This is a genomic window from Enterobacter sp. 200527-13 (assembly GCF_027924865.1).
Classification (GTDB): domain Bacteria; phylum Pseudomonadota; class Gammaproteobacteria; order Enterobacterales; family Enterobacteriaceae; genus Enterobacter; species Enterobacter ludwigii.
Genome location: NZ_BSCM01000011.1, coordinates 1 through 57,671, shown reverse-complemented (window position 1 = coordinate 57,671; position 57,671 = coordinate 1). Strand labels below are relative to the sequence as shown.

Annotated in this window: 55 protein-coding genes (1 of these 55 running past the window's edge); 29 read left to right on the top strand and 26 right to left on the bottom strand. The window is 55.3% G+C overall.

What is annotated here, in order from left to right:
* On the bottom strand, positions 1–145 hold the start of the coding sequence (gene fieF, locus QMG44_RS22225) for a CDF family cation-efflux transporter FieF (protein ID WP_020883958.1). Its footprint begins 749 nt before the window's first position; only the first 145 of its 894 coding nucleotides appear in the window; the start codon lies at positions 143–145; the stop codon falls past the left edge of the window.
* A 153-nt stretch (positions 146–298) separates the two neighbouring features.
* Positions 299–805, bottom strand: a complete 507-nt coding sequence (gene cpxP, locus QMG44_RS22220) for a cell-envelope stress modulator CpxP (RefSeq protein WP_020883960.1) — start codon at positions 803–805, stop codon at positions 299–301.
* A 150-nt stretch (positions 806–955) separates the two neighbouring features.
* On the opposite strand from cpxP, the gene cpxR reads away from it, so the two are divergent.
* Positions 956–1,654, top strand: a complete 699-nt coding sequence (gene cpxR / locus QMG44_RS22215; protein ID WP_014172213.1) for an envelope stress response regulator transcription factor CpxR — start codon at positions 956–958, stop codon at positions 1,652–1,654.
* Positions 1,651–3,024 (top strand): envelope stress sensor histidine kinase CpxA, encoded by a 1,374-nt coding sequence (gene cpxA, locus QMG44_RS22210; protein WP_010436910.1) that lies wholly within the window; start codon positions 1,651–1,653, stop codon positions 3,022–3,024. The genes cpxR and cpxA overlap by 4 nt, the downstream gene beginning before the upstream one ends.
* A gap of 54 nt (positions 3,025–3,078) precedes the next feature.
* Here cpxA and yiiM read toward each other — a convergent pair whose 3' ends face one another.
* The gene (gene yiiM / locus QMG44_RS22205; RefSeq protein WP_079231567.1) at positions 3,079–3,753 is read right to left on the bottom strand and encodes a 6-hydroxyaminopurine reductase; all 675 of its coding nucleotides are present in this window, start codon (positions 3,751–3,753) and stop codon (positions 3,079–3,081) included.
* Between the two features lie 70 nt (positions 3,754–3,823).
* Positions 3,824–4,444, bottom strand: a complete 621-nt coding sequence (gene sodA / locus QMG44_RS22200; RefSeq protein ID WP_014833772.1) for a superoxide dismutase [Mn] — start codon at positions 4,442–4,444, stop codon at positions 3,824–3,826.
* Between the two features lie 289 nt (positions 4,445–4,733).
* Here sodA and rhaT point away from each other — a divergent pair, with 289 nt between their 5' ends.
* The gene (gene rhaT, locus QMG44_RS22195; protein ID WP_020883962.1) at positions 4,734–5,768 is read left to right on the top strand and encodes an L-rhamnose/proton symporter RhaT; all 1,035 of its coding nucleotides are present in this window, start codon (positions 4,734–4,736) and stop codon (positions 5,766–5,768) included.
* Here the strand turns inward: rhaT and rhaR are convergent, their stop codons facing one another.
* Positions 5,769–6,617 carry an HTH-type transcriptional activator RhaR gene (gene rhaR / locus QMG44_RS22190; protein WP_014172216.1) on the bottom strand — a complete coding sequence of 283 codons (849 nt, stop codon included), beginning with the start codon at positions 6,615–6,617 and terminating at the stop codon, positions 5,769–5,771. It lies immediately after the preceding gene.
* A 73-nt stretch (positions 6,618–6,690) separates the two neighbouring features.
* The gene (gene rhaS, locus QMG44_RS22185) at positions 6,691–7,527 is read right to left on the bottom strand and encodes an HTH-type transcriptional activator RhaS (protein WP_041162912.1); all 837 of its coding nucleotides are present in this window, start codon (positions 7,525–7,527) and stop codon (positions 6,691–6,693) included.
* A gap of 300 nt (positions 7,528–7,827) precedes the next feature.
* On the opposite strand from rhaS, the gene rhaB reads away from it, so the two are divergent.
* The 4 genes from rhaB to rhaM all read left to right on the top strand — a co-directional run bounded on the left by rhaB (position 7,828) and on the right by rhaM (position 11,835).
* On the top strand, positions 7,828–9,297 hold the full coding sequence (gene rhaB / locus QMG44_RS22180) for a rhamnulokinase (RefSeq protein WP_232937913.1): 1,470 nt from the start codon (positions 7,828–7,830) through the stop codon (positions 9,295–9,297).
* Positions 9,294–10,553, top strand: coding sequence for an L-rhamnose isomerase (rhaA, locus tag QMG44_RS22175; protein ID WP_020883965.1), 1,260 nt, complete (start codon positions 9,294–9,296; stop codon positions 10,551–10,553). Before rhaB ends, rhaA begins: the two co-directional genes overlap by 4 nt.
* A 109-nt stretch (positions 10,554–10,662) precedes the next feature.
* The gene (gene rhaD, locus QMG44_RS22170) at positions 10,663–11,493 is read left to right on the top strand and encodes a rhamnulose-1-phosphate aldolase (RefSeq protein WP_086533027.1); all 831 of its coding nucleotides are present in this window, start codon (positions 10,663–10,665) and stop codon (positions 11,491–11,493) included.
* A 27-nt stretch (positions 11,494–11,520) separates the two neighbouring features.
* On the top strand, positions 11,521–11,835 hold the full coding sequence (gene rhaM / locus QMG44_RS22165) for an L-rhamnose mutarotase (RefSeq protein ID WP_063157185.1): 315 nt from the start codon (positions 11,521–11,523) through the stop codon (positions 11,833–11,835).
* Between the two features lie 37 nt (positions 11,836–11,872).
* Here rhaM and QMG44_RS22160 read toward each other — a convergent pair whose 3' ends face one another.
* The 4 genes from QMG44_RS22160 to QMG44_RS22145 form a co-directional block, all read right to left on the bottom strand.
* On the bottom strand, positions 11,873–13,138 hold the full coding sequence (locus QMG44_RS22160; protein ID WP_086533028.1) for an MFS transporter: 1,266 nt from the start codon (positions 13,136–13,138) through the stop codon (positions 11,873–11,875).
* A 44-nt stretch (positions 13,139–13,182) separates the two neighbouring features.
* Complete coding sequence (locus QMG44_RS22155) at positions 13,183–15,306, bottom strand: alpha-galactosidase (protein WP_086533029.1); 2,124 nt, start codon at positions 15,304–15,306, stop codon at positions 13,183–13,185.
* Between the two features lie 104 nt (positions 15,307–15,410).
* A complete protein-coding gene (locus QMG44_RS22150) occupies positions 15,411–16,406 on the bottom strand; it encodes a substrate-binding domain-containing protein (protein WP_086533030.1) in 996 nt (331 codons plus the stop codon).
* A 17-nt stretch (positions 16,407–16,423) separates the two neighbouring features.
* The gene (locus tag QMG44_RS22145) at positions 16,424–16,972 is read right to left on the bottom strand and encodes a helix-turn-helix domain-containing protein (RefSeq protein ID WP_014172225.1); all 549 of its coding nucleotides are present in this window, start codon (positions 16,970–16,972) and stop codon (positions 16,424–16,426) included.
* Positions 16,973–17,076: 104 nt separating this feature from the next.
* On the opposite strand from QMG44_RS22145, the gene QMG44_RS22140 reads away from it, so the two are divergent.
* Positions 17,077–17,736 (top strand): AzlC family ABC transporter permease, encoded by a 660-nt coding sequence (locus QMG44_RS22140; protein WP_014172226.1) that lies wholly within the window; start codon positions 17,077–17,079, stop codon positions 17,734–17,736.
* Positions 17,736–18,059: an AzlD domain-containing protein gene (locus QMG44_RS22135; protein ID WP_086533031.1), complete on the top strand. Its 324-nt coding sequence runs from the start codon at positions 17,736–17,738 to the stop codon at positions 18,057–18,059. The genes QMG44_RS22140 and QMG44_RS22135 overlap by 1 nt, the downstream gene beginning before the upstream one ends.
* Before the next feature lie 41 nt (positions 18,060–18,100).
* Here QMG44_RS22135 and QMG44_RS22130 read toward each other — a convergent pair whose 3' ends face one another.
* Together QMG44_RS22130 and fdhD are read right to left on the bottom strand one after the other, a co-directional pair.
* Positions 18,101–18,313 carry a DUF1471 domain-containing protein gene (locus QMG44_RS22130; RefSeq protein ID WP_086533032.1) on the bottom strand — a complete coding sequence of 71 codons (213 nt, stop codon included), beginning with the start codon at positions 18,311–18,313 and terminating at the stop codon, positions 18,101–18,103.
* 114 nt (positions 18,314–18,427) lie between these two features.
* Positions 18,428–19,264: a formate dehydrogenase accessory sulfurtransferase FdhD gene (gene fdhD, locus QMG44_RS22125; protein ID WP_086533033.1), complete on the bottom strand. Its 837-nt coding sequence runs from the start codon at positions 19,262–19,264 to the stop codon at positions 18,428–18,430.
* A gap of 383 nt (positions 19,265–19,647) precedes the next feature.
* Here fdhD and fdnG point away from each other — a divergent pair, with 383 nt between their 5' ends.
* From fdnG to QMG44_RS22100, 5 genes are all read left to right on the top strand, one after another.
* A complete protein-coding gene (fdnG, locus tag QMG44_RS22120) occupies positions 19,648–22,698 on the top strand; it encodes a formate dehydrogenase-N subunit alpha (RefSeq protein ID WP_165764065.1) in 3,051 nt (1,016 codons plus the stop codon).
* A 12-nt stretch (positions 22,699–22,710) separates the two neighbouring features.
* Positions 22,711–23,613, top strand: coding sequence for a formate dehydrogenase subunit beta (fdxH, locus tag QMG44_RS22115; RefSeq protein ID WP_014172231.1), 903 nt, complete (start codon positions 22,711–22,713; stop codon positions 23,611–23,613).
* Positions 23,610–24,245, top strand: a complete 636-nt coding sequence (fdoI, locus tag QMG44_RS22110; RefSeq protein ID WP_014172232.1) for a formate dehydrogenase cytochrome b556 subunit — start codon at positions 23,610–23,612, stop codon at positions 24,243–24,245. Before fdxH ends, fdoI begins: the two co-directional genes overlap by 4 nt.
* Positions 24,242–25,171: a formate dehydrogenase accessory protein FdhE gene (fdhE, locus tag QMG44_RS22105; protein WP_014172233.1), complete on the top strand. Its 930-nt coding sequence runs from the start codon at positions 24,242–24,244 to the stop codon at positions 25,169–25,171. The genes fdoI and fdhE overlap by 4 nt, the downstream gene beginning before the upstream one ends.
* A 265-nt stretch (positions 25,172–25,436) precedes the next feature.
* The gene (locus QMG44_RS22100; protein WP_086533035.1) at positions 25,437–26,351 is read left to right on the top strand and encodes an alpha/beta hydrolase; all 915 of its coding nucleotides are present in this window, start codon (positions 25,437–25,439) and stop codon (positions 26,349–26,351) included.
* A 28-nt stretch (positions 26,352–26,379) separates the two neighbouring features.
* Here the strand turns inward: QMG44_RS22100 and fabY are convergent, their stop codons facing one another.
* The 6 genes from fabY to QMG44_RS22070 form a co-directional block, all read right to left on the bottom strand.
* Positions 26,380–27,321: a fatty acid biosynthesis protein FabY gene (fabY, locus tag QMG44_RS22095; RefSeq protein WP_020883976.1), complete on the bottom strand. Its 942-nt coding sequence runs from the start codon at positions 27,319–27,321 to the stop codon at positions 26,380–26,382.
* Between the two features lie 44 nt (positions 27,322–27,365).
* Positions 27,366–27,803, bottom strand: coding sequence for a D-aminoacyl-tRNA deacylase (dtd, locus tag QMG44_RS22090; RefSeq protein ID WP_020883977.1), 438 nt, complete (start codon positions 27,801–27,803; stop codon positions 27,366–27,368).
* A complete protein-coding gene (locus QMG44_RS22085; protein WP_014172237.1) occupies positions 27,800–28,681 on the bottom strand; it encodes a virulence factor BrkB family protein in 882 nt (293 codons plus the stop codon). Before QMG44_RS22085 ends, dtd begins: the two co-directional genes overlap by 4 nt.
* Positions 28,675–29,274, bottom strand: coding sequence for a glucose-1-phosphatase (gene yihX, locus QMG44_RS22080; protein WP_014172238.1), 600 nt, complete (start codon positions 29,272–29,274; stop codon positions 28,675–28,677). Before yihX ends, QMG44_RS22085 begins: the two co-directional genes overlap by 7 nt.
* A 122-nt stretch (positions 29,275–29,396) precedes the next feature.
* Positions 29,397–30,197, bottom strand: coding sequence for a DeoR/GlpR family DNA-binding transcription regulator (locus QMG44_RS22075; RefSeq protein ID WP_032679260.1), 801 nt, complete (start codon positions 30,195–30,197; stop codon positions 29,397–29,399).
* A gap of 34 nt (positions 30,198–30,231) precedes the next feature.
* A complete protein-coding gene (locus QMG44_RS22070; protein WP_086533036.1) occupies positions 30,232–31,128 on the bottom strand; it encodes a sugar kinase in 897 nt (298 codons plus the stop codon).
* A gap of 155 nt (positions 31,129–31,283) precedes the next feature.
* Between QMG44_RS22070 and yihU the strand changes: the two genes are divergently transcribed.
* From yihU to ompL, 7 genes are all read left to right on the top strand, one after another.
* Positions 31,284–32,174: a sulfolactaldehyde 3-reductase gene (gene yihU / locus QMG44_RS22065; protein ID WP_281853276.1), complete on the top strand. Its 891-nt coding sequence runs from the start codon at positions 31,284–31,286 to the stop codon at positions 32,172–32,174.
* 17 nt (positions 32,175–32,191) lie between these two features.
* The gene (yihT, locus tag QMG44_RS22060) at positions 32,192–33,067 is read left to right on the top strand and encodes a sulfofructosephosphate aldolase (protein WP_086533037.1); all 876 of its coding nucleotides are present in this window, start codon (positions 32,192–32,194) and stop codon (positions 33,065–33,067) included.
* A 14-nt stretch (positions 33,068–33,081) separates the two neighbouring features.
* On the top strand, positions 33,082–34,323 hold the full coding sequence (gene yihS, locus QMG44_RS22055) for a sulfoquinovose isomerase (RefSeq protein ID WP_014172243.1): 1,242 nt from the start codon (positions 33,082–33,084) through the stop codon (positions 34,321–34,323).
* 16 nt (positions 34,324–34,339) lie between these two features.
* Positions 34,340–36,364, top strand: a complete 2,025-nt coding sequence (locus tag QMG44_RS22050) for an alpha-glucosidase (protein WP_086533038.1) — start codon at positions 34,340–34,342, stop codon at positions 36,362–36,364.
* Between the two features lie 45 nt (positions 36,365–36,409).
* The gene (locus QMG44_RS22045; RefSeq protein ID WP_020883982.1) at positions 36,410–37,792 is read left to right on the top strand and encodes an MFS transporter; all 1,383 of its coding nucleotides are present in this window, start codon (positions 36,410–36,412) and stop codon (positions 37,790–37,792) included.
* A 43-nt stretch (positions 37,793–37,835) separates the two neighbouring features.
* Positions 37,836–39,260: an MFS transporter gene (locus QMG44_RS22040; RefSeq protein WP_020883983.1), complete on the top strand. Its 1,425-nt coding sequence runs from the start codon at positions 37,836–37,838 to the stop codon at positions 39,258–39,260.
* Between the two features lie 74 nt (positions 39,261–39,334).
* Positions 39,335–40,021, top strand: coding sequence for a porin OmpL (ompL, locus tag QMG44_RS22035; protein ID WP_086533039.1), 687 nt, complete (start codon positions 39,335–39,337; stop codon positions 40,019–40,021).
* 83 nt (positions 40,022–40,104) lie between these two features.
* On the opposite strand, the gene typA is transcribed toward ompL, so the two are convergent.
* Entirely contained in the window at positions 40,105–41,928 is a 1,824-nt protein-coding gene (gene typA, locus QMG44_RS22030) for a ribosome-dependent GTPase TypA (protein WP_014172248.1), read from the bottom strand.
* A 387-nt stretch (positions 41,929–42,315) separates the two neighbouring features.
* Between typA and glnA the strand changes: the two genes are divergently transcribed.
* The 4 genes from glnA (at position 42,316) to QMG44_RS22010 (ending at position 46,605) form a co-directional block, all read left to right on the top strand.
* Positions 42,316–43,725, top strand: a complete 1,410-nt coding sequence (gene glnA, locus QMG44_RS22025; RefSeq protein WP_014172249.1) for a glutamate--ammonia ligase — start codon at positions 42,316–42,318, stop codon at positions 43,723–43,725.
* Positions 43,726–43,910: 185 nt separating this feature from the next.
* Entirely contained in the window at positions 43,911–44,960 is a 1,050-nt protein-coding gene (gene glnL, locus QMG44_RS22020; RefSeq protein ID WP_014172250.1) for a nitrogen regulation protein NR(II), read from the top strand.
* Between the two features lie 11 nt (positions 44,961–44,971).
* Complete coding sequence (gene glnG / locus QMG44_RS22015; RefSeq protein ID WP_020883985.1) at positions 44,972–46,384, top strand: nitrogen regulation protein NR(I); 1,413 nt, start codon at positions 44,972–44,974, stop codon at positions 46,382–46,384.
* 110 nt (positions 46,385–46,494) lie between these two features.
* Positions 46,495–46,605, top strand: a complete 111-nt coding sequence (locus QMG44_RS22010; protein WP_032670298.1) for a YshB family small membrane protein — start codon at positions 46,495–46,497, stop codon at positions 46,603–46,605.
* A 64-nt stretch (positions 46,606–46,669) separates the two neighbouring features.
* Here the strand turns inward: QMG44_RS22010 and hemN are convergent, their stop codons facing one another.
* Complete coding sequence (gene hemN / locus QMG44_RS22005; RefSeq protein ID WP_050737758.1) at positions 46,670–48,043, bottom strand: oxygen-independent coproporphyrinogen III oxidase; 1,374 nt, start codon at positions 48,041–48,043, stop codon at positions 46,670–46,672.
* Between the two features lie 188 nt (positions 48,044–48,231).
* Positions 48,232–48,747: a Der GTPase-activating protein YihI gene (gene yihI, locus QMG44_RS22000; RefSeq protein ID WP_020883987.1), complete on the bottom strand. Its 516-nt coding sequence runs from the start codon at positions 48,745–48,747 to the stop codon at positions 48,232–48,234.
* Positions 48,748–49,325: 578 nt separating this feature from the next.
* Between yihI and yihA the strand changes: the two genes are divergently transcribed.
* On the top strand, positions 49,326–49,955 hold the full coding sequence (gene yihA / locus QMG44_RS21995) for a ribosome biogenesis GTP-binding protein YihA/YsxC (protein ID WP_086533040.1): 630 nt from the start codon (positions 49,326–49,328) through the stop codon (positions 49,953–49,955).
* Positions 49,956–50,267: 312 nt separating this feature from the next.
* On the opposite strand, the gene polA is transcribed toward yihA, so the two are convergent.
* A complete protein-coding gene (gene polA / locus QMG44_RS21990) occupies positions 50,268–53,060 on the bottom strand; it encodes a DNA polymerase I (protein WP_086533041.1) in 2,793 nt (930 codons plus the stop codon).
* A 322-nt stretch (positions 53,061–53,382) separates the two neighbouring features.
* The gene (locus QMG44_RS21985; protein WP_232937917.1) at positions 53,383–53,661 is read right to left on the bottom strand and encodes a hypothetical protein; all 279 of its coding nucleotides are present in this window, start codon (positions 53,659–53,661) and stop codon (positions 53,383–53,385) included.
* On the opposite strand from QMG44_RS21985, the gene QMG44_RS21980 reads away from it, so the two are divergent.
* Positions 53,558–54,409 carry an acyltransferase gene (locus QMG44_RS21980; RefSeq protein ID WP_232937915.1) on the top strand — a complete coding sequence of 284 codons (852 nt, stop codon included), beginning with the start codon at positions 53,558–53,560 and terminating at the stop codon, positions 54,407–54,409. The two genes, QMG44_RS21985 and QMG44_RS21980, sit on opposite strands and share 104 nt — an antisense overlap.
* Before the next feature lie 24 nt (positions 54,410–54,433).
* Here the strand turns inward: QMG44_RS21980 and dsbA are convergent, their stop codons facing one another.
* The 3 genes from dsbA to QMG44_RS21965 form a co-directional block, all read right to left on the bottom strand.
* Complete coding sequence (dsbA, locus tag QMG44_RS21975) at positions 54,434–55,057, bottom strand: thiol:disulfide interchange protein DsbA (protein ID WP_020883990.1); 624 nt, start codon at positions 55,055–55,057, stop codon at positions 54,434–54,436.
* A gap of 27 nt (positions 55,058–55,084) precedes the next feature.
* Complete coding sequence (locus QMG44_RS21970; RefSeq protein ID WP_020883991.1) at positions 55,085–56,071, bottom strand: serine/threonine protein kinase; 987 nt, start codon at positions 56,069–56,071, stop codon at positions 55,085–55,087.
* A 75-nt stretch (positions 56,072–56,146) separates the two neighbouring features.
* Complete coding sequence (locus QMG44_RS21965) at positions 56,147–56,416, bottom strand: YihD family protein (RefSeq protein WP_010436801.1); 270 nt, start codon at positions 56,414–56,416, stop codon at positions 56,147–56,149.
* Between the two features lie 68 nt (positions 56,417–56,484).
* On the opposite strand from QMG44_RS21965, the gene mobA reads away from it, so the two are divergent.
* Both mobA and mobB read left to right on the top strand, forming a co-directional pair.
* On the top strand, positions 56,485–57,069 hold the full coding sequence (gene mobA, locus QMG44_RS21960) for a molybdenum cofactor guanylyltransferase MobA (RefSeq protein WP_086533042.1): 585 nt from the start codon (positions 56,485–56,487) through the stop codon (positions 57,067–57,069).
* Complete coding sequence (gene mobB / locus QMG44_RS21955; protein ID WP_086533043.1) at positions 57,066–57,569, top strand: molybdopterin-guanine dinucleotide biosynthesis protein MobB; 504 nt, start codon at positions 57,066–57,068, stop codon at positions 57,567–57,569. The genes mobA and mobB overlap by 4 nt, the downstream gene beginning before the upstream one ends.
* The last annotated feature ends 102 nt before the right edge of the window (positions 57,570–57,671 follow it).

Here is a 57,671-nt window from a genome sequence, read left to right as displayed (position 1 = left end):
CCATCAACGAGTCCACCAGCGCCGCGAGAATACTGACTGAGCCGGTATACCACCACGCAAAAATTTTAATCACTAACAGGCTTGAAGCCACGATGGTCGCTGCAATCGCTGCCCGACTTACCAGTCTTCCATAGGATTGATTCATAAACGCTCCTGTCATGTCATGCCGCTAGTATAACGGAAGCATGGGGAGTCAAAGGATGAATAAACGGTTAACAAAGCAGAATGAAGGGCAAAAAAAACCCCCACATCATGTGGGGGAAGACAGGGATGGTGTCTATGGCAAGGAAAACAGGGTTTACTGGTTACTACGGGTACTGCTATTGCTACTGAAAAACGTTGTTTCTGAGCTTCGCTGCATCCGTGCAACCTCACGCAACTGGTCCATTCGCTGCTGATGTCTTGTGTTCAAAACCGCTTGCTGCTCGGGCGTTAGCAGGTGGAACATCTGGTTGCGGACCTTCGCCATCTCTACCTGGCGGGCAACCTGCTCCTGTGCCATTTTTTCGGCCTGAGCGCGTACAGCGCTTTCGTCAAATTTTTCTGCGGTGACAAGGCGGTGCATTGTCTCCATTTCGCTAACATTAACAGGGGGCTGGTCGTGTCGTGCCCTCTGCATCAGATCTCGCATCTGTTGACGCTGATGTTCGGTTAAACTTATGCCATCAAACATATGGCTTTGGCTGCTGTGCTGCGTTGCCCCCTCCGTTGAGGGCCCGTTATCGCCGGGGATAGCTACAGCGGCCTGGCTTAATGTACTGAACGCCAGCGTTGAGGCCATGACGGCAGCGGTAACTTTGCGCATCACTTGCTCCCAAAATCTTTCGTGTCGCGATTCAACGAGAGACAGTCTACGATTCAGGCTGCAAACATGCGTCAGGGGGTGTAAAACAACGTAAAGTCATGGATTAGATAGCCTTGATGTCGTAATTTCTGCCTCGGAGGTATTTAAACAATGAATAAAATCCTGTTAGTTGATGATGACCGAGAGCTCACATCCCTTTTAAAGGAGTTGCTCGACATGGAAGGTTTCAACGTTCTGGTTGCCCATGATGGCGAGCAGGCGCTGAGTCTCCTTGACGACAGCATCGATTTACTTTTGCTCGACGTTATGATGCCGAAGAAAAACGGCATTGATACGTTGAAAGAGCTTCGCCAGACACACCAGACGCCCGTAATTATGCTGACCGCTCGCGGCAGCGAACTTGACCGTGTACTTGGCCTTGAGCTGGGCGCGGATGACTATTTACCAAAACCGTTTAACGACCGTGAACTGGTTGCCCGTATTCGCGCTATCCTGCGTCGTTCTCACTGGAGCGAACAGCAGCAGAACAGCGACAACAGTTCACCGACGCTGGAAGTCGACTCCCTGAGCCTGAATCCGGGCCGTCAGGAAGCGAGTTTTGACGGTGAAACGCTGGAACTGACTGGCACCGAGTTCACCCTGCTGTATCTGCTGGCCCAGCACCTCGGCCAGGTGGTATCGCGTGAACATTTGAGCCAGGAAGTGCTCGGCAAACGCCTCACCCCGTTTGATCGCGCCATCGATATGCATATCTCGAACCTGCGCCGCAAGCTGCCGGAACGCAAGGACGGGCACCCGTGGTTTAAAACCCTGCGTGGTCGCGGTTATCTGATGGTTTCCGCTTCATGATAGGAAGCTTAACAGCCCGCATCTTCGCCATTTTCTGGCTGACGCTGGCACTGGTTTTAATGCTCGTTTTGATGTTGCCAAAACTCGACTCACGCCAGATGACGGAGCTTCTCGACAGCGAGCAACGTCAGGGCGTGATGATCGAGCAGCACGTGGAAGCCGAGCTGGCAAACGACCCGCCGAACGATTTAATGTGGTGGCGCAGGCTATTTCGCGCTATCGACAAATGGGCACCGCCAGGCCAGCGCCTGTTGCTGGTGACCAGCGAAGGGCGCGTGATTGGCGCCGATCGCAATGAAATGCAGATCATCCGTAACTTCATTGGTCAGGCGGATAACGCCGACCATCCTCAGAAGAAAAAATACGGTCGGGTTGAGATGGTGGGCCCTTTCTCCGTCAGAGATGGCGAGGATAATTACCAGCTTTACCTGATCCGCCCGGCGAGCAACTCCCAGTCCGATTTCATCAACCTGCTGTTTGACCGTCCGCTGCTGCTGTTGATTGTCACCATGCTGGTTAGCTCACCGCTGCTGCTGTGGCTGGCGTGGAGTCTGGCGAAACCGGCGCGTAAGCTGAAAAACGCGGCGGACGAAGTGGCGCAGGGTAACCTGCGACAACACCCTGAACTGGAAGCCGGTCCGCAGGAGTTCCTTGCCGCCGGGACCAGTTTTAACCAGATGGTGAGCGCCCTCGACCGCATGATGACGGCACAGCAACGCCTGCTGTCGGATATCTCGCACGAGCTGCGCACGCCGCTCACGCGCTTACAGCTCGGCACCGCGCTGCTGCGTCGCCGCAGCGGTGAGAGCAAAGAGCTGGAACGTATTGAAACGGAAGCGCATCGTCTGGACAGCATGATTAACGACCTGCTGGTCATGTCGCGCAATCAGCAGAAAAATGCGCTGGTGAGCGAAACGGTGAAAGCCAACCACCTGTGGCATGAAGTGCTGGACAACGCGGCGTTCGAAGCGGAGCAGATGGGGAAATCCTTTACCGTCAACTTCCCGCCGGGGCCATGGCCGCTGTACGGTAACCCCAACACGCTGGAAAGCGCGCTGGAGAACATCGTGCGTAACGCCCTGCGCTATTCGCACACGAAGATTGAAGTAGCCTTCTCGGTGGATAAAGACGGGATCACCATCATCGTTGATGACGATGGTCCTGGGGTAAGCCCGGAAGACCGCGAACAGATTTTCCGTCCGTTCTACCGTACCGACGAGGCGCGTGACCGTGAATCTGGCGGCACAGGGTTGGGTCTGGCGATTGTTGAAACCGCCATGCAGCAGCATCGCGGCTGGGTGAAGGCCGACGACAGCCCGCTGGGTGGGTTGCGGTTAACGCTGTGGCTGCCGTTGTATAAACGTTCGTAGCCGTTTAGCCGGGCGGCGGTATCGCTGACCCGGCTTGCCTCTCCTGCAGGGAAACTATTTCCCCCACAATCTCCGCGAATTATCTTCGATCTTGCTACTTAAACGGCGTTTCTGCATCGTTCGGGTCCAGCTCGTGGACAGCCCTGCAGCGGACAAAAGCCGATGGTACTGGTCGTCATCAAACGGCATATGCCAGGCAATCGCGCAGGCGTCATATACCGAGACATCACTCAGGCGCGATGCCAGCACCAGCGGCGCATCTGCCGATACCTGACCTGCCAGCACCACCCGATATAACCAGCCCGTTTTACCCGCGCTCTGCAGCCGGGCAGACATGTCGCTGATGCCGAAATGATAGTTTAGTTTGAAGCACGGCGAGCGCGGCTGCGTCACCTGAATCAGGGCATCGCCCCAGCGGTAGATATCGCCGATAAAGACGTTTTTCTCGGTCAGCCCTTCCGTTGAGAGATTCTCACCAAACGCGGGCGCGACAAACATATCCGCCTGTTCGGGAAACTCGGTTATCCAGTGCTGATAGTGTTCCCGCGGATAGTGGCACAGCGCGCGGTCAGGCCCGCCATGGATTTTCTTTTCGGCCTGCTCATCGCCCGCCAGCCCGAGGTCGGTTAACGTCAACTCGCCGTCGACCTGAATTTTGGCGATGGCGCTCGGGCGGCTGCCGTCGTACTCCCTTACCTTGCCTGTAAAGACATTCACCGGAAAATGCATCGCTGCTCCTTTCTGCAGATACAAAAAAAGCGAGTCATCAGACTCGCTTCTCACAGGCGTCAATGCAACCTTATTTTTTCGCGGCGAAACGCGCTGCTGCTTCGTCCCAGTTCACCACGTCCCAGAAGGCTTTGATGTAGTCCGGGCGACGGTTCTGGAATTTCAGGTAGTAAGCGTGTTCCCACACGTCCAGACCCAGGATAGGGAAACCGGATGCGCCAGAGATTGCTTCACCCATCAGCGGGGAGTCCTGGTTAGCTGTTGAAACAACCGCCAGTTTGTCACCTTTCAGAACCAGCCACGCCCAGCCAGAGCCGAAACGGGTCGCAGCGGCTTTTTCGAATTCCGCTTTGAAGTTGTCTACAGAACCGAAATCGCGCTCGATAGCCGCTTTCAGGTCGCCCTGCAGGGTGGTACCGGTTTTCAGGCCTTTCCAGAACAGGCTGTGGTTAGCGTGACCACCTGCGTTGTTACGCAGAACGGTTTTCTTGTCAGCTGGCAGCTGGTCCAGTTTGGTGATCAGCTCTTCAACAGGCAGGCTAGCGAACTCTGGCAGGCTTTCCAGCGCGGCGTTCGCGTTGTTCACATAGGTCTGGTGGTGTTTAGTGTGATGGATTTCCATCGTCTGCTTGTCGAAATGCGGTTCCAGTGCGTCGTAGGCATACGGCAGGGATGGCAGTGTATAACTCATAATCCTCTCCATTATTGTCGGGCGGCACAGCTGTTAATGCCGCGTAAGCAGTTGGTTCATTATAGTTAATTAAATGATATTGAAAATGATTATCAATGCCGTAGTTTTTATAAGGTTATTCGGTTTTCGATTATTGCTGAAATTGTGAGTCTGCTCACCCGGTTAACGCGTTGATTGCCATTCAAAACCAAAGTGCGGCAACCTTCCGAAGGTTACCCGACTGCTTAATTTTTACACTCATCGGGTTGGTGGGAAGCCACCGGCATATAAAAACGATGAGGATGTAAACATGAATCATGCGATTACGATGGGTATTTTCTGGCATCTGATAGGCGCGGCCAGTGCAGCCTGTTTCTATGCCCCGTTTAAACAGGTCAAACAGTGGTCATGGGAAACCATGTGGTCCGTCGGCGGTGTGGTCTCGTGGATAATTCTTCCCTGGACCATCAGCGCCATGCTGCTCCCGGATTTCTGGGGCTACTTCTCCTCCTTTAACGCCTCCACCCTGCTGCCGGTCTTTCTCTTTGGCGCCATGTGGGGCGTCGGTAACATTAACTATGGCCTCACCATGCGCTACCTCGGCATGTCGATGGGCATTGGCATCGCGATTGGTATTACGCTGATTGTCGGCACCCTGATGACGCCGATCCTCAACGGCAACGTCGACGTGCTGATCAACACCAAAGGCGGCCAGATGACGCTGCTGGGCGTGCTGGTGGCCGTTATTGGCGTGGGCATTGTCACCCGCGCAGGGCAGCTAAAAGAGCGCAAAATGGGCATCAGAGCCGAAGAGTTCAACCTGAAGAAAGGCCTGCTGCTGGCGGTGATGTGCGGGATCTTCTCCGCAGGCATGTCATTCGCGATGAACGCCGCCAAACCGATGCATGAAGCCGCTGCCGCACTGGGCGTCGACCCGCTGTACGTGGCACTGCCAAGCTATGTGGTGATCATGGGTGGCGGAGCGGTGGTTAACCTCGGTTTCTGTTTTTTCCGTCTGGCAAACGTGAAGACCTTGTCACTGAAAGCCGACTTCTCGCTGGCTAAACAGATGATTATCGGGAACGTGCTGCTCTCGGCGCTCGGTGGGCTGATGTGGTATCTCCAGTTCTTCTTCTACGCGTGGGGTCACGCCAGTATTCCGGCGCAGTATGACTATATGAGCTGGATGCTGCACATGAGCTTCTACGTGCTGTGCGGTGGGCTGGTGGGTCTGCTTCTGAAAGAGTGGAACAACGCCGGGCGTCGCCCGGTGGGCGTGCTGAGTCTGGGGTGCGTGGTGATCATTATTGCGGCCAACATTGTGGGCCTCGGCATGGCGAACTGATTACGCCGCGTTACGACTGCGATGACGCCACTGAACCGGCGTCATCCCCACCTCGCGGTTAAAGACCACCGAAAAATAGTTACTGTCCTCAAAGCCGCAGCGCATCGCCACATCGCTGACCATCAGTTCCGTATGCTGAAGCAGGTACTGGGCATGGCAGATGCGCAGCTGGCGCAGATAGTGGTTCACCGTCATCCCGGTCTGGGTACGGAATTGCTGGCGCAACGCGCGCTCGCTGCACTGCGCCTGCTCGCAGAATTTCTCCAGCACAAAGCTTTTGTTAAGGCTGCCCGCCAGGGTGGTAATGAGCTTATCGAGCAGGGCTTCCTGCGCGGTAGCCGACGGGTTATCAATGGCGTAGCGATGGCGCGTCAACGTCATGACCAGCTGGGCGAAAAGCAGTTCTGCCATCTGGTGAGCCTCAGGATCGCTTTTCTGGCTCTCCTGCTCCAGCTGAGAAATCACCTGTCGCACCTGCGTCATGCCGTTACTGCTCAGTCGCCAGTGCGCCGCGCACTTCGTATCATTAAAACCCGGAATGTAAGCCGCCCAGTCGACGTTGAGTTTCAGCCTGTCGGGGCAGTAAATCACGTTCTGCAGGACCAGGTCGTTGACCGAAGCGTAGGCGTGTTTGTCTTCAGCACGGATGTAAAACAGATCCCCACGCGTAATGCGGTAGGGCCGGTCGTTGAGGATATGCAAGCCATTGCCCCGCCACACCAGCACCAGCTCGCAGAACTCATGAGTGTGCTCGGCAAAGACGTTTTGCGGATAGCGATCCGCCACCGCGACGGCCTGGCCGGCGGAGGCAAAAAAATCCACTTTGCGAAGCATTAGCTGAGCAACCACGACACCACCTCGACAGCAAATAACCTGACATTATTAGCGTTTTTGCCCACGGGAAACGGTGACAACCCTCGCGTTACTGCAGTGACGCGTCCTTTCCCTGGCGAATATCGCGCGGTGACCAGCTAAATTCCCGGCGAAACAGGGTCGAAAAGTGGTTACTGTCGCCGAAACCGCAACGATAGGCGATATCCGTGACGCTCTCATCGGTATGACGCAGCAGATGGCGCGCTTTAATCAGGCGCAGACGGTTCAGATAGCGCTGGGGCGTCAGCCCGGTTTGCTGCTTCAGCTGACGATGCAAGGTCCGGAGCGACAGCGAAAAATCATCCGCCAGCGTTTCCCAGCAGACATCCTCGGCGAAATGGTCCTCCAGCCAGGCCATCAGTTGAGTCAAACGCGCATCGTTATTCTCCAGCCCGGCCACCATGCTACTGCGGCGTAGCAGCACCAGCAGCTGCATAAACAGCAGCTCACGCGTGGCGATGACGTGGGTCTCCTGTCCCTCGTCACGCTGTTCCATCTGGCTCACCAGCTGGCGCACCTGCTGCAGCGTGGACTGATTCACCCGCCAGTGTGAAGGATAGATGCCGTCCTTCTCCTGCGGCAGGAGATGGTTCAGCCCGGACAGGAACTGGAACGCATCGGGCGAACGGTAGAGCACGTTAGTCAGGCACAGGTTGTCGGTATGTTCATATAAGTGCCGGTCATGATCGCGCACAAAGCAGACCGTCCCACCACTGATGGTATACGGCTGGCCGTTAAACACATGGATCCCCGTTCCGTGTTCAACAATCACAATTTCGTGAAAATCATGATGATGCTCAGGAAACGCCACCTGAGGGAGTCGCGGTTCAATCGCGACAGACGACCCACCCGAAGGAAAAAAATCCACGCTGTGCAGTACGGTCATAACGGCCCCACCAATGAGAAATGTTCTCAAAATAGTAATTAAGGCCCCGTCCCCTCACCTTAAATTTTCGACCGTAAACCTCGCAAAAACTGTCCGTTTTTCAAGAAACAGGCTGAAAGATCAGGAAATGCGGTAAGCGTCACACTGCCTGCAAACCCCGTCACGCCTGGAAACTGTGAACTCCCTCACGTTCACCTTTGCTTTCTTGCCAGCCCCGGAAAACCGCTGTCACTGGCGAGAAGGTGGTGATGGGTTCCTTTTTTTACACTCACCGCTAATGACTTTAAGAAGGACACAACCATGACTTTTCGCCATTGCGTGGCTGTCGATCTAGGCGCATCCAGCGGCCGTGTAATGCTGGCCACTTATGACGGCAAGCGGCAGACGCTTTCGCTTCGCGAGATGCACCGCTTTGTTAACTGCCTGCAAAAGCAGGACGGCTGTGAGGTGTGGGATATCGACAGCCTTGAGGCAGCGATCCGCACCGGACTGCAGAAGGTCTGCGATGCGGGTATCCGTATCGACAGTATCGGCATCGATACCTGGGGCGTCGATTACGTACTGCTGGACAGCAACGGTGAACGCGTTGGTTTGCCGATAGCCTATCGCGACAGCCGCACCGACGGCCTGATGGCGCGTGCGATTGCCGGGCTTGGCAAAGAGAATATTTATGGCCGCAGCGGTATTCAGTTCCTGCCATTCAATACCCTCTATCAACTGCGCGCGCTGGTCGAACAGCAGCCGGCGCTGGTTCCCCGCGTGGCGCATGCACTGCTGATCCCGGACTACTTCAGCTACCGCCTGACCGGCAACATGAACTGGGAATACACCAACGCCACCACCACGCAACTGGTGAACATCAACTCCGATAACTGGGATGAACACCTGCTGGCCTGGACCGGGGCTTCCCCCTCCTGGTTCGGCACGCCGACGCACCCTGGCAATGTGATCGGTCAATGGATGTGCCCGCAGGGTAATGCGATCCCGGTGGTGGCGGTTGCGAGTCACGATACCGCCAGCGCCGTCATTGCGTCACCGCTTGTCGGTAACGACGCCGCCTACCTCTCTTCCGGGACCTGGTCGCTGATGGGCTTTGAGAGCAAAACTCCCTACACCAGCGATGCCGCGCTGGCCGCGAACATCACCAACGAAGGCGGTGCCGAAGGGCGCTACCGCGTGCTGAAGAACATCATGGGTCTGTGGCTGCTCCAGCGAGTGCTTAAAGAGCAAAACATTACCGACCTGCCCGCGCTTATTGCCGACACCGAACGACTGAAAGCCTGCAGTTTCCTGATCAATCCCAATGATGACCGCTTTATCAACCCGGCGGACATGAGCGCCGAAATCCAGGCCGCCTGCGTCGACGCCGGGCAGCCCGTGCCATCGAAACCGGCAGAACTGGCACGCTGTATTTTCGACAGCCTCGCCCTGCTGTATGCCGAGATCCTGAGCGAGCTGGCCGACCTTCGTGGCCGGCCGTTCACTCAGCTGCATATTGTCGGCGGCGGCTGCCAGAACCAGCTTCTGAACCAGCTCTGCGCCGATGCCTGCGGGATCACCGTGGTGGCGGGCCCGATTGAAGCGTCGACGCTCGGCAATATTGGCATTCAGCTCATGACCCTGGACGAACTTGCCAGCGTGGACGATTTCCGCACGGTGGTCTCGGCGAACGCCACGCTGACCACGTTCATCCCCAATCCCTGCCATGAAATTGCCCGCTATCGGGCGCAGTTTCAGCAAAACCGACTGACTAAGGAGCTTTGCGCATGACCACTCAACTTGAACAAGCCTGGGACCTGGCTAAACAGCGTTACGCCGCCGTCGGCGTGGATGTCGATGAGGCGCTGCGCCAGCTCGATCGTCTGCCGGTCTCCATGCACTGCTGGCAGGGCGACGACGTTGCCGGTTTTGAAAACCCGGGCGGCTCGCTGACGGGGGGCATTCAGGCCACCGGCAATTATCCGGGCAAAGCGCGTAACGCCACCGAGCTGCGCGCCGACCTGGAGCTGGCGCTGAGCCTGATCCCGGGGCCTAAGCGGCTGAACCTGCATGCTATCTATCTGGAATCTGACACGCCGGTCGCGCGTAACGAGATCAAACCTGCGCATTTTAAAAACTGGGTGGCGTGGGCGAAAGCCAACCAGCTGGGCCTGGATTTCAACCCATCCTGCTTCTCGCACCCGCTGAGCGCCGACGGTTTTACTCTTGCCCACGCGAACGACGATATCCGCCAGTTCTGGATTGACCACGTAAAAGCCAGCCGCCGCGTCTCCGCGTACTTTGGCGAGCAGCTCGGCACGCCGTCGGTGATGAACATCTGGATCCCGGACGGCATGAAAGACATCACCGTTGACCGTCTGGCCCCGCGTCAACGCCTGCTGGCGGCGCTGGATGAAGCCATCAGCGAAAAACTGAACCCGGCGCACCACATCGACGCCGTAGAGAGCAAGCTGTTCGGTATTGGTGCGGAAAGCTACACCGTGGGCTCGAACGAGTTTTACATGGGTTACGCCACCAGCCGCCAGACCGCGCTGTGCCTGGATGCCGGCCACTTCCACCCGACGGAGGTGATCTCCGACAAAATCTCCGCCGCCATGCTCTACGTACCCCGCCTGCTGCTGCACGTGAGCCGTCCCGTACGCTGGGACAGCGACCACGTGGTGCTGCTGGATGACGAAACCCAGGCCATTGCCAGCGAAATCATTCGCCACGATCTGTTTGACCGCGTGCACATTGGCCTCGACTTCTTTGATGCCTCCATCAACCGCATCGCGGCCTGGGTGATTGGCACCCGCAACATGAAAAAAGCCCTGCTGCGTGCGCTGCTGGAGCCCACCAGCGCCCTGAAACAGCTGGAAGAGAACGGCGATTACACCGCGCGCCTGGTGCTGCTGGAAGAGCAGAAAACCCTGCCGTGGCAGGCGGTGTGGGAGATGTACTGCCAGCGTAACGACACCCCAGCGGGCAGTCAGTGGCTGGATAACGTGCGGATGTATGAGAAAGACGTGCTGAGTCAGCGCGGATAAATATGCCCTCACCCTCTTCCTGTGGAAGAGGCCACTTTTACCCCCTCTCCCCGTGGGAGAGGGCCGGGGTGAGGGAAACGCTCACCCCGATCACGGGAAATGAAACACTATGCAGACCATCACTAACGCCTGGTTCGTCCAGGGCATGATTAAAGCCACCTCCGACGCCTGGCTGAAAGGCTGGGACGAGCGCAACGGCGGTAACCTGACGCTGCGCCTGGATGATGCCGACATTGAACCGTTCGCCGCCGAGTTCCATCAGAAGCCGCGCTATATCGCCCTGAGCCAGCCAATGCCGCAGCTCGCCAGGACGCCGTTTATCGTCACCGGTTCCGGCAAATTCTTCCGTAACGTGCAACTCGACCCGCAGGCCAACCTCGGGGTGGTGAGAGTGGACAGCGACGGCGCAGGCTATCACATCCTCTGGGGGCTGACGGACGATGCAGTGCCCACGTCTGAACTCCCGGCGCACTTCCTCTCTCACTGTGAGCGTATCAAGGCAACCCACGGCAAAGACCGGGTGATCATGCACTGTCACGCCACTAACCTGATCGCCCTGACCTACGTGCTGGAAAACAGTAGCGATTACCTCACGCGGAAGCTGTGGGAAGGCAGCACCGAATGTCTGGTGGTCTTCCCCGACGGGGTCGGCATTCTGCCGTGGATGGTGCCGGGTACCGACGAAATCGGCCAGGCCACCGCCATCGAAATGCAGTCACACTCCCTGGTGCTGTGGCCGTTCCACGGGGTATTCGGCAGCGGGCCGACGCTCGACGAAACGTTTGGTCTGATTGATACCGCCGAGAAGTCCGCCGAGGTGCTGGTGAAGGTCCTGTCGATGGGCGGCATGAAGCAGACCATCACCCGGGAAGAGCTGATAGCACTCGGTAAACGCTTTGGCGTCACGCCGATGCAGTCGGCACTGGATTTGTACCCATAGCGGCCCGCGAAAGCGGCTGGAGGCATGATGATCCGCAAAGCATTTGTGATGCAGGTGAACCCTGACGCGCACGACGAGTACGCGCGTCGCCATAACCCCATCTGGCCAGAGCTGGAGGCGGTATTAAAAGAGCACGGTGCGCACCACTACGCTATCTATCTCGATGAGGCGCGTAACCTGCTGTTTGCGAGCGTTGAGATTGAATCGGAAGCGCGCTGGAACGCGGTGGCAAAGACCGACGTTTGTCAGCGCTGGTGGAAATACATGGGTGAGGTAATGCCCTCGAACCCCGACAACAGCCCGGTGAGTGCCGAACTGAAAGCGGTGTTTTACCTGCCCTAAAGCGTTAACGCTGCCGCATCCGCGGCAGCGTCCTGCGTTAGTTTGCCTCCACCGCAGCGCGGCGCGCCGCAATCTCCTGCTTACTGCTCAGCGTAAAGGCCGAGACCACCGTAATCGCCAGTACAAAACAGCCCAGCATCAGGTAGGTCTCCTGGAAACCGATCCGGTCATACATACTCCCGGCAAAAGCAGAGAGGAAAATCGCCGCCGACTGTTTGGCAAACTGGAAGCCAATCAGATAGATAGTGGCCGACAGACGGGTATCGAACACGCCGGTGATGTATTTGAACGCCCCCACCAGCAGGAACGGAACCTCCAGCGCGTGCAGCATCTTCAGGGCAATGACCTCCACTGCGGTGGTGGCGAACGACGAGCCGATAATGCGCGTCGCCATAATCAGCCCGGCAATCAGCAGCGTATTCTTCGCGCCGATACGGTTGATGATCCACGGCGAGCAGAACATGATGATCGCGTTGCAAATTTCCCCCGCCGTGGTGGCAAAACCAAAGGCTCGCGTTCCCTCCTGCGGTGTTGCGAAGAAGGTTTTAAAGAAGGTGGCAAACTGCTGGTCAAAAACGTCATACACGCAGGCCACACCGATGACGTACAGAATGAACATCCACATTCTGCGCTGACGGAACAGATTAAAGACCGTCCTGGCGGTGATCTGCGGCTGGTTAGCCCCCAGCGCATTCATCACCTGCGCAGTCTGGTTTGGCTTCGGTTTCGCAACCACCAGCAACAGCATCAGCAGCAGCGCAGCCGCTGACCCCATCCAGAAGACATACGACGGGTCGATGCCAAACAGAATACCGCCCGTTGAAGCGCACAGCCCCCAGCCTAGACAGCCGAACATGCGCGCCTTGCCGTATTCAAACAAGCTGTTACGGCTCACGCGTTCGATGTAGGCCTCAATCGCGCCTGAACCTGCGGAGAAGACAAAACCGATATACAGACCGCCGCTCAATGCCCCCAGCCAGATACTGCTTTTCAGCAGTGGCGCAAAGACATACAGGAAGAACGGCGCGAACAGAAACAGCAGCACCGTGATAATCCACAACAGGTGTTTTTTCAGCCCCAGCTTATCCGAAATGACCCCAAGTACGGGCTGGAAGGCGATGGCCGAAAGCGAGATACAGGAGAATACGATCCCGGTATGGGTTTTGTTCAGGCCGATGACATCCGACAGCCAGATCGGCAGAAACGGAAAGCAGGTGGCCATAATGAAGAAGTAGAGAAAGAAGAACAGCCCGAAGATCCAGAAGTTAGGGTTGTCTTTGTGGGTACAGGTTGTTGTGTTCATTATTTTTATCCTCAACGGAGGGCCAGTCTCCCGGCCCATCACCCTTACACGCGTTCAACGCCAATCAGAATGGCGGTTTCCGGATCCAGAATCGGCAGTGCGATCCCCGCCTGCATCAGCCACTCACCGCTGGCCGTCTGGGACGTTTCCATCCACGCCGGTAGCTTGCGCATGGTGTGCCCGCCCTCACCAGTGAGTCGAATGTTGGGGTGATCGAGCAGCGTGATGCGGTACTGCGCCTGCGCGTCGAGCCCCGGCATGCGCAGCGGCATCATGAGCGTGTAATCCGGCATGGCCAGTTGGCTGACCATAAACAACCCCTGCGTTTTGTCTTCGCTCACTATACCCTGTGCCAGCGTGCTGGCATCCGGCATATCCACGCGCCACTGGGTACCGTGATGGATGACTTCCCGCCACTGCTTGTGCAGCGCGGCGTAATGGCGATAGCCTTCACGCTCCTGAGCATCGACGGTGAGCGGATCAAGCTCCAGTCCCATGTGGCCAAACAGTGCCGTCAGGCCGCGGAAAGCAATGCTGTGCTGGCGGAAGGTGGCGTGACATTTATGATGACCGATATGCGCGCCCATCACTTCCGGCGGGAAGAAGTAGCTCATGCCACGCTGGATGGTATTGCGCTCCAGCGCGTCGTTGTTGTCAGAGGCCCAGAAGCGGTGACTGCGGGTCAGGACTTCATAATCGATTCGCCCGCCGCCCGAGGAGCAGGACTCAAATTCGATGTGCGGGAAACGCTCGCCCAGCACGTCTAACAGACGATAAAACTGCCGCGTCTGCGCATCCGCAGCGGCTTTGCCGTGGTGCCCGGGCTGTACCAGTTCGCGGTTCATATCCCACTTAACGTAGTCGATGGCATGTTCGCCCAGCAGCCAGCTCATGCGCTCGACCAGATAATCAAAAGCCTGCGGAATATTCAGGTTGAGCACCAGTTGATGACGGCCCGTTGCCTGGGTGTAGCCCGGCAGCGCCAGCACCCAGTCGGGATGGGCACGATACAGATCCGAGTCCGGGTTAATCATCTCCGGCTCAATCCAGATACCAAATTCCATGCCGCGCTTTTTCACATGGTTAATCACCGGCGTCAGCCCGTCCGGGTATTTTTTCTCGTCCAGGTACCAGTCACCCAGCGCCGCGTGGTCATCGTTACGGCCTTTGAACCAGCCGTCGTCGATGATAAAACGCTCCACGCCCAGCGCCGCAGCCTCATCGGCCATGCGCATGATGTACTCCGGGTCATGGCTGAAGTAGATCCCCTCCCAGGTATTGAGATGTACCGGGCGCGGTTTGTTTTCAGGGAAGCGGATAACGTTGTCGCGCAGATACCGGTGGAACGACTGGCTCATGCCGTTCAGACCCCGTGCGGAGTAGCTCGCATACAGGCGTGGTGTCCAGAGCGTTTCCCCCTCTTCAATCGCCATTTCTCCCGGCAGGTAGAGGGCTTCGGCCTGCAGATAGCGGCGTCCGTCGGTTTTGACTTCCGCCCGCAGGCGGTGGTTGCCGCTCCAGCCCAGATGCACGCCCCAGACGTCGCCGTGCATTTCGTTAAATGAGGACGTACCGGCGATCAGCGCCGGGAAGTGTTCGTGAGAGGTTCTGCCGCGGCGGTTTTCAATCACAACGCTGTCATGTTCAAGCTTCACGCGATGCGGCTGGAACTCACGGATCCAGCGTCCGTGGAATGCCATCACGTCCTGCGCGTGTTCGGCGACCGGTAGCGTCACGGCGAAACGATCAACCTGCCACGCCTGCGCCCGCAGGTTAGTTAAACCGTGACGCACCACCAGTACCCCGCTTGCATCCAGTGCCAGCTCGCTGGTCAGACGCAACCCGGCATGTTCATCTTCCGCCGTTAACGTCAGGGTTTGCCCCTGGTGCTGCACATGGGTGGTTTTAAAGACAGGCGACCCGTCCAGCCCCTGGCGATGTCCTTCGATACCCGGCGAACCAAACAGACCGTGTCCCAGCTCCGCCATCAGCGTCACCGGGGCGTCAACGTCGAGCCTGCCGTTCGCCACCGGACGAGCCAGACTTACCACATCTTGCGGTGAAAAGTGGTGAAGGTGCGGCCCCCAGTAGAGAATTTCGGCGAACGGGTGCGTGGTTATCACCAGGTCAACCGCCTTACTTTCGAGTCGAAAAATGGAATCGTGCATCAGACCTCTCCTGTCATCGGGATGATCTGAGTGTTGATCCGAAACGTTTCGGATACAAACCAAAACGTTTCGGATCTGTGATCGGCTTTGGAATTTTGCTGTGTTTAGGCCGTCTGGCCCGGGAAGAACTCTGGCTGCCAGAGCACCTGAAGCTGAGCGATATCGTCGCCGTTAATCAACTGACGCACCATGTCAGCGATCTGTTTCCCGACGCCCTGGCGGGTGGACTGAATAACCGCCGCCACATCAACATCGACAATGCTGTCCTGCGGTAAGCCGTCGTAAACCACCAGCGAAACGGCGTTTTCACCGCAGAGAAGACCCCGCTGCGCCAGCGCCATGGCCGCGCCGTCGCCGTGAGTGTTGCAGTCGGTAATGATGGCCGTGGGGGGCTGCGGCAGGGAGAGAAGTTCATTCGTCGTGGCGTAACCCACGCGGCGCGAAGGCGGCATGGCGCGCAGCCATTCGCTGGATAACCCGGCTTCGCGTAGCGCATCCAGAAAACCCTGGCGGCGCTGGGTGATGAAGGCCTGATTGTTGCTTTCACCCAGCAAGGCGATGCGGCGATGCCCCTTTTCAATCAGCCAGCGGGTGGCATTGTACGTGCCGGCATAGTTGTCGAAATCAAACCACGCATAGGGCTGCGGCAGCTGGCTGCGCCCGAGCGCGAGAAAGGGAAAACCGGCGGCCTGAAGCTGTTCCAGCCGCGGGTCATGATCCAGCGTGTGCGCCACAATCAGCGCATCCACGCGACGACTTTGCACCATACGCATATAGCTGTGCTTGTCCGCCAGATCGTCATCGGCAATCAGCAGGAGATCGATTTCATGTCGCGCCAGTTCGTGGCTAATTTCGCCGACCATGTCCATAAAGACGCTGTTATTGAGCGGAACAGGATGCACCGGAAAAACCAGACCCACGGCGTCGATTTTGCCCATCTTCAGGCGACGCGCGAAGATGTTTGGCCGGTAGCCACGGCGCTGAGCCTCCGCTTCGACGCGGGCGCGCGTCTCGCGGGAGACATCGTCATACCCGTTAAGGGCGCGGCTGACGGTGGTAACAGACAGCCCCAGTTCTTTGGCAATGGCTTTAAGCGACATGATTTTCCGTATCTGCGTTAATTTTGTTCAGCCACCAGAAGCGCGTGCGTATCCGGCTCCAGGGCCTTAAAGATATGCGGCTGGTCAGCGGGATAGCAAATGTAATCCCCCGGGCCAAGCTCTTCCGCCGCGTCGATCAGACCAACCAGCGCTCTACCCTGCGTCACAATAATATGCTCCACTGAGCCTGCCGGATGTGGCTGAGAAATGCGGTCGGCACCCGGCTGGGTGAGTAACAGGTAGATGTCACGACGCGCGCCCGGCGGGCACGCCGCCAGCAAAATGGCTTCATAGTTGGCCTGTCCGGCAACCACCTTCGTTCCTTCTCCACGGCGGATCACCTGAGTGGTCGGCTGCTGCGGTTCGAGCAAACGGGCAAAAGGAATGTCCAGCGCCACACAGAGTGACCAGAGCGTCTCCAGGCTGGGATTCCCGTTGCCGGACTCCAGCTGCGACAGCGTGGATTTAGCGATCCCGGCACGGCGCGCGATTTCCGCCAGTGAAAGTCCGGTTCGCAGGCGTTCTCGCACCAGACTTTTAGCGATCACGCTGATTGGCTGCGTCATAAAAACGGCCCCTTTGTTCTATAAATCGAACGAATCGTTCGTCTTGAAAAACGGTTCTGATGCGTTCATTATAATGGAAATACGTTCGATATGGCTAAAATTGTATGAAGCATCATCTCTCCACCCTGAAAGGCGACACGATAAAAGCAATCATCCTGGTGTGTCTCGCGGTAGGCGTCGTCGGGATGTCCTATGGCTCGCTGGCAATGGCCTACGGTTTCCCGGTCTGGGTCCCGTTTTTACTCTCCATTACCGTGCTGGCGGGTGCCTCTGAATTTATGTTTATCGGCATTGTGGCAAGCGGCGGTAACCCTCTGGCGGCGGCGGCTGCCGGATTACTGGTTAATGCACGTCATGTACCGTTTGGGGTGACGGTGCGTGAACTGGTGGGTAAACGTGGCCTGAGTTTTCTGGGTTGCCACATTATGAACGACGAAAGCGTGGTGTTCGGGTTGTCGCAAAAAACGCCCGAACAGCGTAAGGCGGCATACTGGTTATGCGGATTAGGCGTGGCGATCGTCTGGCCGCTGGGTACATTGCTGGGCACCATGGTTGGCAAACTGTTGCCGGACCTTGAAACCATCGGGCTGGATGCGGTATTCCCGGCGATTTTACTGGCGTTAGTGGTGCCGGCTTTTAAAAATCGCACCACCCTGATCCGCGCCTGCAGCGGTGCTGCGTTGTCACTGGCCGCCGTGCCGTTTGCCCCGGTGGGTTTACCGGTTTTGCTCTCTTTACTGGGTCTTGCTGCGAGGAAAAAATAATGGGGAATATGACGGTCTTTATTCTCGGTATCGCCCTTCTTTCTTTGGGAACCTATTTAATGCGTCTCGGCGGGGCAAAACTCGGCAACCGACTGGCGCTGACAGACCGCTCTCAGGCTCTGCTTTCAGATGCGGCAACGGTTTTGCTGTTTTCCGTCGCGCTGGCGACCACCTTCTATGAAGGTGAGCATTTTGCCGGTATGGCGCGCGTACTGGGCGTGGCGTTTGCAGTGTTTCTGGCATGGCGAAAAATGCCGTTAATTGTGGTGATCGTGGCGGCAGCGGTCGTGACTGCATTGCTGCGTCTGGCGGGTATCCAATAAAAAAAAGCGCCCCGGGGGCGCTCTTTCGACGGTGTGGCAGCTTATTTGTTCAGTTCAGCGGTCATGTGTACGCGGTTACCCGTAAACGCCTGGGTAATTTTGTAAGATGACGCGCCCGCTTCCTGAGCCTGTGCAGCAATTTTGGCTTCTGCACCATCAATGGTAGAGGCGGTTGCGGTCACAGTCTGTGCAGCGAAAGAACCGAAAGATGTAGCCAGAGCGATTACTGCGACAAAATTTTTGATGCTTTTCATGATATAAACCCTTTCAATTAGTCATTTGTTTAAGGCACCGTGCCTTGATGAGATAAATAGTAGACCTCATCATGAACAACTAAAAGCGGAAGGATTTGCTATTCTTTTTCAAATTTACTGATCAACTATTAATCGCTGCGGATGGGTATAAATCGTCGCCCTTCCCGGCTTACAGAACCCCACCAGCGTCAGGTTACAGCGCTCCGCCACTTCTACCGCCAGCGTGGTCGCGGCCGATACGGCAAAAAGGATTTCAACACCGCACATCGCCGACTTTTGCACCATCTCGTAGCTGGCGCGGCTGGAGACCAGTGCCGCCCCCTGCTGCCAGAGGTCGCTTTCACGCGCCCGGCGGCCCATCAGTTTATCCAGCGCCACATGGCGGCCGACATCCTCGTGCCCCCCGGCAATATCGCCCGATGGCAGAACCCATGCCGCCGCATGCGTGCATCCGCTCAGCTGGCCGACAGGTTGCACGTCATTCAGATGTTCAAGGGCATGGTCGAGATGGGCCAGATTGAAGGTCTGGGTAAACGGCAGAGGTGCGACAGGCTTACCGATATCATTGAGCTGCTCTACCCCGCAAACCCCGCATCCGGTACGCCCGGCCAGCGCGCGTCGCCGCTCTTTGAGCCCCATAAAGCGGCGGCTTGAGAGTTCGATTTGCACTTCAAGGCCGTTGCAGGCCTTCACCACATCCATACCGTAAATTTCTTGCGGGTGCTCAATGATGCCTTCCGAGAGGGAAAAGCCAATCGCGAACAGCTCCAGATCTTTCGGCGAGGCCATCATCACCACATGGGAAATACCGTTGTAAACCAGAGCAACGGGCACTTCCTCCGCCAGAAAATCAGGCGTGGTGTGGGTAATGTGGGGCGGTCTGTGTACCGACAGTTCCACGATACCGGCAGGCAGTGGCGACGGGTGGGTAACACGGTTTTGTTTAGACACAGCGGTATTCCTGAACAACCACGGAGGTGAGCCTGCTATTGCATCACAAACCACAGGCCATACGCATAGTATGGATCAACTTTTCAGCACCCATTCTCATCAAGTTTACCTACTCATTTGGGAGAGGCGCAACCGAGGCGGTGATACAGCCCTTTAACATGCCGGGGCAATAATGTGACTCGCGTCACACTTTATAATCAACACAGTGATAATACGTTCACTTTGTATTAACGCCATTGGAACAGGCGTACCGACATTGTGGTATTCTGATGATATCCCTCGTAGAACTGAGGGATTAACGCAAATTTTTCTCCTTTGCGGTCACCGTTCAACCGCGAAGTCAAAACTACATATGTAAGCAATGTCGAAACAAGGAGTGACCCATGCAGGTCAGCAGAAGGCAGTTCTTTAAGATCTGCGCTGGCGGTATGGCAGGCACCACGGCGGCGGCACTGGGTTTTGCACCCGGTGTAGCGCTGGCGGAGACGCGGCAATATAAACTGCTGCGCACCCGTGAAACCCGTAATACCTGTACGTACTGCTCTGTCGGTTGCGGGCTGTTGATGTATAGCCTCGGCGACGGTGCTAAAAACGCCAAAGCGTCTATCTTCCATATCGAAGGTGACCCGGACCATCCGGTCAACCGCGGCGCGCTGTGCCCGAAAGGTGCCGGCCTGGTTGACTTTATCCACTCCGAAAGCCGCCTGAAATTCCCTGAATATCGTGCGCCAGGTTCCGATAAATGGCAGCAAATCAGCTGGGAAGACGCATTTGACCGCATCGCTAAACTGATTAAAGAAGACCGCGATGCCAACTTTATTGCGAAGAACGCTGAAGGCGTCACCGTCAACCGCTGGCTCTCCACCGGGATGCTGTGTGCGTCTGCTTCCAGTAACGAAACCGGCTATTTAACCCAGAAATTTACGCGTGCACTCGGTATGCTCGCGGTCGACAACCAGGCGCGTGTCTGACACGGACCAACGGTAGCAAGTCTTGCTCCAACATTTGGTCGCGGTGCGATGACCAACCACTGGGTCGACATCAAGAACGCCAACCTTATTGTGGTGATGGGCGGTAACGCCGCTGAAGCGCACCCTGTCGGGTTCCGCTGGGCGATGGAAGCCAAAATCCACAACGGTGCGAAACTGATTGTGATCGATCCCCGCTTTACGCGTACTGCGTCAGTGGCGGATTTCTACACCCCTATTCGTTCAGGTACTGACATCACTTTCCTGTCAGGCGTATTGCTGTACCTGATGACCAACGAAAAATATAACCGCGAATACACCGAAGCCTATACCAACGCCAGCCTGATCGTGCGTGAGGATTACCACTTCGAAGATGGACTGTTCAGCGGTTATGACGCCGAAAAACGCAAATACGACAAGACCAGCTGGAACTATGAGCTGGACGAGAAAGGCTTTGCGAAGCGTGATACGACGCTGCAGCATCCGCGCTGCGTGTGGAACCTGCTGAAAGAGCACGTTTCCCGCTACACGCCGGACGTTGTCGAAAACATCTGTGGTACGCCGAAGGAAGACTTCCTGAAGGTGTGCGAGCTTATCGCCGAAACCAGCGCGAAAGACAAAACGGCGTCGTTCCTCTACGCGCTCGGCTGGACCCAACACTCTGTCGGCGCGCAGAACATCCGTACCATGGCGATGGTACAGCTGCTGCTCGGCAACATGGGGATGGCTGGCGGCGGCGTGAACGCCCTGCGTGGTCACTCCAACATTCAGGGTCTGACCGACCTTGGTCTGCTGTCTCAAAGCCTGCCAGGTTACATGAACCTGCCAAGCGAAAAACAGACCGACCTGCAAACCTACCTCACAGCCAGCACGCCTAAACCGCTGCTCGAAGGTCAGGTGAACTACTGGGGCAACTATCCGAAGTTCTTCGTCTCGATGATGAAAGCCTTCTTCGGTGACAAAGCGACAGCGGAAAACAGCTGGGGCTTTGACTGGCTGCCGAAGTGGGACAAAGGTTACGACGTTCTGCAGTACTTCGAGATGATGCATCAGGGCAAGGTGAATGGCTATCTGTGCCAGGGCTTTAACCCGGTCGCCTCATTCCCGAACAAGAACAAGGTGGTTGAATCGCTGTCGAAACTGAAGTTCCTGGTGACGATTGACCCACTCAACACCGAGACGTCGACCTTCTGGCAGAACCACGGTGAGTCGAATGACGTTGACCCATCGAAGATTCAGACTGAAGTGTTCCGTCTGCCTTCTACCTGCTTCGCGGAAGAGAACGGTTCCATCGTGAACTCCGGCCGCTGGCTGCAGTGGCACTGGAAAGGTGCGGACGCCCCGGGCATCGCCATGAACGACGGCGAGATCCTGGCCGGTATCTTCTTACGCCTGCGTAAGATGTATGCGGCAGAAGGCGGTGCAAACCCAGAACCGGTGCTGAACATGACCTGGAACTACTCGACGCCGGAAAACCCAGCGCCGGAAGAAGTGGCGATGGAGAGCAACGGTAAAGCGCTGGCAGATGTTATCGACCCGGCTACCGGGACGGTGCTGGCGAAGAAAGGCGATCAGCTCAGTACCTTCGCGCACCTGCGTGATGACGGCACGACCGCCAGTGGCTGCTGGATCTTTGCCGGTAGCTGGACGCCGAAAGGTAACCAGATGGCTAACCGCGATAATGCTGACCCGTCAGGCCTCGGCAATACGCTGGGCTGGGCCTGGGCATGGCCGCTAAACCGCCGCATTCTCTACAACCGTGCTTCCGCTGACCCGCAGGGTAATCCGTGGGATCCGAAGCGTCAGTTGCTGAAATGGGACGGCGCGAAATGGGGCGGTGTGGATATTCCGGACTACAGTACTGCCCCTCCAGGCAGCGATGTCGGGCCGTTTATCATGCAGCCTGAAGGGATGGGACGCCTGTTTGCTATCGATAAGATGGCGGAAGGGCCATTCCCGGAACACTACGAGCCGTTTGAGACGCCGCTGGGCACCAACCCGCTGCACCCGAACGTGGTCTCTAACCCGGCAGCCCGCATCTTTAAGGGCGATTTCGACGCGCTGGGTAAAAAAGACAAGTTCCCGTATGTGGGCACCACTTACCGTCTGACCGAACACTTCCACTACTGGACCAAGCACGCGCTGCTTAACGCTATCGCGCAGCCGGAACAGTTTGTGGAGATCGGCGAGAAGCTGGCGAACAAGCTCGGCATTTCCCATGGCGATACCGTGAAGGTCTCTTCTAACCGTGGCTACATCAAGGCCAAGGCGGTGGTGACCAAGCGTATTCGCACGCTGAACGTTCACGGTCAGCAGGTGGATACCATCGGTATTCCGATTCACTGGGGTTATGAGGGCGTGGCGAAGAAAGGGTTCATTGCGAACACCCTGACGCCGTTCGTCGGTGATGCGAACACGCAGACACCGGAGTTTAAGGCCTTCCTCGTGAACGTGGAAAAGGTGTAACGGAGACGACTTATGGCTTATCAATCTCAAGACATTATCCGTCGTTCCGCGACTAACGGTTTCACGCCCGCGCCTCAGGCGCGGGACCACCAGCAGGAAGTGGCGAAGCTTATCGACGTGACCACCTGTATCGGCTGTAAAGCCTGCCAGGTGGCCTGTTCTGAGTGGAACGACCTCCGTGATGAAGTGGGTCACAACGTCGGGGTGTACGACAACCCGGCTGACCTGACCGCCAAGTCCTGGACGGTGATGCGTTTCTCGGAAGTGGAACAGAACGACAAACTGGAGTGGCTTATCCGCAAAGACGGCTGTATGCACTGTGCGGATCCGGGCTGCCTGAAGGCATGTCCGTCAGAAGGGGCTATCATTCAGTATGCTAACGGTATCGTCGACTTCCAGTCCGAGCAGTGCATTGGCTGCGGCTACTGCATAGCGGGCTGCCCGTTCGATGTCCCTCGCATGAACCCGGAAGACAACCGCGTCTACAAATGCACGCTGTGCGTAGACCGCGTAAACGTCGGCCAGGAGCCTGCGTGCGTGAAAACCTGTCCGACGGGCGCTATCCACTTTGGTTCCAAAGAGGATATGAAAACGCTGGCGGCTGAACGCGTGGGCGAACTGAAAACCCGTGGCTACGACAACGCAGGCCTGTACGATCCGGCCGGCGTGGGCGGCACGCACGTGATGTATGTGCTGCACCACGCAGACAAGCCGAATCTGTATCACGGCCTGCCGGAGAACCCGGAAATCAGCGCGACCGTGAAGTTCTGGAAAGGCATCTGGAAACCGCTGGCAGCGGTGGGTTTTGCTGCCACCTTCGCAGCGAGCATCTTCCACTATGTTGGTGTCGGTCCGAACCGCGCGGAAGAGGAAGACGACAACCTGCATGAAGAGAAAGACGAGGTGCGCAAATGAAAAAACGTGACACCATCGTGCGCTATACCGCGCCGGAACGCATTAACCACTGGGTCACCGCCTTCTGCTTCATGCTGGCGGCGATAAGCGGGCTGGGGTTCTTCTTCCCCTCCTTCAACTGGCTGATGCAGATCATGGGGACACCACAGCTGGCGCGTATACTGCACCCGTTTGTTGGCGTCATCATGTTCGCGTCGTTCATCATCATGTTTTTCCGATACTGGCACCATAACCTAATCAATCGGGATGATATCTTTTGGGCGAAGAATATTCGTAAGATCGTCGTCAACGAGGAAGTGGGTGATACCGGGCGTTATAACTTCGGCCAGAAGTGCGTATTCTGGGCGGCGATTATCTTCCTGGTCCTGTTGCTGGTGAGCGGCGTGATCATCTGGCGTCCGTATTTTGCGCCTGCTTTCTCAATCCCAGTGATCCGATTCGCGCTGATGCTGCATTCATTTGCCGCAGTGGCGTTAATTGTGGTTATCATGGTGCATATTTACGCCGCCCTCTGGGTTAAAGGCACCATTACCGCGATGGTGGAAGGCTGGGTAACCAGTACGTGGGCGAAGAAACATCACCCGCGCTGGTACCGAGAGGTCCGCCAGAAACAGGAAAAGTCATCTGAATGAGTATTCGCATAATCCCGCAAGATGAGCTGGGTTCGAGCGAGAAACGCACGGCGGATTATATTCCGCCGTTGTTATTCCCCAGACTCAAGAACCTCTATAACCGCCGCGCAGAGCGTCTGCGCGAGCTGGCAGAGAACAACCCACTGGGCGATTTTCTGCGTTTTGCCGCGCTGGTTGCCCATGCGCAGGAAGTGGTGCTGTACGACCACCCGCTGCAAATTGACCTGACCGCGCGCATCAAAGAGGCCAGCGAGCAGGGTAAGCCTCCGCTGGATATCCACGTTCTGCCGCGCGATAAGCACTGGCATACGCTACTGCACTCCCTGATTGCCGAGCTGAAACCCGAGATGAGCGGTACCGCGCTGGCGGTCATTGAGAATCTGGAAAAAGCCTCCGATCAGGAGCTGGAAGAGATGGCGAGCGCGCTGTTTGCGTCCGATTTCTCCCTGGTCAGCAGCGACAAAGCGCCGTTCATCTGGGCGGCGTTGTCGCTTTACTGGGCGCAAATGGCCAGCCTGATCCCGGGTAAAGCCCGCGCCGAATACGGCGAAGCGCGTCAATTCTGCCCGGTATGCGGCTCAATGCCGGTGTCCAGCATGGTGCAGATCGGTACCACTCAGGGGCTGCGTTATCTGCACTGCAACCTGTGTGAAACCGAGTGGCACGTGGTGCGCATTAAATGCAGCAACTGCGAGCAGACGCGCGATCTCAACTACTGGTCGCTGGAAAATGAAGACGCGGCGGTCAAAGCTGAAAGCTGCGGTGACTGCGGTACCTACCTGAAGATCCTTTATCAGGAAAAAGACCCGAAAGTCGAAGCCGTCGCCGACGATCTCGCCTCGCTGATTCTGGACGCCAAAATGGAGCAAGAGGGCTTTGCCCGCAGCTCTATTAACCCGTTCCTGTTCCCGGGTGAAGGGGAGTAATCCCCACTCACAGTGCCGGGCAACGTTGGTTTGCCCGGCCTGTATCTGGTTGACTGAAACATCCTCGCCTTCCTCTCGCATATCTTCCAGCATCACTGTGCAGGCAAACTACACGTGCGTTATTCAGGACTAAAGCCAAATTTAACATCCATGCTTACTTTTGCGAGCCGCTTTCCAGAATCGTTTTCAGCCTCATTTTCCCTGTTTCACTCGACAGCAAACTGAGTTATAACACTGTATATTCATACAGATTAAAGGGACCCACATGGCACTCGAAAAAGGGATTGATACGCTGGTTCAGGCGTTCATCGCAGCAGGACGCCCTTCTGCGCGTAGCCAAAGTATTGATGACCGGAGAGCAGGCTATATTGCCAGCACGGCGCTTGCCGGTGAGACAGAAACGCGCGTTGACGTAGAAACGCTGAACCTCGAAGGCATCACATATCGCGTCTTCTCTCCGCCAGATGCTGCTGAAAAGCTGCCGACCGTTATCTACTACCACGGGGGATGCTTTATCAGCGGCGGCTTCGATACTCACGATAATCAACTGCGCCAGTTAGCGTTTTATGGCAACTGCCGCGTCATTGCGATCCAGTACAGACTTGCTCCTGAACATACCTACCCTGCCGCCCATGATGATGCAGAAAGAGGCGCACATCTGATCTGGCAATACGCGGATATGTTTGGCGTGGATAAAAACCGTATCACCCTGTGCGGGGACAGCGCGGGAGGCCATCTGGCACTGGTGACGGCCCTGCGGCTCACGTCTTCCGGACTCTGGCAGCCTGCGCAGCTCATTCTTATCTACCCGATGCTGGATGCCACGGCCTCTTTTGAAAGTTATACCCGTAACGGCGCGGATTACGTCATCACCCGCGATACGCTGCTGAGCGGATATGAGCTCTATCTGGCCAACACGGAACGCCAGCATCCTGAAGCGAGCCCGCTCTGGCGAAAGGATTTTAGCGGCCTGCCTCCCGTGCACATCATTACTGCCGAGTTTGATCCGCTTTGCGACGAAGGTGAAGCGCTATATCAGCGCCTGACTGAGCAAGGCGTCACGTGTACGGCTCAGCGGTGGCTGGGGGTTATCCATGGATTTTTCCAGCTTGGTGGGGTCAGCCCGTCTGCGCGCGATCTTCTGAGGGATATTGCCAGACGGATCGGCGCGGGGAATTAGCCCGGCAATCATGCCGGGACGACGGAGTCTACTCTTCTTCGTTTCCACCCTCTTCAAACGCGCCAAACGGCTTCGCAGGAAGAACGATGTAGGTACCTTCAAAGACAGCACCCGGCGTTTCATCGCCGAACAGCTCAACGCGCATCTGTACGCGCGCTTTACGCCCGCGCGCCAGGCGGTCGAGATCGCCACCAAGTGCGCCAAGATCGGCAACGGCGCTCGGCTTACCACTGATCGGCGCGCTGTAACGTATATGGGCATCGGCCAGAATAATGGTGCCGCCAAGATGGCGTTCGCGGAGCATCAGCCAGATAAGCCCCCAGCCGGTCAGCGTGGCAAGTGAAAACAGGCTGCCGGCAAACAGGGTGTGATGGGGGTTCTGATTGCCGATTTCCGGCATGGTGGTAATGAATTTTTGCCCGGTGTACTGCTGAATACGCACGCCCATTTTTTCACTCAGGGGAATGTGCTGATACCAGGCCTGCTGGAGCTGCCCACACCAGTCGGCGCGATGGAGAATATCATCCAGCGTAGCGATGGGTTTGATCATCAAAAAGTGACGAATCGGCGTGGTTTGCGGGGCGGTGATTTCCCCCTGGTTAACAAAACCGAGTTTGGCGAAGAATTCGACGGCGTCTTCGCGGGCACTACAGGTGACGCGCTTAACCCCTTCCTGACGGGCGACGGACTCAAGGGTCATCGCCATCAAGGTGCCGAGGCCTTTATCCTGCACGGAAGGATGAACCGCCATAAAGCGGATTGAAGCTTCGTTATCGGCATTGATGTACAAACGCCCGACGGCGACGAGGTTACCCTCTTCGTCCATCACCATCTGGTGATGGGCCATCGCATCCCAGGCGTCGCGCTCAGACCCTTTTGGCTGATGTAATGGCTTGCGTAACATTTCCCAGCGGAACTGGTAATAGGCTTCTAACTCTTCTTCCGTTTGCGGTACTCGAAGGTGATACATAGCTGTACTCTCTCTTGTTACCCGCGGCCACGCCGCCAGTTGGCTCATACCTGGAGCCAGAATGTGACGGGGCCATCGTTCACCAGCGATACCTGCATATCTGCAGCGAATCGTCCGGTTTGCGTATTCATGTCCTGTTGACGACAACGCGCCACAAAGTACTCGTAAAGGGCTTCTGCACGATCCGGTGCGGCACCTTTAGAGAAACCCGGGCGCATGCCGCGCTCGGTATCGGCCGCCAGCGTAAACTGGGAGACCACCAGCACGCTGCCACCCGCCTGCTGAACGTTCAGGTTCATCTTACCTTCCGCATCGCTGAAAATGCGGTAGCCCAGCACGCGCTCGCACAAGCGGTTGGCTTTCTGTTCGTCATCATCCTTTTCGACACCTAACAACACTAAAAGTCCTGGGCCAATTTCACCCGTCACCTCTCCCTCCACGGTGACGCTGGCACGGGTTACGCGCTGTATCAATGCAATCATGGTTGGTCTGCTTCTTGTTGTTTTTCAGCTTCTGCTGCTTTTTTAAGTTCGCGGTATACGCCGAGAGTGACAGTTATTTCGGCACCAAGCAAGACGATACACCAGGTCCAGTAGACCCAGACAAATAAAATGGGGATCACCGCCAGCACGCCGTAAATCAGCTGATAAGACGGGAACATGGTGATGTAAAGGGCAAACCCTTTTTTGCCCAGTTCAAAGAGCAATGCCGCGACCAGCGCGCCCACGACCGCATCGCGGTTAGGCACGCGCGTGGTCGGTACCACGCTGTACAGCAGCCAGAAAGAGAGCCACGATAAAATCAGCGGGAAGATACGCAACAGGTTATCGATAACGCCGTTGAGATCGCTGGCCCAGCGCAGCGAAAGCAGATACGAACTGATAGCCAGACTCGCACCGGCCAGCAAGGGCCCCAGCGTTAAGATCATCCAGTACACCGCAAAGGAATAAACCTTGGGCCGCGCCTTTTTACTCCGCCAGATGGCATTCAGCGCGTTATCTATGGCGTACATCAATAACAGCGCCGTGACGATCAGGCCGCACGCCCCGACCGCCGTCATTTTGCTGGAGTTAGCGACAAACTGTTCAATGTAGTTCTGTATGACATCCCCGGTGGCGGGAATAAAATTCGCAAAGACAAAGTGGCGAAGCTGCAGGCTGACATCTGCAAACATTGGAAAAGCGGAAAATAGCGCAAAAATGACGGCCACCAGCGGCACAAGCGAGAGCAATGACACGTAGGCGAGGTTACCCGCCAGCGTGGTCATGTTGTCCTCATCAATGCGATGCCAGAGCAGTTTCAGCCACGCCCTGAGCGGACGAGTATGATGCGTGGCTTTTTGATGAACGGTTTTTAGCATAACTGCTTCGCAAAATAGTTTGGTATCGTCTCCTTTCCGGTCACCAGAATTGACGTGATACCCAACTGGTTAGCTCCCTCTATATTATCGGCATTGTCGTCGAAAAAGACCGCATCGGCCGCGGTGAATCCTTCCGCCTGCAGAACCGCCTGATAGATACGCGCTTCGGGTTTACGCATCCCCATCTCCTGGGAGAGGTAGATTTTATCGGCCGCCGCCTGCACCTCAGGATACTCGTCAGGCCAGAACGTGGTATGCAGACGGTTAGTATTCGACAGCACCACAACCCGATGCCCCTGCTCGCGGAGTTTATGCATAATGGCGATCACGTCCGGGCGGATCGCGACGAACACTGCCTGCCAGCCATGGGAAAACTGCTCGTAACTTAACGGCACATCCATTTCATGACACAGACGTTCAGCAAATTCTTCATCGCTAATTTCGCCGCGCTCGTGCTGATGGAAGGTCTCGCCCATGGCGAAACTCTGCTTTAACGTCGCCAGCGGGACACGGCTAAAGTCGCTCCATGCGCCCAGCACCCGATTAAAATCGATATCGACGATTACATTTCCTAAGTCAAAGATATAAAGCATTTTTTATCTCCTGCTCGCCGTGGAAAAGTAACTGTAGCGGGAAAGATAAGGTTTGGCTATGCGCCAGATTCAGCTTACAGAAAGGAAAGGCCCGAGCCTGAATATCGGGCCATTAAGAAGGGTTAGCCTGCCTGCTGTTCGTCGCCTGAATTCACCTCAACGACTTCAACCTTGCTGGATTTGAGATGATTGTGCAGCGCAGATCCCGGTAGCTCATCGGTGAAGAGCGCGGTTGCCTGCGACACGTTACCAATTTCAACGGCAGCAGAGGCGTGGTATTTCGTATGATCGGCCGCCAGTAAAATATGTCGCGCGTGGGCCATCATGGTTTTCACCACGCTGGCTTCATTAACGTCAAACTCCATCATCGCGCCGTCGTGTTCAATTGCTCCGACGCTGGTCACCAGGTAATCGGCACGGAAGCCTGACACGAACGCCGTCGCTGCAGGCCCGATAATGCCTCCGTTATGCGGACGCAGCGTACCGCCGGGCACCATCACTTCAAAGCGCGGGTTCTTATACAGAATATGCGCCACCCGCAGGCTGTTGGTGATGATGCGCAGATGATTATGGTTGAGCAGCGCCCGGGCAACGTGCTCCACCGTCGTCCCGATAGTAATGAAGATGGTTGAACCATCGGGAATGTAGTCGGCAATCGCTTCGGCAATGGCCCGCTTCTCTTCGGTCAAGGAGACTTCACGTTGCTCAAACGCGGTGTTCACCACGCTGGATGCCCTGCCCGCGCCGCCATGATGACGCGTGATCAGCCCCTGCTCACTCAGCTTGCGGATATCCCGGCGCACGGTTTGCGTTGAGACGTCCAGCAGTTGCGCCAGTTCATCAATGTTCATATAGCCGCGGTCAGCAATCAACGTAAGCAGTTGATCGTGCCGCGGGTTGCCGGTCAGTTCGGTAAGGCTCATGGGCTGTCCTCTGAAAACCATCACGCCCCGCATTTTATACAAAAAGTGACAAAAAAGAGCGGGTTTGATCACAGTCAGGTATACCCGCCCGTCCGCCAGGCCGGGTACATTTCAGTGCCGCAACCGCGCTCGCGAAACGTACCGCGTCTGGTGACGCCCCCTGCTGCGCCAGACTCACCGCCAGCGCGCCGTGAAAGACATCCCCTGCACCTGTGGTATCCACCACGTCGACCGCAAATCCCGGCTGATGACGAAGCGCGCCCTGCTCCAGCCAGTAACACCCTTCACGCCCTTGCGTGACGTAGACATGTCCATTTGTGAGCGTTTGTGCTTTTCTCAGTGCGTTTTCCGTATCGTCCAGCTGGCTTAAACGCCGCAAACCCGGCGCGGAGAAGGCCGCGTGATCGCTTAAGGCGACCAGCTCAGCAATGTCCTGCGGGGTGACATCGGCATCAAGCAGCGTGCTGACGCCCTGCTGGCGGGCAAGGGTGAACGCCTGTTTAGCCCCTTCGTGCCAGCGCACGTCGGCTAATACGATATCCCATTGCGAAAAGTCGATATCCTGCAGCCATGCCGCCGTAGCCGGGAGATCGGGGCTGGGGTAGTTAGCAATGACACGCTCCCCGTGACCATCCACCAGCACGGCCGATTGCGATGAACGGGCTCCTTTCACCCTCCGCGTATAGCGCGTGTTTACCCCCAGGGACTCCAGCTCCGCGAGCAGTCTTCTGCCGGTATCGTCATCACCCACCCGGCCAATAAAGTCCACCTCAGCCCCCAGTTTCGCTGCCGCCACCGCCGCAGTCGCCGCAGGACCGCCGCCCACCTCCGTATAGTCTTTTGCGACATATTTGCCACCTTCTTTCGGTAAATCATCGAGATACCAGATGCGATCCAGCACGGTAATGCCGACACAAACGATGCGAGTCATGGTGATTCCTTCTGCGTTTTCTGATGCTCTCATTTTAATTTCACGAAATGTTTAAAAAGTGACCCCTGTCAATTTTTTGACTATAAATTACAAATACGATCAAAAACAGACAACACAAACGCTCAATAATTGACACGATGTGACAGGAGAGAAGCATGTCAGCAATTGCCTTTATCGGGTTAGGACAGATGGGTGCGCCCATGGCAACGAATCTGCTTAAACAGGGCCACCAGCTTCACGTTTTTGATGTAAACCCGCAGGCGATACAGGCTCTGGTGGCGCGTGGAGCCCGGGCTGCAGCCACGCCTGCACAGGCAGTAAAGGAGGCCGAATTTGTCATCACCATGCTGCCAAACGGAGACCTGGTTCGCACAGTATTGTTTGGTGAGCAGGGCGTCTGCGAAGGGTTATCCCGCGAAGCGCTGGTCATTGATATGTCCACCATTCACCCGCTACAGACCGATGCCCTGATCCGCGACATGGCTGAACGTGGTTTCAGCATGATGGATGTGCCTGTCGGACGCACATCGGACCATGCCGTCGCCGGAACATTACTCCTTCTGGCTGGCGGCAGCGCGCAGCAGGTTGAACGAGCCACGCCGGTGTTGATGGCGATGGGCAATGAACTGATAAACGCAGGTGGGCCAGGCATGGGCATCCGCGTGAAGCTTATTAACAACTACATGAGCATTGCCCTGAACGCGCTGTCCGCTGAAGCCGCCGTGCTGTGTGAAGCCCTCGGCCTCTCTTTCGATGTGGCGCTCAGCGTTATGAGCGGTACGCCAGCAGGCAAAGGCCACTTCACCACCTCATGGCCTAACAAGGTGCTCAAAGGCGATCTTACACCGGCCTTTATGATCGACCTCGCGCATAAAGATCTGGGGATCGCGCTGGACGTGGCAAACCAGCTCCACGTCCCGATGCCGCTGGGCGCAGCCTCCCGTGAAGTCTACAACCAGGCGCGAGCCGCCGGACGCGGGCGCGAAGACTGGACAGCCATTCTTGAACAGGTTCGCGCATCCGCCGGGCTGAAAAAAATACACTGATACGAAAGGACTGAGGAATGACGATGTACACCCTGAAAGATATCACCCGACCTTCCGGCGGTTTTGCGATGCTGGCCGTTGACCAGCGCGAAGCGATGCGCCTGATGTTTGCTGCGGCGGGCGCACCGGTGCCGGTCACCGATCGGCATCTCACCGACTTTAAGGTCAACGCGGCCAAAATTCTGTCGCCGTATGCCTCCGCCATTCTTGTCGATCAGCAGTTTTGCTACCAGCAGATCGTTGAGCAAAAGGCCGTTGCCAAAAGCTGCGCGATGATTGTGGCAGCAGACGAATTTATTCCGGGAAACGGGATCCCCGTTGACAGCGTCGTCATCGATAAAAACGTTGATGCCCAGGCGGTCAGGCGCGATGGCGGTAAAGCGCTGAAGCTACTGGTGCTGTGGCGTAGCGACGAAGATCCGCAGCAGCGTCTGGAGATGGTGAAGGCGTTCAATCAGCTGTGCCATCACAATGGACTGCTTAGCATTATTGAGCCGGTAGTCCGCCCGCCGCGTCGCGGCGCGACGTTTAATCGTGAACAGGCCATTATCGACGCGGCAAAAGAGCTGGGAGACAGCGGAGCTGATCTCTACAAAGTGGAGATGCCCCTGTTCGGCAAAGGCTCTCAGCAGGAATTGCTGACTGCCTCGCAAAAACTGAACGAGAACATCGCCATGCCGTGGGTGATCCTCTCATCCGGCGTGGACGATAAGTTGTTCCCAAGGGCGGTGAGCGTTGCCATGCAGGCGGGCGCATCCGGCTTTTTAGCCGGCCGCGCCGTCTGGTCATCAGTGATTGGCCTGCCGGACACGGAACTGATGCTCCGTGATATTTCTGTGCCGAAACTGCAGCGTTTGGGTGAGATCGTCGACGAAATGATGGCTCGCCGTTAAGAAAGGACCCGAACATGAAATGGTTTAACACCCTGAGCCATAACCGCTGGCTTGAACAAGAGACTGACCGCATTCTCGATTTCGGTAAAAACGCCGCCGTGCCGACCGGCTTTGGCTGGCTGGGCAATAACGGTCAGGTGCGCAGCGATATGGGCACGCATCTGTGGATCACCGCCCGTATGCTGCACGTTTATGCCGTGGCGGCAAACATGGGGCGTCCCGGCGCATATGCCCTGGTGGAGCATGGCATCAACGCCCTGAATGGCCCGCTGCGTGACCCGCAATATGGCGGCTGGTACGCCTGTATTAACGATGAAGGCGTTATGGATGCCTCCAAGCAGGGCTATCAGCACTTCTTTGTTTTGCTGGGCGCGGCCAGCGCCGTCACCACCGGCCATCCGCAGGCTCGCAAGTTACTGGACGATGCCATCGAGGTGATTGAGCGTTATTTCTGGAGCGAACAGGAACAGATGTGCCTGGAATCCTGGGATGAGGCCTTCAGCAAAACCGAAGAGTACCGTGGTGGCAACGCCAATATGCACGCTGTCGAAGCCTTCCTGATTGTGTATGACGTGACGCATGACCGTAAATGGCTCGACCGCGCCCTGCGCATTGCTTCGGTGATCATTCACGACGTGGCACGCAAGGGCGAGTACCGGGTTAATGAGCATTTCGATACGCAATGGAACCCCATCCGCGATTACAACATTGATAACCCCGCTCACCGTTTTCGCGCCTACGGCGGTACGCCAGGCCACTGGATCGAGTGGGGCCGCCTGATGCTGCACCTGCGCGCTGCGCTGGAAGCGCGTTTTGAAACACCCCCCGCATGGCTGCTGGAAGATGCAAAAGGCTTGTTCCACGCCACAATCCGCGACGCCTGGGCACCCGATGGTGCCGACGGTTTTGTCTATTCCGTTGGCTGGGACGGTAAGCCCATCGTTCGCGAGCGCGTGCGCTGGCCGATTGTCGAAGCGATGGGAACGGCCTATGCGCTCTATACCGTCACCGGCGAGGCGCAGTACGAAGCCTGGTATCAGAAATGGTGGGATTACTGCATCAAATACCTGATCGACTATGAGAACGGTTCATGGTGGCAGGAGCTGGATATCCATAACGAAGTGACCACCAAAGTCTGGGACGGCAAGCAGGATATTTATCATCTGCTGCATTGCCTGGTGATCCCTCGCTTACCGCTGGCGCCAGGGTTAGCCCCGGCCGTTGCCGCCGGATTACTGGATAGCCAGGCCAAATAATAAAAACGGAGATCTTATGCGTACCCTACACAATATTATTCTTAAAAGCAGTGAACATGGTTTCACCCTGAGCTGGCAGGATCGTCTGATTCTGTCCCACACCGCCGACACCCCGTGCCTGTGGATCGGCGCAGGTGAAGCCGATATCGAGATGTTTCGCGGCAACTTCAGCATCAAAGACAAACTCAACGAAAAAATTGCCCTGACCGAGGCCACCGTCGCGCCGCAAAATGCGGGCTGGGCGATTCGCTTTACCCGGGGTGACGCCGTCAGCGCCACGCTACTGGTGGGTGTGGATGCCGAAGGACGCCTGGAGCTGAAACTCAAAAATGATGCCACCTGCCATAACCGCATCTGGCTGCGGCTGGCGGCCCAGCCCGAGGATCATATCTATGGTTGCGGAGAGCAGTTCTCCTACTTCGACCTGCGCGGCAAGCCGTTCCCGTTGTGGACCAGCGAGCAGGGCGTGGGCCGTAATAAGCAGACCTACGTCACCTGGCAGGCAGACTGCAAAGAGAACGCGGGCGGCGATTACTACTGGACCTTCTTCCCGCAACCCACCTTTGTGAGTACCCAGAAGTACTACTGCCACGTGGATAACAGCTGTTATATGAATTTCGACTTCAGCGCGCCGGGGTTCCACGAGCTGGCCTTCTGGGAGGATAACGCCACGCTGCGCTTCGAATGTGCGCAAACGTATGTCGATCTGCTGGAAAAACTGACCGGGTTACTGGGCCGCCAGCCCGAACTGCCGGACTGGGTTTACGACGGGGTAACGCTGGGCGTTCAGGGCGGCACCGACGTGTGCCAGCAAAAGCTCGACACCATGCGCAACGGCGGTGTGAAGGTGAACGGTATCTGGGCGCAGGACTGGTCCGGCATCCGGATGACCTCCTTTGGCAAACGCGTGATGTGGAACTGGAAGTGGAACAGCGATCTGTATCCGCAGCTGGATACACGTATCCCGCAGTGGAAGCAGGAAGGCGTGCAGTTCCTCTCCTATATCAACCCTTACGTGGCGAGCGACAGAGACCTCTGTGAAGAGGCGGCGAAACGCGGTTATCTGACCAAAAACGCCGACGGTCAGGACTATCACGTCGAGTTCGGCGAGTTCTATGCGGGCGTTATCGACCTGACGAATCCGGAAGCCTACGACTGGTACAAAGAGATCATCAAAAAGAACCTGATAGAACTGGGCTGTGGCGGCTGGATGGCTGATTTTGGTGAATATTTGCCGACTGATACCTTCCTGCACAACGGCGTGAGCGCGGAAATCATGCACAACGCCTGGCCTGCGCTATGGGCGAAATGTAACTACGAGGCGCTGGAAGAGACCGGCAAGCTCGGCGAGATCCTGTTCTTTATGCGCGCGGGTTATACCGGCAGCCAGAAACACTCGGTGATGATGTGGGCCGGCGATCAGAACGTCGACTGGAGCCTGGACGACGGTCTGGCGTCAGTGGTTCCTGCGGCACTCTCACTGGCAATGACCGGGCACGGGCTGCATCACAGCGACATCGGCGGTTATACCACGCTGTTTGAGATGAAACGCAACAAAGAGCTGCTGCTGCGCTGGTGCGACTTCAGCGCCTTCACACCGATGATGCGTACCCACGAGGGCAACCGCCCTGGCGATAACTGGCAGTTTGATGGCGACGGCGAAACCATCGCCCACTTTGCGCGTATGACGACCGTCTTCACTACCCTGAAGCCCTACATCAAAGCCGCCGTTGCGCAGAATGCGAAAAGCGGCCTGCCGGTGATGCGCCCGCTGTTCCTGCATTACGAAAACGATGCGCGCAGCTACACGCTGAAATACCAGTATCTGTTTGGCCGCGATCTGCTGGTGGCACCGGTCCATGAAGAAGGCCGTCGTGACTGGACGCTCTATTTGCCTGAGGACACCTGGGTGAATGCCTGGACGGGTGAAACGCATGAGGGCGGTGACATCACCGTTGACGCTCCGCTCGGCAAACCGCCGGTGTTTTATCGTCAGCAAAGCGAATGGGCAGACCTGTTTAGCACCTTACGTCATATCTGATAAGGCTCGCCCGCAGGGAAACCTGCGGGCAGATGGAGAACAATAATGCGTCAACACGCTTCCGATCCGGCAACGCTACGCCTGCCGTTTAAAGAGAAACTCGCCTACGGGATGGGCGATCTCGGCTCTAACATCCTTCTGGATATCGGCACGTTGTATCTGCTGAAGTTCTACACCGACGTTCTTGGCCTGCCTGGTACCTACGGCGGGATCATCTTCCTGATTGCCAAGTTCTTCACCGCCTTCACCGATATGGGCACGGGTATCATGCTCGATTCCCGACGCAAGATCGGTCCTAAGGGCAAATTCCGCCCGTTCGTGCTGTATGCGGCGTTCCCGGTGACGTTACTGGCCATCGCAAACTTTGTCGGCACGCCGTTTGAAATCACCGGCAAAACGGTGATGGCGACCGTGCTGTTCATGCTTTACGGCCTGTTCTTCAGCATGATGAACTGCTCCTACGGTGCGATGGTGCCGGCCATTACCAAAAACCCGGACGAGCGCGCTTCGCTGGCCGCCTGGCGTCAGGGCGGCGCCACGCTTGGCCTGCTGCTCTGTACCGTCGGGTTTGTGCCGGTAATGAACCTGATTGAAGGCAATGACCAGCTTGGGTATATCTTTGCCGCGACCCTCTTCTCGCTGTTCGGGCTGTTCTTTATGTGGTGGTGCTATAAGGGCGTGACCGAGCGTTACGTTGAAATGCAGCCCGCCAATCCAGCCCAGAAGCCCGGCCTGCTGCAGTCGTTTCGCGCCATCGCCGGTAACCGACCGCTATTTATTCTCTGCATCGCCAACCTGTGCACGCTGGGGGCCTTTAACGTCAAGCTCGCCATTCAGGTTTACTACACGCAGTACGTGCTGAACGACCCTATTCTGTTGTCCTACATGGGCTTTTTCAGCATGGGCTGCATTTTTATCGGCGTCTTTATGATGCCCGGCGCGGTGCGTCGCTTCGGCAAGAAAAAGGTCTATATCAGCGGGCTGCTGATTTGGGTGGCAGGCGACCTGCTCAACTACTTCTTTGGCGGTGGTTCGGTGAGCTTTGTGGCGTTCTCCTGTCTGGCCTTCTTCGGCTCAGCCTTCGTGAACAGCCTCAACTGGGCGCTGGTGTCCGATACCGTGGAGTACGGCGAATGGCGCACCGGCGTGCGATCCGAAGGGACGGTCTATACCGGCTTTACCTTCTTTCGGAAGGTCTCACAGGCGCTGGCCGGCTTCTTCCCCGGCATCATGCTCACGCAAATCGGCTATGTGCCAAACGTGGTGCAATCCGCCGGAACGGTTGAAGGGCTGCGGCAGCTGATATTTATCTACCCCAGTCTGCTGGCCGTCATCACCATCGTGGCGATGGGCTGTTTCTACAACCTCAACGAGAAGATGTATGTGCGCATCGTGGAAGAAATTGAACTGCGCAAACGTACAGCATAACTGACTTGAGAGAGCGCCCTGCGGGGCGCTGTGAGGATCGACCATGACACACAAGAGTGATCCGTTAACCCTGAAGCTGAGCCTGCGCGAAAAGTGCGCCTACGGGATGGGCGATTTTGGCTCTAACCTGATGCTCTGTATTGGCACGCTGTATCTGCTGAAGTTTTATACTGATGAACTGGGCATGCCCGCTTTTTATGGCGGCATTATTTTCCTGGTGGCGAAGTTCTTTACCGCATTCACCGACATGCTGACCGGGGTGTTGCTGGATTCGCGGCGTAACATCGGTGCCAGAGGCAAATTCAGGCCGTTTATTCTTTATGCCTCGGTGCCGGTTGCCCTGGTGGCCACGGCGCAGTTTGTGGCCACCGATTTTAGCCTGACGGTGAAAACCGCTATCGCCACCCTGCTCTTCATGATGTTTGGCCTCTGTTATAGCCTGATGAACTGCTCTTACGGCGCGATGGTTCCCGCCATCACTAAAAATCCGAACGAGCGGGCGCAGCTTGCGGCCTGGCGCCAGGGCGGCGCAACGGTTGGGTTATTGCTCTGCACCGTAGGGTTTATGCCAATCCAGGCGCTGTTTGTCAGCCAGCCCTCCCTCGGCTATCTGGTGGCCGCACTGGTGTTCGTCACCGGCGGTCTGTTCTGCATGTGGTGGTGCTACAGCGGTGTGAAAGAGCGCTATGTGGAGGTCACGCCCGATCATCATAAGCCTGGCATCCTGAAATCCTTCTGTGCCATTTTCCGCAACCCGCCGTTGCTGGTGTTGTGTATCGCCAACCTCTGCACCCTCGCCGCGTTTAATATCAAACTGGCGATTCAGGTCTACTACACCCAGTACGTGCTAAACGATCTGCATCTGCTGTCGTGGATGGGTTTTTTCAGTATGGGCTGCATTCTGGTTGGCGTGTTTCTGGTGCCGGGCGCGGTTAAGCGCTTCGGCAAGAAGCCGGTCTACCTTGGCGGGCTGACGCTGTGGGCCGTGGGCGACGTGATGAACTTCCTCTGGGGAACCAGCTCCCTGCTCTTTGTGCTCTTTTCCTGCATGGCCTTTTTCGGTACGGCATTCGTAAACAGCCTCAACTGGGCGCTGGTGCCCGATACCGTGGATTATGGCGAGTGGAAAACAGGCATTCGCGCCGAAGGGTCGGTTTATACCGGTTATACCTTCTCACGCAAAATCTCCGCCGCCCTCGCCGGTTTCCTGCCGGGCATTATGTTGACGCAGATTGGCTACATTCCACACGCCGTGCAGAGTGCGGGCACGCTACTGGGGCTCCGTCAGCTAATTTTTCTCTGGCCGTGCGGCCTGGCGATCGTTGCCGCGATAACCATGGGACTCTTTTATAAACTCAACGAAGCACGCTTCGCCTTTATTATTGAGGAGATTGGAAAACGGAAAAAACAACCCGCAAAACCCCCTGAGTTAACCACCAACAATAAAGCGTCAGCAGTCACTTTATAACAATAAATCCGGCCCTGATTCCCTTCCTGTGTAACAGGAGGGGGGCCTTTCTGTACCTCATACATGGACTGATTATGAAAAGAATCGTTACTGCACTGGTTGTGTCGTCTGTGTCCTGCTCGGCAGTTGCCGGTGCCTATGTCGAAACGCGCGAAGCCTATAATACGGCCTCTGAACTGCACGAAGTGATCCTGCGTGCCGGCTATAACTTCGATAACGGCGCGGGGCTGATGTTCACTAACGCCTATAACGTGGGCAAATGGGACGAGCTTAAGCACAGCTATAACGAAATTGAAGGGTGGTATCCGCTTTTTAGACCGACCGATAAACTCACCTTTCAGCCTGGCGGTTTACTGAATGACAGCAGCGCCGGGTCCGGAGGCGCTATCTATCTGGATACCAATTATAAATTTCTCGACTGGTTTAACCTGACCTTCCGTTATCGCTATAACCACAACAATTACGATACGCCGGACTACAACGGCCAGATGGATAAAAACGACACTCACGAATTCGCTAACTACTGGAATTTCAAGGTCACGGATGCGTTTTTCTATACCTTTGAACCGCATTTTTTCCAGCGCGTGAACGATTACCACAGCAAAAATGGCAAAGACCATCACTGGGAAATCACCCACAAATTTAGCTATAAAATCGATAAAAACTGGCTGCCCTATCTTGAGCTTCAGTGGCTGGACAGATGGAATGATTACAATCGCGAGCAGTACCGTATCCGCCTGGGGTTAAGGTATTCGTTCTGATAATAAAAAAAGCCGCTGATCGCTCAGCGGCTTTTTACGTGCCGGGTGGCGCATGCGCTTACCCGGCCTACGGATTGACCGTATTACTCTTCTTTCGCACCGCGCATTGCACGTTTACGATCGTTCTCGGTCAGGTGACGTTTACGGATACGGATAGACAGTGGGGTCACTTCTACCAGTTCGTCGTCATCGATGAACTCCAGAGCTTGCTCCAGGGTCATCTTGATCGGTGGAACCAGAACCGTTGCTTCGTCAGTACCGGACGCACGCATGTTGGTCAGTTTCTTACCGGTCAGGCAGTTTACAGTCAGGTCGTTAGAACGACTGTGAATACCGATGATCTGGCCTTCATAAACTTCAGCACCGTGACCCAGGAACAGCTTACCGCGATCCTGCAGACCGAACAGCGCAAACGCAACCGCTTTACCCTGACCGTTGGAGATCAGAACGCCGTTGTTACGCTGGCCAACTTCACCCGGACGAACGTCGTCGTAGTGGCTGAAGGTGGAGTACAGCAGACCGGTACCGGACGTCATGGTCATGAACTCTGAACGGAAACCGATCAGACCACGGCTTGGGATCACGTAGTCGAGACGTACGCGGCCTTTACCATCTGGATTCATGTTTTTCAGGTCGCCTTTACGCTCACCCAGAGCCTGCATAACAGAACCCTGATGCTGCTCTTCAACGTCCAGCGTTACGTTCTCGAACGGCTCTTGTTTACGACCGTCGATTTCGCGGAAGATAACTTTCGGACGGGAAACCGCCATTTCGAAACCTTCACGACGCATGTTTTCGATCAGAACAGACAGGTGCAGCTCACCACGACCAGAAACGCGGAATGCGTCAGCATCCTGAGTTTCTTCAACGCGCAGCGCAACGTTGTGCACCAGCTCTTTGTTCAGGCGGTCAAGGATCTGACGAGAGGTAACGAATTTACCTTCTTTGCCACAGAACGGAGAGGTGTTGACGTTGAAGAACATGGTTACCGTTGGTTCATCAACGGACAGGGCTGGCAGCGCTTCCACATTCTGCGGGTCGCAGATGGTGTCAGAGATGTTCAGCTCGCCCAGACCGGTAATCGCGATGATGTCGCCTGCTTCAGCCAGTTCGCTGTCGATACGCTCCAGACCCAGGTGAGTCAGCACTTTGCCCACTTTACCATTACGGGTTTTGCCTTCGCTATCGATGATAGTAACCTGCTGGTTCGGCTTCACTTTACCGCGTTTGATGCGGCCGATACCGATAACGCCAACGTAGTTGTTGTAGTCCAGCTGGGAGATCTGCATCTGCAACGGACCATCAAGATCAACATCCGGAGCCGGTACGTGATCGACAATCGCCTGATACAGCGGAGTCATGTCTTCCGCCATATTTTCGTGATCCAGACCCGCGATACCATTCAGCGCCGAAGCGTAAATGATAGGGAAGTCCAGCTGCTCGTCGGTCGCGTCGAGGTTAACGAACAGGTCGAACACCTGATCAACAACCCAGTCAGGACGCGCGCCCGGACGGTCAACCTTGTTGATAACAACAATAGGTTTCAGGCCATGGGCAAATGCTTTTTTGGTCACGAAGCGCGTTTGCGGCATTGGGCCGTCAAATGCGTCAACTACCAGCAGCACGGAATCCACCATGGACATCACGCGCTCAACTTCACCACCGAAGTCGGCGTGCCCTGGGGTATCAACGATGTTGATACGGTAGTCATTCCATTTGATAGCGGTGTTTTTCGCGAGGATAGTAATCCCACGCTCTTTCTCCAAATCGTTGGAGTCCATCACACGCTCTTGAGTTTCGGCACGAGCATCAAACGTACCGGACTGCTGCAGCAGCTTATCAACCAGGGTGGTTTTACCATGGTCGACGTGCGCGATGATGGCGATGTTACGCAAATTTTCGATCACAACTTTGCCTCAGGCATTAGAAATAGCGCGTTATTGTACACGGATTAATCGCACTACAAAACAGGATCACAAACATCCCCCGCAAACAAGTATTGCAGAGATGCTTTGTGATCGCTTTCACGGAGCGTAAAAAGGGCACTTTAACGAAAATTGCACCAATATGGTGCTCAGTGTTCACACTGAAGCACTATACTGGTGCAACATAACCATTGTGGTGCAGCACTTTTGCACTATGGTGCGCATGATAACGCCTTTTTGGGGTGTTTTAAAAGTTGGCACAGATTTCGCTTTATAAAAATACGGCAAAAAAATGGCACACAGCCAGCCCAAGACAGAAATTGAAGACCTCGTTACCACGACGACAATGACCAATCTGGAGAGTTAAGTATGTCCGCTGAACACGTTTTGACGATGCTGAACGAACATGAAGTGAAGTTTGTTGATCTGCGCTTCACCGATACCAAAGGTAAAGAACAGCACGTCACTATTCCTGCTCATCAGGTAAACGCCGAATTCTTTGAAGAAGGCAAAATGTTTGACGGCTCCTCCATTGGCGGCTGGAAAGGTATCAACGAATCTGACATGGTTCTGATGCCTGACGCTTCCACTGCGGTCATTGATCCGTTCTTCGAAGAACCAACCCTGATCATCCGTTGCGACATCCTCGAGCCAGGCACACTGCAGGGCTACGACCGCGACCCACGCTCCATCGCGAAACGCGCTGAAGAGTACCTGCGTTCAACCGGTATCGCAGACACCGTACTGTTCGGGCCAGAGCCAGAATTCTTCCTGTTTGATGACATCCGTTTCGGTGCCTCTATTTCTGGCTCCCACGTTGCCATCGACGATATCGAAGGTGCATGGAACTCCTCCACCAAATACGAAGGTGGTAACAAAGGTCACCGTCCTGGCGTTAAAGGCGGTTACTTCCCGGTTCCTCCGGTCGACTCCGCTCAGGACATCCGTTCCACCATGTGTCTGGTGATGGAAGAGATGGGCCTGGTGGTTGAAGCTCACCACCACGAAGTGGCGACTGCGGGTCAGAACGAAGTGGCAACCCGCTTCAACACCATGACCAAAAAAGCAGACGAAATTCAGATCTACAAATACGTTGTGCACAACGTTGCGCACCGTTTCGGTAAAACCGCGACCTTCATGCCAAAACCAATGTTTGGCGATAACGGTTCCGGTATGCACTGCCACATGTCTCTGTCCAAGAACGGAACCAACCTGTTCTCTGGCGACAAATATGCCGGTCTGTCTGAGCAGGCTCTGTATTACATTGGCGGCGTAATCAAACACGCTAAAGCGATCAACGCCCTGGCGAACCCAACCACTAACTCCTACAAGCGTCTGGTCCCAGGCTACGAAGCACCGGTAATGCTGGCGTACTCTGCGCGTAACCGTTCTGCTTCTATCCGTATACCTGTGGTAGCGTCTCCTAAAGCGCGTCGTATCGAAGTTCGCTTCCCGGATCCAGCTGCTAACCCATACCTGTGCTTCGCAGCACTGCTGATGGCGGGTCTGGACGGTATCAAGAACAAGATCCACCCAGGCGAAGCCATGGACAAAAACCTGTACGACCTGCCGCCAGAAGAAGCGAAAGAGATCCCACAGGTTGCAGGCTCTCTGGAAGAAGCCCTGCAGGCGCTGGACGCAGACCGCGAGTTCCTGACTGCAGGTGGCGTGTTCACTGACGACGCTATCGATGCTTACATCGCCCTGCGTACTGAAGAGAACGACCGTGTGCGTATGACGCCACACCCGGTTGAGTTCGAACTGTACTACAGCGTTTAAGTTTCAATGAGTTTCGCGCGCCCTTTTACGCGCGATCTCACAAGCTTTTATTTGTTGCCGTGGAAACTTTCAGCCCATCTCCGGATGGGCTTTTTTCTCCACCAACAAACTGATCTCACGCGCTTTTTACGACGAAAAAGCTATACTGCACTAAATTAGTGCAACCAACTCCAGGAGACTGCTGAATGGCAACTGGCACGCTGCCCGATGCTGGGCAGATCCTCAATTCTTTGATTAACAGTATTTTGCTGGTCGACGACGAGCTGGCCGTACATTACGCCAACCCGGCGGCGCAGCAGCTGCTCGCCCAGAGCTCACGCAAACTGTTTGGCACCCCGCTTCCGGAATTATTGAGCTATTTCTCGCTGAATATTGGCCTGATGCAGGAAAGTCTGCAGGCCGGTCAGGGCTTTACCGATAACGAAGTCACGCTGGTGATCGACGGGCGCTCACATATTTTATCGCTTACCGCACAACGGCTTCCTGAAGGACTGATCCTGCTTGAAATGGCGCCTATGGATAATCAGCGCCGCCTGAGCCAGGAGCAACTTCAGCATGCCCAGCAAATTGCCGCCCGTGACCTGGTGCGAGGCCTGGCGCATGAAATCAAGAACCCGCTGGGTGGCTTACGCGGTGCGGCACAACTCCTGACCAAAGCGCTGCCCGACCCTGCGCTGGCGGAGTACACCAACGTCATCATTGAGCAGGCAGACCGCCTGCGTAACCTGGTTGACCGTCTGCTCGGGCCGCAACAGCCCGGCATGCATGTTTCAGAAAGTATTCATAAAGTGGCTGAGCGGGTTGTGAAACTCGTCTCAATGGAGCTGCCGGAGAACGTCACGCTGGTCCGTGATTACGACCCAAGCCTGCCGGAACTGGCGCACGACCCGGATCAGATTGAGCAGGTCTTGCTGAATATTGTGCGTAATGCCCTGCAGGCACTGGGGCCGGAAGGGGGCGAAATTATTTTGCGCACCCGCACCGCGTTCCAGCTCACACTGCACGGCGTGCGCTATCGTCTGGCTGCCCGCATCGACGTTGAGGACAACGGGCCGGGTATTCCGTCGCATCTTCAGGACACCCTGTTCTACCCGATGGTCAGCGGTCGCGAAGGCGGTACCGGCCTGGGGTTATCCATTGCCCGTAGTTTGATCGATCAACACTCTGGAAAAATTGAATTTACCAGTTGGCCGGGACATACCGAGTTTTCGGTTTTCCTGCCGATTAAAAAATAAAGGTGACGTTTATGCAACGAGGGATAGTCTGGGTAGTCGATGACGATAGCTCCATCCGTTGGGTGCTTGAACGCGCGCTCACAGGGGCAGGATTAAGCTGCACGACGTTTGAGAGCGGCAGCGAAGTGCTCGACGCACTCACCACCAAAACGCCGGATGTGCTGCTTTCGGATATTCGCATGCCGGGAATGGACGGGCTGGCGCTTTTAAAGCAGATCAAACAACGCCATCCTATGCTTCCGGTCATCATAATGACGGCGCATTCCGACCTGGACGCCGCGGTGAGCGCCTATCAGCAAGGGGCGTTCGATTACCTGCCCAAACCGTTTGATATCGACGAAGCGGTCGCCCTGGTTGAGCGCGCGATCAGCCACTACCAGGAGCAGCAGCAGCCTCGTCACACGCCTGACTTCGGGCCCACGACGGACATCATTGGCGAAGCGCCGGCCATGCAGGATGTGTTTCGTATCATTGGCCGTCTGTCACGCTCGTCCATCAGCGTACTGATTAACGGTGAATCGGGAACCGGTAAAGAGCTGGTAGCGCATGCCTTACATCGCCACAGCCCGCGGGCAAAAGCACCGTTTATCGCCCTGAATATGGCCGCCATCCCAAAGGATTTAATTGAATCCGAACTGTTTGGCCATGAGAAAGGGGCTTTTACCGGCGCGAATACCATTCGCCAGGGTCGCTTCGAGCAGGCTGATGGTGGAACACTCTTTCTGGATGAAATCGGCGATATGCCGCTGGATGTCCAGACCCGTCTGCTGCGCGTGTTGGCCGACGGACAGTTTTATCGCGTAGGTGGCTATGCGCCGGTGAAGGTCGATGTACGCATTATTGCCGCGACGCACCAGAATCTGGAGCAGCGCGTCCAGGAAGGTAAATTCCGTGAGGATTTATTCCATCGCCTGAACGTGATCCGCGTTCATTTGCCACCGCTACGTGAACGCCGTGAAGATATTCCCCGCCTGGCGCGTCATTTTCTGCAGGTCGCTGCCCGTGAGCTGGGCGTGGAAGCCAAGCAGTTGCACCCGGAAACCGATGCCGCCCTCACCCGCCTGGCGTGGCCGGGCAACGTGCGTCAGCTGGAAAACACCTGTCGCTGGTTGACCGTAATGGCCGCCGGACAGGAAGTCCTGATTCAGGATTTACCGGCTGAACTGTTTGAAGCGACTGCGCCAGAAAGCAGCACCGGACATGCATTGCCGGACAGCTGGGCGACGCTGCTGGCACAGTGGGCCGATCGCGCGCTGCGTTCCGGTCATCAAAACTTGCTGTCTGAAGCCCAGCCCGAGATGGAGCGCACGCTGTTGACCACCGCACTCCGCCATACACAGGGCCATAAGCAGGAAGCGGCACGCCTGCTGGGATGGGGACGTAATACCCTGACGCGTAAGCTGAAAGAGCTTGGCATGGAGTGATCTTTACCCTTGTGTAAAGGTTATTAATTGAGCGCAAATTGCTGCTATTTTGCGCTTTACTGTATCAATGATTTTTGTATGATCGTGCCCGGAAAGTGAGGGTGATCATCATGCTGGAAACATTAGTGAATATGCTCTCAAGTGGAGCAGCTGAAAGCCACACGCCACAAACAGCCGTTGCTGCTGTGCTGTGCGCGGCGCTGGTTGGGCTGTTTAGCTAGAGAGTCGCTAACAAAAAAGCCGGGTAGCGGCTTCGCCTTACCCGGCCAAATATGTTGGCACGTCTTAAATGACGCGTGAGAACTGCTGCAGACGCGCTTTCTGACGCAGATAGGCGTCGAAGCACATGCAGATATTACGAATCAACAGGCGCCCTTTGGGTGTCACGTCAATTGCACGTTCTGAAACATCCACCAGCCCATCTTTTGCCAGAGGCGCTAACAGCTTCAGGTCATCAGCAAAGTAATCGCTGAAATGCAGATCCCACTGCGCTTCCACCTCGCTGAAATCAAGACGGAAGTTACAGATGAGCGCCTTAATCACGTCACGACGGATGCAGTCATCGCGCGTTAACGCGATACCGCGCCACAGCGCGTTGCCCGCGTCATCTACCTGCTGATAGTAAAGCTTCAGCTCTTTCTGGTTCTGCGCGTAGCAGTCACCGATCATGCTGATGGCGGAGACGCCCATCCCCAGCAAATCGGTGTCGCCCTGGGTGGTGTATCCCTGGAAATTTCGGTGCAGTACGCCTTCGCGCTGGGCAATAGCCAGCTCGTCATCCGGACGAGCAAAGTGATCCATGCCGATGAACTGATAACCGGCTTCGGTCAGCGAGGCGATGGTTTCCTGCAAAATATCCAGCTTCTGTTGGGCAGAAGGCAGGTCGGCATCTTTGATTTTGCGCTGAGCGGCAAACAGCGTCGGCAGATGCGCATAGTTAAAGACGCTCAGGCGGTCCGGGTTGAGTTCGGCCACGCGTTTCAGCGTGAAGGCGAAGCTCTCCGGCGTTTGCTTAGGCAGGCCGTAAATCAGGTCGATATTGGTCGATGTAAAGCCGATATCGCGGGCGTGGTTGAGTAAGGCAAAGATAAACTCTTCATCCTGCTCACGGTTCACCAGCCGCTGCACCTCTTTGTTGAAATCCTGAACACCCATGCTCAGGCGATTGAAACCTTCAGCGCGTAAGTGATCCAGTACATCCAGCTCAATTTCGCGCGGATCGACCTCGATCGAGATTTCAGCATCGTCGTTAAAACGGAAGTTGTTGCGCAGGAGCGTCATTAAACGGCTGATCTGCGCTTTATTCAGATACGTTGGCGTCCCCCCACCCCAGTGAAGCTGGCTGACGTGACGGCCGGCAAACAGCGGGGCACGGTGCAGAATTTCCTGCTCCAGCGCATCCAGATACTGATCGGCTTTATGCTGCTGACGGGTAACGATTTTATTGCAGCCGCAGAAGTAGCAGAGCTTGTGGCAGAACGGAATATGGACATAGAGCGACAGCGGTCGCTCGGGGTAGCGCGCGACAGCCTGCTGAAACGCCGCCTCGCCGAAACTATCGGAGAACTCCAGCGCGGTGGGGTATGACGTATAACGCGGCCCGGAATAGTTATATTTCTGGATTAGGGCCAAATCCCAGTCGATAGTTGGTACAGACATGCTCACTCCTTCCGTTGGTGTCGCGTTCGCATACGGCGGCCCGTTCTGGTCCCATCTCGGGCCATCACTCGGGTGCGCAGCCACTTCTGTCGCCGCGACAACCGCCGTAGTTTAACGAATAACCACACCAGATAACATATAACCGGAAGGGTTATTAGCAGGACTATCGTCCCTGCCGGATGCAAATGTTAGTTTCCACCCTTCAGAAGACGCATCATATCTTCCTGCTTTTCGTCTTCTTCTTCGTCTTCGTCATCCTCGTAAGACAGACCCAGCTTCTGCATCAGCTCATCAATGCGGTCCAGTTTGGCATCAACCCATGACTGCTCTTCGGCGGTCAGGGTTTCACCCTCTTCAAGACGTTCCAGCAGCGCGTCCAGGCGCTCATCGTTCTCCAGCAAATCCAGCTCAGCCTGCGGTGAAAGCATAGGTTTCTCGCTCTTTGGTTTGTGCTGCTTAGTGACCGGGGTGTCTGTCACGCCCAGTGGAACAGGTGTTTTACTGCCAATACGTGGGTCTTTCTGCTGCTTGTTTTTCGCAGAAGCGCCAGAAGCATCACCACCGTTTGCACGGCTACCCGCAGCATGACCGCGATGTTTTTTATCGCGTTTGCGATCGCGCGATTCCTGGTTCAGTTCTTCGCGCGTTTTGCGGTGTGCTTTTGCAGGGCGTTTAGCGCCCGCAGCGGAGGTCGGTTTTTTCATGATGTTTTATCTTTAAGTCGTTTTCTTCAGTATAGAATTGCGGCGAAATCTAGCAGAAAGCAAGCAAAGAAAAAAGGCGACAGAGCAATCTGTCGCCTTTTTTCCTGACTCACAACCCTTAACGGGTCAGACATTCCGTGTTTGCCAACAACAAACCCTGTTTATCCCTTGGCTAATACCGTCCGTGATACGGTTCCGTTTCCTGTTAAAACGCCTCCAGGCGTTGGTCATCCTGACAATCCTGCGTCTTCGCCTCCTGGCGCTCCTGACCCTAATCCTTAAGTCTGTTTCCTGTTGGCTTCCTCGCCCTGACGCATACTTTACCCTGTTCAGTTAAACTGACAAGCAACGAAACGGCACAAAAACGGATTTTCAGATAATTACCCGAGAATAAGCTTATGATTTAAAACAATTTGGCTTTTTTAACGCCTGCGAATTCTCTGAAATCTCCCATAGTATTCATAGCCGATCTCTCACAACCGCCAGGGTTTTAACCTACAGGCACTTTGCAATCAAAAAAGTCTTTTGCCGGCATTCAGGTATAATCCCCCTCAGATTACGATTTTGGAGACGACCACGTGACTACCTGGAACTACCAACAGACGCATTTTGTCACCAGTGCGCCCGATATCCGCCACCTTCCTTCTGATACTGGCATTGAAGTGGCTTTTGCTGGCCGCTCTAACGCGGGCAAATCCAGCGCCCTGAATACGCTGACCAATCAGAAGAGCCTGGCGCGTACCTCAAAAACACCTGGCCGTACTCAGCTGATTAACCTGTTTGAAGTGGCAGAAGGCAAACGCCTGGTCGACTTACCGGGATATGGTTACGCGCAAGTACCGGAAGAGATGAAGATCAAATGGCAGCGCGCGCTGGGTGAATACCTGGAAAAACGCCAGTGCCTGAAAGGACTAGTGGTGCTGATGGATATCCGCCATCCCCTGAAAGATCTCGATCAGCAGATGATCGACTGGGCTGTCTCAAGTGAGATAGCCGTGCTGGTACTGCTGACTAAAGCGGATAAGCTGGCGAGCGGCGCGCGTAAAGCGCAGGTGAATATGGTTCGCGAAGCGATGCTGGCTTTTAACGGCGACGTACAGGTAGAGCCGTTCTCCTCGCTGAAAAAGCAGGGTGTCGACAAGCTGCGTCAGAAGCTCGATAGCTGGTTCAACGAGCTGGAACCCGCGACGGAAGCGGAAGAAGAGTAATACCGAGCGCGGCGATGTCCGCGCTTTTTTTTGCCTGGATTTTTCTTTGCCGCAATAAAAAACGCCCCAGTCATTACTGACTGGGGCGGCTAAAATATTCAGCCAAATCCGATTACGTGAAGTAAAAGGTCTGAAAGATAGAACATCTTACCTCTGTACCCTACGCGAATAACTCTACCCCTTTTTTTGCTGTAGAAAAAGCACTTTTTGTAGTTTTTTTTCATTCTTTACATAGGGAATTCTAATGATCGTCACAAAACGCACTTTGTTATGTTGCTAACTTACATAAAAAGCGCGTTATTGGCAGAACCCTTAGTGAGCTTGATCCCAGTTTTCACCGCTGCCCACTTCCACCAGCAACGGCACGTCAAGGGTCATGCTGCTTTCCATCAGTTCGTGGATCTTCTTCGACACGGCGTCCAGATCATCTTTGTGGACTTCGAATACCAGTTCATCGTGTACCTGCATGATCATCTTCACGCGTGGCTTCTCTTTTTCCAGCCAGGCATCAACCGCGATCATCGCGCGCTTAATAATGTCTGCCGCCGTCCCCTGCATCGGGGCGTTGATGGCAGCACGTTCTGCACCGGCACGACGCGCGGCGTTGCTTGATTTGATGTCCGGCAGATAAAGGCGACGGCCATCCAGGGTTTCGACGTAGCCTTTCTCCTTCGCCTGTGCGCGGGTGCGTTCCATATATTCCAGCACGCCCGGATAACGCTCGAAGTAGAGATCCATATACTTCTGCGACTCTTTACGCGGAATGTTGAGCTGGCGCGAAAGGCCAAAGGCGCTCATGCCGTAGATCAGACCGAAGTTGATCGCCTTCGCACTGCGACGTTGCTCGTGAGTCACGCTGTCCAGCGGCAGCCCAAAGACTTCAGCCGCCGTTGCACGGTGGATATCCTTTCCTTCCGCAAAGGCTGTCAGCAGCCCCTTGTCGCGTGACAGGTGCGCCATAATACGCAGCTCAATTTGCGAGTAGTCGGCCGAGACGATCAGGTAGTCGTCTGGCGCGATAAACGCCTGACGGATACGACGGCCTTCTTCATTGCGTACCGGGATGTTCTGCAGGTTGGGATCGGTCGAAGAGAGACGACCGGTCGCCGCCACAGCCTGATGATACGAGGTATGCACGCGGCCCGTTTTAGGGTTGATCATCAACGGCAGTTTATCGGTATAGGTAGACTTCAGCTTCGCCAGACCACGGTACTGGAGAATCACTTTTGGCAGCGGGTAATCCAGCGCCAGTTCCTCAAGCACTTCTTCAGACGTTGATGGCGCGCCGCCAGGGGTTTTCTTCAGCGGCTTAATTCCCTGTTTTTCAAACAGGATGGTCTGAAGCTGTTTCGGAGACGAAAGGTTAAACGGTTCGCCGGCAAGCTCATGCGCCTTCTGCTCAAGCTCGGTCAACCGCTGCGCCAGTTCTCCAGAGTGATTATGCAGCACCGTCGGATCAATTTTTACGCCGTTGCGCTCAATGCGCGAGAGCACAGGTACCAGCGGCATCTCAATGTGCTGGAACACGTTCAGCGGACCTTCGTGCTTCTGCAGTTTTGGCCACATCTTCAGGTGCAGTTGCAGCGTGACATCGGCGTCTTCGGCCGCGTAGCGACCCGCTTCTTCCAGGGCAATCTGATTGAAGGTGAGCTGGTTTTTACCTTTTCCGGCAATCTCTTCAAAGGTAATGGTCTTATGCTTGAGCCAACGGTCGGATAAGGAGTCCATATCATGACGACCCGCCACGCTGTCGAGAATGTAAGATTCCAGCATGGTATCGAACGCAATGCCGCGCAGCTCAATGCCATAGTTTTGCAGAATGCCGCGATCATATTTGAGGTTTTGCCCAACCTTAAGCGCCTTGTCATCTTCCAGAATCGGCTTCAGCAGCTCCAGCACACGCTCACGCGGGATTTGATCAGGTGCATCGAGGTAATCATGCGCAACGGGCACATAGGCCGCCATTCCCGGCTCCGTCGCAAATGACAGGCCGACCATATTGGCCGAGATGTTATCGAGGCTGTCGGTTTCCGTATCGAAGGCAAAGAACGGCGCTTTTTTGAGCTTCTCAATCCACGCCACCAGCTGTGACTCTTCAAGGAGGGTTTCGTAATTGTCGAAAGAGAGCGCGATGGCCTCTTCTTCTGCCCGCTCTTCGGCATCAACGACAATCGTCTCCTTTGGCTTAGCGGCCGGTTTGGCCCCTTTTGCCTGCAGCCATTTACCGGCTTCCACGTCAGTGGTCCAGCGCTTGAATTCGTATTTCTTAAACAGGCTTAGCAGTTCGTCTGCGGAAGGCTGCTGCACTTCCAGCTGCTCACAACCCAGTTCCAGTTCAACATCGGTTTTAATGGTTGCCAGCTTATAGGAGAGATAAGCCACCTCTTTGTTCTCTTCCAGCTTTCCGGCCATGGTTTTTGCACCACGGAAGGAGAGCCCGGCGATTTTGTCCGGCTCCGCGTACAGCGTATCCAGCCCGCCCAATCCCTGAAGCAGTGCCTGGGCGGTCTTTTCACCCACGCCAGGTACACCAGGGATGTTATCCGAGGAGTCGCCCATCAGCGCGAGGAAGTCGATAATCAGCTCTGGCGGCACGCCATATTTTGTGACCACCTCTTCAGGCCCCAGGATGGTGTTGGTCATGGTGTTAATCAGGGTGATACCTGGCGTTACCAGCTGCGCCATATCTTTATCCCCAGTACTGATCAGTACCGGACGACCCATTTTTTCTGCTTCACGTGCCAGCGTGCCTATTACGTCATCGGCTTCGACCCCAGAGACGGCCAGCAGCGGCAAGCCCATCGCTTTTACCATCGCGTGCAGCGGTTCAATCTGCGCACGCAGATCGTCAGGCATTGGCGGACGGTGAGATTTGTAATGCTCAAAAAGCTCGTCGCGGAAGGTTTTACCTTTCGCATCAAACACCACTGCCGCATGGGTTGGCTGGTACTGAAGAATCAGGCTGCGCAGCATGTTTAGCACGCCGTACATTGCGCCGGTAGGTTCCCCTGCGCTATTGGTCAGAGGAGGAAACGCATGATACGCCCGATACAGGTAAGAAGAGCCGTCGACGAGAATAAGAGGGTTTTCTGGGATCTGAACCATAATGTCCGTGCCTTTAATCAATTTATGCGTAAAGGATGCCACAGAAGGATGAAAACATCAGTTATTAGCGCCAGATACAGGAAAAGATTTTGCGATCGTGAGGATCGCTCGCAAAAATAAATCTGTGGATAAGTTTGTGCATACTTTTACGTCACAGGAATAACAGACGCTAAAAGTACATACCTCATAATAAATAGATGCTATATATCATAGAGTTATTATGTTTCATTTGATCTTTATGGCCAATTGATGACAATTTAGTCTATGTGGATATAAGCCCAGGGCCGCATGCCGTTATAGCGAAATCTTCTGCTCCCGGGCGTTATCCCGCAACGCCTGGCATGAAAGCACCCTTATTTTGTCTGATTTCTGATAAAATCAGCGCCCTGCACCGGATAGCCGGCCGCTCACTTACAGCTAACCATCTGAAAAAGCTCATCATGTCGAGATTGCTCGCAGCAATAACATTACCTTTAAGCATCTTTTTAACTATTCTGGTGACTGTCGCCTGTTCTGTGCCGATCATTATTGCCGGCATCATTAAGTTGCTGCTGCCCGTGCCCGTGGTATGGCGAGCCGTATCCGCATTTTGTAATTTCATGATGTACTGCTGGTGTGAAGGACTGGCGTTCCTGTTGTACCTGAACCCACACCTGAAGTGGGATGTGGAAGGGCTTGAAGGCCTCAACAAAAAGAACTGGTACCTGCTTATCTGCAACCACCACAGCTGGGCAGACATCGTGGTGTTATGCGTGCTTTTCCGCAAACATATCCCGATGAACAAATACTTCCTGAAACAGCAGCTCGCCTGGGTGCCTTTTATCGGTCTGGCCTGCTGGGCGCTTGATATGCCGTTTATGAAACGCTATTCGCGCAGCTATTTGCTTCGTCATCCGGAGCGTCGTGGTAAAGATGTGGAAACCACGCGCCGTTCCTGCGAAAAATTTCGCGCGCATCCGACAACCATTGTGAACTTCGTGGAAGGCTCGCGCTTTACGGAAGAGAAGCGTCAACAAACTCGCTCTCCTTATCAGCACCTGCTGCCGCCCAAGGCTGCGGGCATTGCGATGGCGCTTAACGTGTTGGGCGCGCAGTTCGATAAATTACTCAACGTCACGCTCTGCTATCCGGAAAACGACAGGACACCCTTCTTCGATATGCTCAGCGGCAAGCTGACGCGGATCGTTGTACGCATCGAGCTGGTGCCGGTTGATGACGGGTTGCACGGGGATTACGTTAACGATAAGAATTTCAAACGTCTTTTCCAGCGTTGGCTGAATACGCTCTGGAATGAGAAAGATGAACAGATAGAAAAGATTAAATCTTCATACAAAAACGCCGGTCAGTGACCGGCGTTTTTTTCTTTATTGATCTTACTTCTTCTCGACCAGATATTTCACGGTATCCGCGTACTGCTGTACGAAGATATCCATGCTGCTGGTGTCCATGCCCTGCGTGTTCAGCTGATATTTGCCGTTAACATACATCGCCGGAACGCCCTGCAGCTGAAGGTCTGCGGCGGCTTTTTCCTGCTGGGCTACCAGAGATTTCACCACAAAGCTGTTCCATGCCGCGTCGTATTCTTCACCTTTCACACCGGCATCCACGAAGACTTTACGGATATCTGCAGTCGTCTGAACTGTCTGGGTTTTCTGGACTGCTTCAAACATTGGTGCAGTGATCTTATCTTCCACGCCCAGCGCGATAGCTACCGCCCACGCCTGAGTCAGGTCTTTACCCAATGGGCCCAGGAACTCAACGTGATACTTGGTCATTTTGGTGCCTTCTGGCAGCTTTTTCTTCACGTTATCGGAAACATGCAGCACCTGCTCGAACTGATAGCAATGTGGGCAATAGAACGAGAAGAACTCCAGAACCTGTGGCTCGCCAGCGACTGGTTTTTCCAGCGTCGTATACTGTTTGCCGTCGGTAAACTGCGCAGCAGAAGCGCTAAATGCCAGAATCATACCTGCCAGCGCCAGCCAAATTTTTTTCATGATTAACTCTCTCCTGGGTGTGTCCAATTAATACATCGGCGTTAATTGCAGAGGGGGCTCCTTAAGAACCTTAACCTGCTCAGTAAATGTGGATATCTGGCTGCGCCAGTAATCCTCTCCGGTAAGCCACGGGAAATTACGGGGAAATGCAGGATCGTCCCAACGCCTGATTAACCATGCGAGATAATAAACAAAACGCATCGCGCGTAAAGGTTCAATCAGGACAATTTCGTCTGAATTAAAAGGGCTAAACTCTTCATAGGCCTCAATAATCGTTTCAAGCTGCATCCGTTGCTCAGCTTTATCGCCATTGAGCAGCATCCACAGGTCCTGAACCGCTGGCCCCATACGTGCATCATCGAGATCGACGAACAGCGGGCCATCACGCCAGAGAATATTACCAGCGTGACAATCGCCATGCAGACGCAGAACGGAAATATCATCGCGCCAGCAGGTTTTCACCGCATCAATAAGTTTATCGGTCGCGTTGAGGAAATTATCCTTAAGTGCTTTGGGGATTAGCGCCGAGGTTTCAAATACCTGACGAGGTTCAAGCAGGTATTCCTGAATACCGATTGTCGGACGGGCAATAAAGTCTTCTTTGCGTCCCGTCTGGTGAATGCGTCCCAGATATCGGGCAACCCACTCCATCTGATCGATATTATCCGCTTCAAACTGGCGGCCCCCCAGGCTTGGGAATACGGCGTAGTAAAACCCTTCGTGGGTGAGCAGCGTTTGGTTATTAAATTTAAGCGGCGCGGCAACGGGAACATCATCATCCAGCAGATCGTGAGCAAACTGGTGCTCTTCCTGAATTTGTTCTGCGGACCAACGTTGAGGGCGATAGAACTTTACGACGAAGCGCTGACGATCCTCGTCCTGAAACTGATAGACGCGGTTTTCGTAGCTATTTAAGGGGGTTAGCCCGGAATCCACCCGAATACCCTGTTCAAACAGCGCATCCATAATGGTATCCGGGTGTAATGTCTGGAAAGTAAAAGCCTGGTCGTTCATCCGATCATCCGGAAATTATACGAATGATTCAGGATATCATCTTGTGGCGATTTCGGTGCCGCCGCTTACAAGCTTTTACTCTTTAATTACGCCACGTGCGCGCAGCAACGCGGTTTTAAAATCTTCCTCATAATCTTTCTGAATACCAGGAATAACAGCGTCTTTGGCAGAGTCGCGCATTTTGAGATGGTAGATCAGGATATCGTCAGAAAGGTCTGTCAGTTCGCCGTCAAAACCTGACTCTTTCGCCAGTTTCTGTAAAAATTGCATCAGATTAAGCTCTGGCTCTTTTTGCCAGGCCGGCTGGAGGAGTTCAATGACTTCATTCAGACGTTTACATTTCATGGTGGTGCTCCTTTCATTGAGAGTGACACGTTAGCAGGGTCAATCCCACAATAAAAGAGGCGATATTCATGAATCATGGCCAGCAAATAATCGGCGTTGTTCTGGCGGGTGGCAAGGCAACCCGAATGGGGGGGAAAGATAAAGGTCTTCAGCTCCTTAACGGTAAGCCACTCTGGCAGCATGTCGCTGATACGCTTGCGGACCAGGTCATGACAATGGCCATCAGCGCTAACAGGCATAGAGATGTTTATCAGCGTAGCGGGTATCCCGTTTACGAGGATACCCAGGAGAATTACCCCGGGCCGCTGGCCGGTATGCTTTCGGTTATGCAGCAGTCGCACGGAGAGTGGTTTATCTTCTGTCCGTGTGATACCCCGTTTATTCCGTCTTGTCTTGTCGAACGCATGGTACGGCTTCGTGGTAGCGCACCCGTTGTCTGGGCCCATGATGGTGAGCGTGACCACCCTGCTGTTGCGTTGATCCACCGTTCGTTAGTTACGGCGTTACAGGAGTACCTGACGGCAGGAGAGCGCAGGGTGATGGCTTTTATGCGCCAGTCAGGCGGCCATCCCGTCGATTTTAGCGATCTGAAATCGGCGTTTATGAACGTCAATACCACAGAAGATTTGCAGATGATGCAGGAGAAAAAATGATACCTGTTTTGGCCATTTCAGCCTGGAGTGGTACCGGGAAAACGACGCTGCTGAAAAAACTGATCCCTGCGCTTTGCGCTAAAGGTATTCGCCCCGGATTAATTAAGCATACGCATCACAATATGGATGTCGATAAGCCGGGAAAAGACAGCTATGAGCTGCGTAAGGCGGGAGCAGCCCAAACGATGGTGGCGAGTGATCAGCGCTGGGCATTGATGACTGAAACACCGGATGAAGCGCCGCTGGATCTCATGTATCTGGTTAGTCGGATGGATCACTCTACTCTGGATCTGGTGCTGGTTGAGGGGTTTAAGCATGACGCGGTGGCAAAGATCCTGCTGTTCAGAAGCCATGCCGGGCATGATGTTCACGAACTGACGCTCGATGAGCATGTGATTGCAGTCGCCAGTGACGTAGCCCTGGATCTGGAGGTACCGGTACTGGATTTGAATAACGTTGAGGAGATCGCCGCGTTTATTTTGAATTGGTGTGCTGTCTGATGCCGTCTCCGGTGGCGGGAAAGAACCAAAGCAAAAAACCCCGCACCATACGGTACGGGGTTCTTTTAATTGATGCCTGGCAGTTCCCTACTCTCACATGGG

Coding starts and splice junctions, on each gene's coding strand:
- cpxP (WP_020883960.1), bottom strand. CDS start 805: ATGCGCAAAGTTACCGCTGCCGTCATGGCCTCAACGCTGGCGTTCAGT.
- cpxR (WP_014172213.1), top strand. CDS start 956: ATGAATAAAATCCTGTTAGTTGATGATGACCGAGAGCTCACATCCCTT.
- cpxA (WP_010436910.1), top strand. CDS start 1,651: ATGATAGGAAGCTTAACAGCCCGCATCTTCGCCATTTTCTGGCTGACG.
- yiiM (WP_079231567.1), bottom strand. CDS start 3,753: ATGCATTTTCCGGTGAATGTCTTTACAGGCAAGGTAAGGGAGTACGAC.
- sodA (WP_014833772.1), bottom strand. CDS start 4,444: ATGAGTTATACACTGCCATCCCTGCCGTATGCCTACGACGCACTGGAA.
- rhaT (WP_020883962.1), top strand. CDS start 4,734: ATGAATCATGCGATTACGATGGGTATTTTCTGGCATCTGATAGGCGCG.
- rhaS (WP_041162912.1), bottom strand. CDS start 7,527: ATGACCGTACTGCACAGCGTGGATTTTTTTCCTTCGGGTGGGTCGTCT.
- rhaB (WP_232937913.1), top strand. CDS start 7,828: ATGACTTTTCGCCATTGCGTGGCTGTCGATCTAGGCGCATCCAGCGGC.
- rhaA (WP_020883965.1), top strand. CDS start 9,294: ATGACCACTCAACTTGAACAAGCCTGGGACCTGGCTAAACAGCGTTAC.
- rhaD (WP_086533027.1), top strand. CDS start 10,663: ATGCAGACCATCACTAACGCCTGGTTCGTCCAGGGCATGATTAAAGCC.
- rhaM (WP_063157185.1), top strand. CDS start 11,521: ATGATCCGCAAAGCATTTGTGATGCAGGTGAACCCTGACGCGCACGAC.
- QMG44_RS22160 (WP_086533028.1), bottom strand. CDS start 13,138: ATGAACACAACAACCTGTACCCACAAAGACAACCCTAACTTCTGGATC.
- QMG44_RS22155 (WP_086533029.1), bottom strand. CDS start 15,306: ATGCACGATTCCATTTTTCGACTCGAAAGTAAGGCGGTTGACCTGGTG.
- QMG44_RS22150 (WP_086533030.1), bottom strand. CDS start 16,406: ATGTCGCTTAAAGCCATTGCCAAAGAACTGGGGCTGTCTGTTACCACC.
- QMG44_RS22145 (WP_014172225.1), bottom strand. CDS start 16,972: ATGACGCAGCCAATCAGCGTGATCGCTAAAAGTCTGGTGCGAGAACGC.
- QMG44_RS22140 (WP_014172226.1), top strand. CDS start 17,077: ATGAAGCATCATCTCTCCACCCTGAAAGGCGACACGATAAAAGCAATC.
- QMG44_RS22135 (WP_086533031.1), top strand. CDS start 17,736: ATGGGGAATATGACGGTCTTTATTCTCGGTATCGCCCTTCTTTCTTTG.
- QMG44_RS22130 (WP_086533032.1), bottom strand. CDS start 18,313: ATGAAAAGCATCAAAAATTTTGTCGCAGTAATCGCTCTGGCTACATCT.
- fdxH (WP_014172231.1), top strand. CDS start 22,711: ATGGCTTATCAATCTCAAGACATTATCCGTCGTTCCGCGACTAACGGT.
- fdoI (WP_014172232.1), top strand. CDS start 23,610: ATGAAAAAACGTGACACCATCGTGCGCTATACCGCGCCGGAACGCATT.
- fdhE (WP_014172233.1), top strand. CDS start 24,242: ATGAGTATTCGCATAATCCCGCAAGATGAGCTGGGTTCGAGCGAGAAA.
- QMG44_RS22100 (WP_086533035.1), top strand. CDS start 25,437: ATGGCACTCGAAAAAGGGATTGATACGCTGGTTCAGGCGTTCATCGCA.
- fabY (WP_020883976.1), bottom strand. CDS start 27,321: ATGTATCACCTTCGAGTACCGCAAACGGAAGAAGAGTTAGAAGCCTAT.
- dtd (WP_020883977.1), bottom strand. CDS start 27,803: ATGATTGCATTGATACAGCGCGTAACCCGTGCCAGCGTCACCGTGGAG.
- QMG44_RS22085 (WP_014172237.1), bottom strand. CDS start 28,681: ATGCTAAAAACCGTTCATCAAAAAGCCACGCATCATACTCGTCCGCTC.
- yihX (WP_014172238.1), bottom strand. CDS start 29,274: ATGCTTTATATCTTTGACTTAGGAAATGTAATCGTCGATATCGATTTT.
- QMG44_RS22075 (WP_032679260.1), bottom strand. CDS start 30,197: ATGAGCCTTACCGAACTGACCGGCAACCCGCGGCACGATCAACTGCTT.
- QMG44_RS22070 (WP_086533036.1), bottom strand. CDS start 31,128: ATGACTCGCATCGTTTGTGTCGGCATTACCGTGCTGGATCGCATCTGG.
- yihU (WP_281853276.1), top strand. CDS start 31,284: ATGTCAGCAATTGCCTTTATCGGGTTAGGACAGATGGGTGCGCCCATG.
- yihT (WP_086533037.1), top strand. CDS start 32,192: ATGACGATGTACACCCTGAAAGATATCACCCGACCTTCCGGCGGTTTT.
- yihS (WP_014172243.1), top strand. CDS start 33,082: ATGAAATGGTTTAACACCCTGAGCCATAACCGCTGGCTTGAACAAGAG.
- QMG44_RS22050 (WP_086533038.1), top strand. CDS start 34,340: ATGCGTACCCTACACAATATTATTCTTAAAAGCAGTGAACATGGTTTC.
- QMG44_RS22045 (WP_020883982.1), top strand. CDS start 36,410: ATGCGTCAACACGCTTCCGATCCGGCAACGCTACGCCTGCCGTTTAAA.
- QMG44_RS22040 (WP_020883983.1), top strand. CDS start 37,836: ATGACACACAAGAGTGATCCGTTAACCCTGAAGCTGAGCCTGCGCGAA.
- ompL (WP_086533039.1), top strand. CDS start 39,335: ATGAAAAGAATCGTTACTGCACTGGTTGTGTCGTCTGTGTCCTGCTCG.
- glnA (WP_014172249.1), top strand. CDS start 42,316: ATGTCCGCTGAACACGTTTTGACGATGCTGAACGAACATGAAGTGAAG.
- glnL (WP_014172250.1), top strand. CDS start 43,911: ATGGCAACTGGCACGCTGCCCGATGCTGGGCAGATCCTCAATTCTTTG.
- glnG (WP_020883985.1), top strand. CDS start 44,972: ATGCAACGAGGGATAGTCTGGGTAGTCGATGACGATAGCTCCATCCGT.
- QMG44_RS22010 (WP_032670298.1), top strand. CDS start 46,495: ATGCTGGAAACATTAGTGAATATGCTCTCAAGTGGAGCAGCTGAAAGC.
- hemN (WP_050737758.1), bottom strand. CDS start 48,043: ATGTCTGTACCAACTATCGACTGGGATTTGGCCCTAATCCAGAAATAT.
- yihI (WP_020883987.1), bottom strand. CDS start 48,747: ATGAAAAAACCGACCTCCGCTGCGGGCGCTAAACGCCCTGCAAAAGCA.
- polA (WP_086533041.1), bottom strand. CDS start 53,060: ATGGTTCAGATCCCAGAAAACCCTCTTATTCTCGTCGACGGCTCTTCT.
- QMG44_RS21985 (WP_232937917.1), bottom strand. CDS start 53,661: ATGAAATTACAAAATGCGGATACGGCTCGCCATACCACGGGCACGGGC.
- dsbA (WP_020883990.1), bottom strand. CDS start 55,057: ATGAAAAAAATTTGGCTGGCGCTGGCAGGTATGATTCTGGCATTTAGC.
- QMG44_RS21970 (WP_020883991.1), bottom strand. CDS start 56,071: ATGAACGACCAGGCTTTTACTTTCCAGACATTACACCCGGATACCATT.
- QMG44_RS21965 (WP_010436801.1), bottom strand. CDS start 56,416: ATGAAATGTAAACGTCTGAATGAAGTCATTGAACTCCTCCAGCCGGCC.
- mobA (WP_086533042.1), top strand. CDS start 56,485: ATGAATCATGGCCAGCAAATAATCGGCGTTGTTCTGGCGGGTGGCAAG.
- mobB (WP_086533043.1), top strand. CDS start 57,066: ATGATACCTGTTTTGGCCATTTCAGCCTGGAGTGGTACCGGGAAAACG.